The following is a 57671-nucleotide window of genomic DNA, read 5'->3' as shown; positions in this document are numbered from 1 at the left end:
CAACCAAATCAGCAGTGCCTGGTTAAACCTGGCACTGTTAAGCCGCCGTTACATTGGCCAGCCGCAGGCGCTGCAACAAGCTTTTGCCGATTGGCAACGCCGTTACCCGATGCTGCCGCAAGCTCAGCAACTGCCTGATGCCGTACAACAACTGCTTAGCCTTACCCCTTATCAACCGCAGCGTATTGCCGTGTTGTTGCCGCTTAATGGCCAATTTCGTCAACATGCACAGGCCGTGCAATATGGTATCTTAGCCGCCGCCGGCAATAACTCTGCCACTGGTCTGGTGTTTATTGACAGCCAGTTGGCCGCCGACGAACTGCAGCGCCAGATTGAGCAAGCGCAAGCCGGTTTTGTTATAGGCCCGCTGTTAAAAGACCAGGTAGATACCATCAGCCGCCTGGCAGACTGGCGCTGGCCTACGTTGTTTTTAAACAGCCGCGACAGCAACTATCAGCACAAGCCGGAGCAATTTTACTTTGCCCTGAGCATGGAAGATGAAGCTGCGCAAATGGCAGCCTTGTTCCAGCAGAAAAATTACCGCCGCCCGGTGGTGATAAGCTCGGCCAACAATATCAGTGTGCGCATGCAGCAACGCTTTGCCGCCCGCTGGCAGGAGCTGGGTAACAGTGCACCGGAGCAGCACCGTTTTAACAGTAAAGAAGAGCTCGAAGGCTTAATTAACCGTGTACTGGAAACCGACCGCAGCCGTGAGCGGGTAAAACAGATCAGCGGCTTGGTGTCGCCCAAGCTGGAAGCCGATCCGCACAGCCGGCTGGATATTGATGCCATTTACCTGATAGCCGACCCGGTACAAACGCGTTTATTTAAGCCCTTTGTTGATGTGTCAGTGAGCCAAACTGCACCACGTGTACCGGTATATGCCAGTTCACGCAGCCACAGCACCGGGCTGGACAGCACCGACCTGCGCGATTTAAACGGCTTAACCTTTACCGAAATGCCGTGGATGCTGGGCGAGCAAAACAGCGTGGCGTTGCGCAGTACCTACCAACAGCTGTTTCCGGAGCAGGACGAAACGCTGCAACGCCTGTTTGCCATGGGCTACGATGCCTATAATCTGGTGGGCAGCCTGCGCCAACAGCAGCAGTTGCCCTCTACCGTGTTCCCCGGCCTGACAGGCCAGCTGCGGCTGGAAAGCAACGGCAGCATAGTACGCCGCCTCAGCTGGGCCAGTTATCGTAATAACCGGTTATTGCCGATACAAGAGCCCTGAGCAACAGCATGAACAACCTTGGCCAGCTGTATGAACAACTTGCCGCAGAATATCTGCAACAGCAGGGCCTAACGCTGTTGCAGCAGAATTACCAATGTAAAGCCGGTGAAATAGATTTAGTGATGCGCGATGGTGCCAGCCTGGTGTTTGTTGAAGTAAAGTACCGCGCCAGCAGCGCCTTTGGTGGAGCCCTGGCGGCAGTCACCGTTGCCAAGCAGCAGAAATTACTGCGCAGCAGCCGCTGGTATTTACAGCAGCACCGGTTGCATGATCACGCTTGCCGGCTGGATGTGCTGGCGATTGAAGGCCAGCCACCGTACCGTTACCAATGGATAAAAAATGCGATTACGCAGTAGTAACCGACACAGGAAACCGTGATGCAAGAGCATATCCGCCAACTGTTCAGCGAAAATATTCAAACCATGATCGCCACCGGCGAAAGCCTGGCCGGCCCGCTGGAAAACGCCGCCTTTGTTATCGTTAACAACCTGGTTAGCGGCGGTAAAGTGATCTGCTGCGGCGAAGGCGCGACAGCGGCCCTGGCCACCCACTTTGCCCAGTTACTGCTGGACCAGTTTGAAACCGAGCGCCCCTGTTTACCGGCACTGGCCTTGCAACCGCACAATAACAGCCTGCAACACAGCCACCAACAAGATTATCTGGCCAGACAAATTAAAGCGCTGGGGCAAAACAACGACGTGTTATTGGTGATCTCACTCAGTGGCAGTGAACCGGCGTTAATAAAAGCGGTCGAAGCAGCATTAACCAATGATATGAAAATTATTGCTCTGACAGTGGACAGCAGCGGCGAACTGTCCGGCTTGCTGAACCAACAGGATGTCGAATTAAAAGTGCCGGCGCACCGGCGTGCGCGCATCTTTGAATGCTACACCTTCTTATTGCACAGCCTGTGCGAACTGATTGATATGACGTTGTTTCCACAACAAGGAGATATATGAACACGGTAAAACTACTCTGCGCCTGCACTTTGCTGGCGTTACTGCAGGGCTGCGCAGCAGCGGTGGTCGCCGGTGGCGCTACTGCTGTTACCTCAGCTAATGACCGCCGTACCCTGGGCGCGCAAATTGATGATAAAAACGTGGTGTTAAAAGCCAATAGGGCACTGGCCGACGACCCTGCTACGGCCGAAGGCAGCAATATTAACGTAACCAGCTATAACGGTGTGATGCTGCTGACCGGACAAACCCGTACCGAGCAAGTACGCCAGCGGGCCGGTGCCTTAGTGGCTAAGATTGATGGCGTACGCGACGTGCAAAACCAAATCCGGCTGGGCAACAATACCGGCATGACCACCCGCACCCGCGACAGTTGGATATCCACCAAAGTAAAAACCCAGTTACTGGCCGATGAGCAAGTCAGCGGGTTAAATATCAAGGTAGTAACAGAGAACGCCGAAGTGTTTTTAATGGGCCTGGTCAACGACCAGGAAGCCGCCAAAGCAGTAGATATTGCCCGCCATGTTGATGGTGTAGCACGCGTTGTACGTGCTTTTGAAATCCGGCAAAACTGAGCAACACATATGGCAAAAGGGCAGCGATTGCTGCCCTTTTTTATTGTTAGGCCAAGAGTATTTAACACTCCTGCAGCGCTTTTAGAACCTTAGAGTGAAACTCGCGCTGTTTCATTACCAGCATTACCACTACCGACGCCACCATAAACAGGATGGGGTCAATAAACCAGGTAAGCGCGGACAGCGAAAAGTAAATTGAGCGCAAGCCATAGTTAAACGAATGGCCAGCCTGATCGATTACTTTAGCAGCACGGTTAGCGTACAGTTGTTGCTCGTCTGATGTCATGCCGCGGCCATCCGGTGCGGCGCCAATTAATACACCGCAAAAACCGTATTGGCGCAGCGACCAGGTGAACTGAAAAAAGGCAAACACATAAATAAAGCTCAGCAGTAACAGCTTGAGCTGCACCGAACTTTCGCTGTAGCTGGCCCAGGGCACCAGGTTGGTCAGCATCAGGCTTAACTTGTCTGCAGCTGTCATTACCGTGAGTAAACCGGCCAGAATTAACAAGGTGCTGGAAGCAAAAAAAGTGACATTACGTTCTAAGGTAGAGATAAGCCCGACATCGGCCATCTTGTTATCACGCAGCAGCATTTTTTGCATCCAGTCGTTGCGTTTACGCCGCAGCTCAAACGACAAACAACTGACCACTTTAGCGCGGCGTTTGGCAAATAATGTATAGCCAATCCATAGGCCGAAAAACCAGATAACCGCAATTAAATCAATGGTATTAGCCATCAAAACGCTCCGTTATTATGTTCGTTCTAAGCTTACGCTATTTTAGCGCTGCCTGGCGATAACGCCGGCGGTTAAATTGCCACGCATCTGCGGTATACAGTAACAGCGCCAGCCAAATTAAACCAAAGGTTACAAAGCGTTCTGCTGCGAAAGGTTCATGGTATAACCAGACACCAAACACAAACATAAAGCTGGGGCCGATATACTGGAAAAAACCCATGGTAGATAACTGCAGGCGCCGCGCCCCGGCAATAAAGCATAGCAACGGTACTGTGGTAACCAGGCCGGCAGCCATCAGGTAACCGTTTAACTGCCAACTGTTCTGCAGCAGGTTAGCTGCACTGCTGTCGGCAAACTGCCACCAGTACCACAGCGCCAACGGCAGCAACAACACCGATTCATAAAACAAGCCGGTGATAGCATCTACCGCCAGTTTTTTACGCATTAAACCGTAAATAGCAAACGAACCTGCCAGCGTCAGCGCTATCCAGGGTAAGGAACCAAAGGTGATCAGTTGCAGCAACACGCCGCTGGTCGCCAGCGCAACCGCGCCCCACTGCAGCTTACGCAGCCGCTCACCGAGAAACAGCATGCCCAGCAGCACATTCAGCAGCGGATTAATGTAATAACCCAGGCTGGCGTCCAGCATATGGTTATTGTTTACCGCCCAGATAAACAGCCCCCAGTTACCACCCAATAGCAACGCCGACACCAGTAACCAGCCGAGCATTTTGGGCTGGCGTAATATTGCCAACACTTTAGTGCCCTGCCTTAATGCCAGCAGCACAATAAACAGCAGTAAAAACGACCAAACAATACGGTGCAGCAGAATTTCGGCGGCAGGAATAAAATCGATTTGTTTAAAGTACAGCGGGGCCACGCCCCATAAACTGTAGGCACTGGCGGCAAAGATACCACCCAGTTTTTGTTCGCGGCTTAACGACATGCAGGCAGGCTCCGGTAAATGAGCCGCTATTATACGCCGCTTTTATGGCTAAGCGCAGGACACTTAACGGTAAAAACCGGTCAGCCAACTAAATAAGTGCCGGTACCCAGCGCGATATGCAGTCCCTGTTCGTTGTGCAGCTCCATCCGGCATACCGCCACTTTATTGCCGGCGCGGATCACTCTGGCGGTGGCAATAAACTGCTCGCCGCGGCCCGGGCGCAGGTAATCGGTGCGGATATCAATGGTGCTCATTTTACCAAGCCGCTCTACCAACTCTGCCGGGGCCACATCGGTCAAGCGCCCCAAAGCACTGGACACCGCCATAATGCCACCGGCTACATCCAGCACCGAAGCAATAACGCCGCCATGCAAAATTTGCTGCAGCGGGTTGCCAATCAGTTGTTCTGACCAGGCAAAACACACTTCAACCCCATCTTCAGCAAAGCGGGTTACCTTTAAACCTAATAAACGGTTAAACGGCATTTGATCAAACGCATTGGTGATCATAGGTAGTAACGGGCTGTTTTGCATAGCATTCTCACTGGTAAGACCTTTATTATTATCCCGCAGTGTAGCCGACTGTGCCGGCCAGGCAAGGCTTGATGACATTTTATTGTTTCTGTACGGCGCGTTTCTGATTAGAATGGCGGCTGTTTCGGGCCAGCTGACCACACAACGTGATAAAACCGTGATACAAGATTTACTACCTCTGTTAAAACAAGCCTTCGGTTACAGTGAGTTTCGCGACGGCCAGGCTGAAGTGATTCAGGCGGCGCTGCAGCAACGCGACAGCTTTGTGCTGATGCCCACCGGTGGCGGTAAATCGCTGTGCTATCAACTACCCGCTTTGCTGTTGCCGCAGGTTACCATAGTGGTATCGCCGCTGATGTCGCTGATGAAAGATCAGGTCGACGCGCTTAAAGCCAACGGTATTGCCGCCGAATTTGTTAACAGCAGCTTAAGCCGCGAAGAAGTGCTGCAGGTGTTTGCCAGGTTGCGCCGCGGTGAGCTGAAACTGCTGTATGTCGCGCCAGAGCGCTTGTTACAGCCTAACTTTCTTGATCGGTTACAAGAGGTCGGCGTCAGCTTATTTGCCATTGACGAAGCGCACTGTATTTCACAGTGGGGCCATGATTTTCGCCCCGACTATATGGCCCTGGCGCTGCTGAAGCAGCGTTTTGCCGGAGTGCCGCTGATGGCACTGACGGCCACTGCCGATGGCGCCACGCGGCAGGATATAACCCGGCAACTGACACTGCAGCAGCCGTATATTCACCTTGGCAGCTTTGACCGGCCCAATATCCGCTACACCGTGCAGGAAAAATTCCGCCCGGTAGAACAACTAACCGCCTATTTACAGCAGCAGGACGGCGCCAGCGGCATCGTGTATTGCAGCTCGCGGCGCAAAGTGGATGAGTTAACCGAACAGCTGAAACAGCGCGGCTTTAATGCGGCCGCCTATCACGCCGGACTAAGCAGTGAGCAGCGCAATGCCGTACAGGACGCCTTTAAGCGCGACGATTATCAGCTGATTGTCGCCACTGTTGCCTTTGGTATGGGCGTTAACAAATCGAATATCCGCTATGTGGTGCACTTTGAACTGCCGCGCACCATCGAAGCCTATTATCAGGAAACCGGCCGTGCCGGCCGCGACGGCGTAGCCGCGGAAGCCATCTTGCTGTTTGACCCGGCCGATATTGCGCGGATGAAACGCTGGCTGGAAGCCGAAGAAAACCCGCAACGCGCTGAAGTGGCCTGGCAGCGTTTTTTAGCCATGGCAGCCTTTGCCGAAGCGCAAATTTGCCGGCGTCAGGTGCTGCTGAACTATTTTGGTGAAGCCAGGCAACAAAGCTGCGGCAACTGCGATATTTGCCTGCAACCACCGCAACAGTTTGACGGTACCGAGCTGGCGCAAAAGGCGTTGTCCTGTGTGTACCGTGTTGGCCAAAGCTTTGGTATGCACCATGTTATTGATGTACTACGCGGTGGCCAGAATCAAAAAATTGTTGAATTACAGCACGATAAATTGTCAACCTGGGGCTTGGGCAAAGACTTAAGCCACGACTACTGGCTAAGCATACTGCGCCAGTTAATTCATTTTGGTCTGTTGCAACAAGACATTACCGCCCACTCGGTGTTAAAGCTGCAACCGGCAGCACGGCCGGTATTACGCGGCGAGACGGCGTTGTCGTTAGCTGTGCCCAGGTTGCAGAGCGTAAAACGCGAGCCGCAACGCTTAAGTAAGCAGCAATACGACCGCACCTTATTTGCTAAGTTAAAAGCCCTGCGTAAGCATATCGCTGCCCGTGATGATGTAGCACCTTTTGTGGTATTCAGCGACGCCAGCCTGATAGAAATGTGCCAGCAACTGCCTACCGATAACCGCAGCTTGCTGGCGATTTCCGGTGTGGGCCAAACCAAACTCAGCCGTTACGGCGCCGACTTTATCGACGCCATCAGTGATTACCTGAGTGATGAAGCTCAGCCGCCGGCCGGCAGCCCGGCGTAAAATGCGGCCAAATTGGCAATGTCTGCGTCAGATAAACCGCTGGCCATCGGCGACATAATCGGGTTTTTCCGTTCACCGTCACGATAAGCTTTGATCGAGCTTTCCAGGTATTTTACTTTCTGCCCGGCCAGATTAGGGTAATCCGGAATGATCGAAATACCATTGGCGCCATGGCAAGCCGCGCATACTGCGGCCTTGGCTTTACCCAGTTGCGGATCTGCCGCTTGAGCGGCAACAGCTGTTAACATCAGGGCGGCGCCCGCTATCCACTGTCTCATAGAATCTCCGTTATCGTTATAGTACCGTTTAGTTATAACCTAAGTTGCTGAATGCTCAAGCCATATAAACGGCTACAAGCTTGATCTCGGGCAAAGCCATGCAAAATTTGATTTTCTGCTGACACCATAAGCCGCTCTATGTTAATGTTCGCCGCTAAAACATTAACAATGTAGACCGCCATAGGGAGCGCTGTAACCGTGAGAAGCACCATGCATATTGTGATACTGCTGCTTGGCTTACTCACCGGCGCTGCTCACGCCTTTCACGCTGAAGTTAACCCCCTGCAAAGCCCTTTGGCCGGGCAACAAAGCCTGCGCCAGCTATACTTTTTAGTCACACCGGCTAACATGACGCTGGACGATTTACTGGCCGATCCGGTACATCATCACAGCTTTAGCCTGATAACCCGGCAGCAAAGTTTGCTGTTTGAAGAAGACCAGGCGGTGTGGCTGTTTGCCAGGTTGCATAACACCGGCAACAGACCGTTGCACAGCATTCTCGAATATGACTTTCCGCTGGCAGATAAGATAGAAATGTACCAACTGCAGCGGCAAAGCAAAGATATTAAGCTGCTTACCCGCTCCGGCAACAGTTATCCGTATAGCGAGCGTGCCTTGCCCTACCGCAGTTTTGCCGCAAGCCTGACCCTGCTGCCGGACGAAGAAACGGATATTTATATCAAGATACAAGATGCGGCCGTGATACCCGGCGACATCCGGTTATGGCGCCACGACAACTTCGTTGCCACCATGCAGCAAAACGCTATGCTGGATGGCTTATTGCAGGGTATTTTAGTATTACTGGCATTGTATAATCTGGTGCTGTTTATCCACAGTAAAGCCAGGCACTACCTGTATTACACCGGCTTCTTTATCAGCTTTGCGTTGGTGGTCGCCATTTTGAACGGCATGGCCTTCGCTGTGCTGTGGCCGGAATATCCGGAAGTTAACCAAGCCATTTTATACATTGCTGTGGGTGCTGCCCTGCTGTGTTTGAACCTGTTTACCAGCCATGCACTGCAAAGTTATGCCAGCCACTGGTGGCGCCGTTGCAGCCATATCAGCAGTTTTGCGGCCTTATTACTGTTATTCAGCCCGCTGTTTGCCGACGGCCAGTTGCGACTGTATCTGCTGTTCTTAGCGCTGTGCTGGGTATTAATCAGTAATTTTTTGTTGGCGTTGAGTTTCAGCCTGGCCGGAGATGCCCGCGCCCGCACTTTTGTCTGGGCTTGTGTGCTGACACTGTGCAGTGCTTTGCTGCTGACATTGCACCAGGCCGGGTATTTACGGGCTGATGTTAACTGGCTATACATCCTGTTTTCGTTAGTGTTGTTGTGCCTGGCATTAACCAGTTTTAATCTGCAGAATATCCGCCTGCCTAACGAGCCTGCACTACAGCACAGCGCATCGATGCAGCAGTATCATGATATTTTCCACAACGCCGTAGAAGGCATGTTTACCACTACCGCAGACGGTCGTCTAATCAATGTTAACCAGGCCTTGTTGGATATTCTCGGTTATCCGGATCGCAATGCCTTAGAGCAAGCCATCAGCGGCACCGGTATGGCCCGTTTTTATGCAGACCCGGGCGAGCGGTTACATATGCTGCGCCAACTTGAGCTGGGCAGCAAGAACAGCTTCGAAATTCGCGGCTTGCGCGCTGATAACAGCCCGTTTTGGGCGCTGATGTCGGTGCGGCTTGCCCATTCAGATAACGGCAAAGAGGCATTTGTGCATGGCTCGGTGATTGATATTACCGGGCAGAAACAGGCCAATGAGCAGCTGGCCTACCTGGCTAACCACGACAGCTTAACCGCTTTGTACAACCGCTTTTACTTTGAACAGCAGTTACAAGCGCTGTGCGATACGCCGGGCCGCAGCAAAGGCGCCGTGCTGTATATCGACATAGACCAGTTTAAAGTGATTAATAACAGTTGCAGCCACAGCGCCGGTGATGCGCTGCTTAAGCAAGTCAGTGAGCTGTTTAACCGCATTGCCGGCCAGGCCGGGCCGCTGGCCAGGTTAGACAGTGATGAATTTGGTATTCTGCTGCCTGGCAAAAATGCCAATGAAGCCTTCGCTATGGGTTATCGCATCCTCGATGCGATGCGTGAGTTCCGCTTTATTTGGCAAGACAATGTTTACCCCGTCAGTGTCAGTATTGGTATTGCTGACATAGCCGCAGACGATAGCCTGGCCGACACTGTGTTAAAAAAAGCCGATGCAGCTTGCGGCATTGCAAAAAATAAAGGCCGCAACCGTATTCAGTTATTTGATGAGGGTGACAAAGACAGTCAACAACACCAGGCTGAGGTACAGTGGGTAGCACAGCTACGCCAGGCAATAAAAGACGACAAATTTGTGCTGTACCAGCAATCTGTGCGGGCTTTAAACAAAACCGGCACCGGCTTACACTATGAATTGTTGCTGCGTTTGCAGGGCGATGATAATCACCTGATTGCTCCGGCCGGCTTCTTAAGTTCAGCCGAGCGTTACGGCCTGATGCCACAAATCGATCGCTGGGTGATCCGGCATTATTTCCGCTGGTTAAAGCAACATCCGGAACACCTGCAACAACTGACATTGTGCAGCATTAATGTGTCCGGCAGCTCCTTGCTGGATCCGGCATTTAAAGATGACGTGCAGCAATTGTTCAGCGGCTTTCAAATTCCGTATCAGCAAATTTGCTTTGAGATCACTGAAAGCGCGGCTCTGGTTAATCTGCAAAACACCCTGGCCTTTATTGAGCATTTTCGCGCTTTGGGCTGTCGTATTGCGTTGGACGATTTTGGCAGCGGTTTCTCCTCTTACAGCTACCTGAAGCACTTCCCGGCCGACTTCGTTAAAATAGACGGCCACTTTGTGCGTGATGTACTTGACGATCATTACGATAAAGCCATCGTAAAATCAATCCACGACGTCGCCGGTGCTATGGGGATGCTTACCATAGCCGTATGCGTGGAAAGCGCAGAAACACTGGCTGCGCTGGAAATCATGGGTATTGATTATGCCCAGGGTTATGCTATCGCCAGGCCGATGCCGCTCAACACGCTGCTAACCTGAAGTGAAATATATTTCCATTCCCCTATTGCTGACAGAATAACCAACTCAGTACAATGCCGGTGCGACATCTCGTCGCTCCTTAACAGGCAAACCCAAATTTATACTTATTTCGTTCGGAGTCTTTAATGCAACGGCTGCGTGAATTATCGCGTCGTGTTGAGGCTGTGTATGGCGAAATAGCGACAACGTTTTCAGCTTATCAGCAACAACGTGGCTTAAATTGCCGCAGCGGCTGCGGTGAATGCTGTTTGCAACCGACGATAGAAGCGACGGTGCTGGAAATGTTGCCGCTGGCATTACACTTGTTTGATCAAGGTAAAGCGGAACAAACACTGACACAACTCGAAGAGTTAACAGAGCCTCAGGGCTGTTTTTTTTACCAAAAGCTGTCATTTGACGGCAAACAGGGCCAATGCAGTGTGTACCAGCAGCGCCCGGGCATTTGCCGCTTGTTCGGTGCCGCCGGCTATCGTGATAAACAAGGCCAGACCTCATTGTCGGTATGTAAGGTGATTAAAACCGACCGCGCGCTGGCGTATCAGGATACGCTGATAGCGCTGCAATCTGATCCGCCGCCGATGATGATTATGGCCAAAGAGCAGATAAACGAGCTGGATTATGAATTGGGTAAGCAACACTTACCCATTAACGAAGCGCTGCAGCAGGCGCTGGAGAAAGTGTTGTTTAAAGCCTGGTATTCCGGCATGAACGACGATCAACAAATTGCCTGATAACTGCCGGGCAGCCGCAACGGGCTGCCCGACAGCTTATTAATTCCAGCCTTCTAATACTACCTTGCCAATAGCAGTACCGCTTTCCAACAGCTGATGTGCGCTGCGTAAGTTGGCAGCGTTAATGCTGCCGGCGCTGTGTTTTAGCGTGGTTTTGATCTGGCCTTGCTGAATAAGCCGCGCCAAATCAGTCAATAGCTGATGCTGCGCATTCATATCCGGCGTGCCGAACATAGCGCGGGTAAACATAAACTCCCAATGCAGCGAAATGCTCTTTTGTTTCAGCGGCATAATATCAATGCCACCGGCCGGGTCGTCAATCAGTGCCAATTTGCCCTGTGGCGCCAGCATTTGTACCAGCTCGGCATAATGCTGCTCAGTGTGTGTCAGGCTGGCGACATGGCTGACACAGCTTAAATCCAGCGCTTTGAGCTGTGGTAACAATGGCTGGCTGTGGTCCAGCACATAATGCGCTCCTAACTCCGTAACCCATTGCCGCGTTTCCGGCCTGGACGCCGTAGCTATTACCGTAACCGTAGTCAGCTTGCGGGCCAACTGTAGCAGCACCGAGCCCACGCCACCGGCAGCGCCGGTGACCAGTAACACCGGGCGCGGATGCTTTAAACTGGCTTGTTGTATTTCCAGCCGGTCAAACAGCAGCTCCCAGGCGGTAATAGCAGTTAACGGCAGCGCCGCTGCTTCAGCGTAACTAAGATTGTCCGGCATCAACGCTACAATACGCTCGTCTACCAGTTGCAACTCGCTGTTACTGCCGGGCCTGGTTAGCGAGCCGGCATAAAATACTTTATCACCGGCCTTAAACAGCGTGACCTCTTCGCCCACGGCGACCACTTCACCGGCGGCGTCCCAACCCAACACCTTATATTGCCCAGAGTCAGGCTGCGCGCGCTGGCGTACTTTGGTGTCTACCGGGTTAACTGATACAGCCTGTACCCGCACCAGAATATCGCGCCCTGTAGCCACCGGATCCGGCAATGTTATATCCAGTAATGCCTGTGGATCTGTGGCCGGTAACGAGGTTTGATAGCCTACTGCTTTCATTGCTTTACCCTTATAGTTTTGCATTAAGTCGCTTGATACTACTGCGCTTTAATTACATCTCATGATATGTCAGCTTATAGCGCTGCAGTTTTTTCAGCAAGCCTTGCCTGGATAAACCTAATAACAGTGCCGCGCGGGTTTTGTTGCCGCCACTTTGCTGTAAGGCCCGGGTTATCAGCTGAATTTCCAGTTGCTGTACTGCAGGATCGAGCAGTAATAAGTCTGCAGCAATCTCTGTGACAGCTGAGGCCGTAGTAACTGCTTCGGGGTGCAGTAAGCTGATATCGGCCATACTAATCACCCCGCCCTGCGCCACGGCAGCTACGCTCTCCAGCGTATTTTTCAGCTCACGGATATTGCCCGGCCAGTCACGCTGTAAAAACCAACTCAGCGCTGTACTGTCCAGTTTAAGCAGTTGCCGGTGTTGCCGCTGCAGTTGCTCAAGGAAAAACTGCAGTAACAGCGGTATGTCCTGGCGCCGTTCTGCCAGTGCTACCGTTTCCAGCGTAATGCCCTTGATCCGGTAGTATAAATCTTCGCGAAACAAGCCTTTTTGTACCAACTGCGGTAAATTGGCATTGGTGGCAGAAATCAGCCGTACATCAATTTTATGTTGCTCGCGCCCGCCTACCGGAAAATAGGTGCCTTCTTGCAGTACCCGCAACAGTTTTACCTGCATTGGCAGCGGCATTTCACCAATTTCATCCAAAAATAAGGTGCCGTTGTCAGCCAGTTTCAGCAAGCCCGGCCGGTCTTTATCGGCGCCGGTAAAAGCGCCTTTTACGTAACCGAATAACTCACTTTCTAACAGCTCAGCCGGTATAGCACCGCAATGCACCGATACAAAGGGCTGTGCCGCGCGCCGGCTAAGTTCGTGCAATGCACGCGATACTACCTCTTTACCGGTACCGGACGGCCCGGTAACCAGCACCCGCACGTCGGTAGGGGCAATACGCTGGATCAAAGTGCGCATAGCAACCATAGCCGGCGACACGCCGATTAAGCGCTGCAGGCCGGCATCGGTTTGTTTTTGCTGCTTCAGTTGCTGTAACTCGGTATCTAACTGATGCTTATTCAGCGCGCGCTTGATCACCACCGCCAGTAAATCCGGGTCAACCGGTTTGGCAATAAAATCCCAGGCCCCCAGTGCTATGGCATCCAGCGCTAACTGGCGCTCGGCGTGGCCGGTAAGAATAATCACCGGCCGGCTGTTAAACTCAGCTAATGCCTGCAGCGTATGTTGCGGATCAAATTGCGGTGGCAAGGACAAGTCCAGCAGAATTAAATCGGCGTCAAACCGGCTCAGCTGAGCGCGGGCAGCACTGAGATCGGCTGCGGTTTCTACCTGATAGCCAGTTTGGCTTAACCAGCTTTGCGCCAACTGACGAAACGCCGGTTCATCGTCGACCAGTAAAATTTTGCCATCAGCCATCTGCGTTATCCTGTGGTTGCTTATGCGGTTGTGCAAGGTGTTGCTTAAATTGCAGTTCAAAACTTACCGGCCAGCCCAGATCGGTTCTGTGCCTTACCTCGCCGCCATGCGCCTGCATAATGCGCCGCACTATGGCCAGGCCAAGACCACTGCCACCGGCACGCTTACTGACAAAAGGTTGAAACAAGCTGTCATGCTGCTGCGGCATAATTGCCGGGCCGTTGTTATGCACATAGAGCAAAATGTCGCCGTTATCGTGACGTGTTTCGATACAGATCTGCGCTTGCACCTGGTTACGGCAAAATGCCAGCGCATTGTCGGTCAGGTTTATCAATACCTGTTGCACGCGATAACTGTCGGCGTACAGCATCAGCTCATCTGCCACCTGCAGTTGGCATTGCACGCCCTGCCAGTCCTGTTGGCTGATTACCGCCTGCAGCAGCGGCTTTAACGGCTGCCAGCTGCACTGCAATTGCAGCCGGCCGGAATAACTGAGCAGGTCTGCAATTAAGCGGTCGGCACGTTTTAACTGTTGCTGAATATGAGCACGTGTCTCTGCCGGGGTGGTGGCCGCGGCCATGGCAATAATATTCAGCGGATTACGCAGTTCATGCGCCATCGCAGCAGATAAGGCGCCAAGCTCAACCAGATGTTGTTGGTCCAGCCGTTTGCGCTCGGCATCGGCCAGTTTTAACGACTGCTCCAGAATGCGGCAATTGCTCAGCAGCAAAGCGGCGAACACTTCGCCCTGTAAGCGATAGCCGGGCGTAACATCATCCCAGCCGCGCAGCTGATAGTGCCAACCGCTGTCATCACGTTGGCACAAAATAAGTAAACCGGCACGGCTGTCACCGGCGGCCGGCAGCTGCACACTGACCTGGCGGCGCAAGCGGCCGGACAGCAACGCAGCAGCCTGCGTCGCCAACTCCGGCCAGCTCTGTGCTTGTTGCAATTGCGCCCGCCAGTGCGCCAGCAGGCTCTCATTTAATTGGCCCCCCGGGTAAATCAACCGCCTGGCTAACAATGACAAAGGTTGATAACAGGCCGCAGACAACAGCAGCAACAGCGCCGAATATAACCACAGCTGGCTGGCCGGCACTGCAGACAACGCCTGCATACCCAGTTGCCCGAGCAAAGCACTGACCAGTGCCATTAACGCCAACACCAGCAGCAGCATGCCCAGCCATAGCAGGGCTTTATTGGCAAAGGCATTAATGGCCAACACCTGATAACGCACCACGCCGTACACCAACAGCAGCAGATAGCTGGGCAACAGCAGCATCGGGTACGGATACCAGTTCAGCCCCAGCGACGGAAACACAAAGCTGGTAGCGAGCAATAAGCCCCAGCCTCCGGCCAGAAACATCGCCACTATAGAGCGGCGCTTATTGCCGCTGTGTACGCGCCAACCCAGCCACAGCACAATATGTGCCGCCACCCCCAGCGCTACTGTGTACAACAGGTTCAGCCAGCCTATGCCCTGAAACACAAAAAATGCCGTAAAACCGCTGCTGCTGATCACCTTAGCGCCGCCGGCAGCCCAGCTCAGCCCAATAATGATACCGGTTAAGCCATACAGCACGGGAAAAAATTTGCCCTGTTGCAGTAACGCCGGTACCGGTTTGTTACCGTCAGCAACAAACTGCACAGCAAAGTGTAAAAAAAACATCGGCATCAGCGGATTAGCCAATATCAGCGCCATGCCCAACTGTGGCCACTGCTGCAAGATGGCTATATGGCCGGCACACCACAGTGCCATCATGGCAGCAAAACCGGCCAGTGCCGGCATAGCACGTTGGCGCTGGCCCTGCCACAGCAACCAACCGGCCAGCAATACGGCACAAGCACTGGTTAGCAACATACTGATTTCAAACAGTAACGACAGATCCACTGTAAACCCTGTTAACAGCTAAAGTGAAATGCAATCGTAAACCTTGTTTACAATCGGCTCAAGTAAAAAATTAAACCAATTTAAAATCAATAACATAAGCTGACACCGCAAAGCTGGTCAGTATCTTGCTATAGCGTACTGCAGATAGCTAAGTCAGCTTTTCAACAGCAGTAAAAGAGAACTTTATGAACAGTAGCCTGTTATTAACGGAAATCCTGGCCCTGAGCCTGATGGTCGCCACCGCCCTGGCTCCCGCCGCCTGGTGTTATTTACAACAACGGAGACGCTGATATGGAATTGGATGCCGCGCTGTTATCACGCCTGCAGTTTGCTTTTACTGTTAGCTTTCATATTATTTTTCCGTCTGTCACCATTGGCCTGGCGACCTTAATTGCCATTTGGGAAGGCTTATGGTTAAAAACCCGCAATCCGGTTTATCTGCAACTGGCCAAGTTTTGGATCAAACCGTTTGCCATTACCTTTGGTATGGGGGTGGTGTCGGGCATAGTGCTATCGTATGAATTCGGCACCAACTTCTCTGAATTTTCCCGCATTACCGGTGCCGTACTGGGGCCCTTGATGGCGTATGAAGTGCTGACGGCGTTTTTCCTCGAAGCCGGTTTTCTCGGCATTATGTTGTTTGGTTGGCAACGGGTTGGGCCCCGGCTGCATTTCTTTGCCACTGTGGTGGTGGCGGTAGGCACCTGGATTTCCGCATTCTGGATTATTGCCGCTAACTCCTGGATGCATACCCCGGCAGGCTATGCCATTGTCGACGGCGTATTTCATGTTAAAAGCTGGTGGGAAGTCATCTTTAACCCCTCCATGCCCTACCGCTTCAGCCATATGCTATTGGCCGCCTTTATTACCGGCACCTTTGTCGTGCTGGCCACCAGTGCCTGGCAACTGTTGCATACAGAGCACAAAGCCATGGCGCGTAAAGGCTTGTCGATGACCTTATGGCTGGCACTGATTTTAACGCCGCTACAAGCCTACGTCGGCGATTTGCACGGCCTGAATGTTAAAGAACATCAGCCGGTGAAACTGGCCGCGATGGAAGGCATTTGGCCGGAGCGTGAAGCCGGCGCCCCGCTGCTGCTATTTGCTATTCCGGATAGAGCGGCAGAGAAAAACCATTTTGAAATTGCTATTCCCAAACTGGCCAGCCTGATTTTAACCCATGACCCGGATGGCGAGCTGATGGGCTTAAAAGCCGTGCCGGCAGACGAGCGGCCCAATGTTGCCGTGGTGTTTTTCTCCTTCCGCATCATGGTTGGCATTGGCATGCTAATGATACTGGTGGCTGTCACCGGCGCTTACCTGCGCTGGCGCGGCACTTTGTATCAAAGCCGCTGGTTTTTAACTGCCTGCAGTTATCTGGCGCCTGGTGGCATTATTGCCGTGTTGGCCGGCTGGTATGTGGTAGAAGTAGGCCGCCAGCCATGGCTGGTGCAGGGCCTGGTGCGTACTATAGAGGTAGTGTCGCCACTGCCGGCCGAGCGGGTGCTGTTTTCCTTAACGCTGTTTGTGCTGACTTACAGCCTGCTGTTTGGCGTTTATCTGTACTTTATGCGCAAACTGATCCGCAAGGGCCCGCCCTCGCCGGAGCAACTGCAACAACAACTGATTGGCGTTAAAGCTGCCGGCTATGCCGCGGCCCTGGCGAAACAAATTAAAGCGGCACAGGGGTATAACTAATGGAACTGCAATTGGGTTTACCACTGTTTTACTTTTTGCTGCTCGGTTTTGCCATTTTAATGTATGTGCTGTTGGATGGTTTTGATTTGGGCATCGGCATTTTGTATCCGTGGTTTAACAGCGATGCCGAGCATGATCACCTGATGCGCTCAATCTCCCATGTGTGGGATGGCAACGAAACCTGGCTGGTGTTTGGCGGCGTTATTTTGTTTGGCGCCTTCCCGCCGGCCTATGCATCTATCGCCTCTTTGCTGTACCTGCCGATAATGCTGATGTTAATTGGCTTGATTTTCCGCGGTGTCGCCTTTGAATACCGCTTTAAATCTAACACCTCACGTCAGTGGTGGAACCGGGCCTTTGCTATCGGCTCCAGCCTGGCGGCGTTTTGCCAGGGTTTAATGCTGGGCGTACTGGTGCAAGGCGTAGACAGCGACACTATAGCCTTGTCCAGCTTACAGTGGCTAACGCCGTTTAGCCTGTTTACCGGACTTGCGGTGATGGCCGGCTATGCTTTGCTGGCCTGCACCTATCTGACAATGAAAAGCCGCGGCGACATTCAGCAAAAGGCGGCCCGCTACGGCCAGCGCTTGCTGTTGTTTGTCATGTTGTCGATGTTATTAGTCAGCCTGTGGACACTGTGGCTGCAACCGGATATTCGTCAGCGTTGGTTTGGCGGTACTCATACCCTGGCACTGATGCTACTGCCGCTGTTGGCCTTGTTAGCAGCACGCTTATTATTCCGTGATTTAGGCCGCGTACAGCGCCAGTTTGCCGCCGACAGCGATATTAACCGCCGCCATGAAAGCCGGCCGTTCTGGCTGGCGGCCAGTTTGTTTCTGCTGGCCTTTGCCGGCCTGGTTGTCGGTTTGTTCCCTTACCTGCTGCCACGCCAACTGAGCTTTTATGCTGCCGCAGCGCCGGATGCCAGCCTGAGTTTTATGCTACCGGGAGTGCTGATTTTCGTGCCGTTGATCCTTGCCTACACGCTGTGGGGCTATCATATCTTTCGCGGTAAGGTAGAAGACTTCGAGGAGGGCTATTGATGCTAAAGCGCCCCTTACCCAAAGCCGTATGGTTTGTACTGTTGTATCTGGCCGGCCTGTGCAGCCTGACGCTGGTGGCCTTGTTGCTTAAATCACTGCTGGCAGGTATATAACCGGCCGCGTATCGGCCAAAACCTGCCGTTAATCGCATTTAGCGGCTATTTTTGCAGCAGCCCCCTTGCGGGGTGCAATACAAGCGCTCATTATCATTTAACACGGCATCTGATGCGCCGTGATGTCATAGGGTAACGAGGGTGTATGCGCTGGCTCAGTAGTTTTGCCATAGTGTTGTATTTAAGCTTATTGTGTATGCCGCAAGCCTTTGCGGTGCACGATAAACGCTTATCGCCAATGGCAGAAACCCAACTACAAGCCATCAGCCCGTTACTGCACCAGGCGACGTTCAATACTGAACAAGACGCCGGTGAAGAACAACATCCTGCACTGCCCACCATTGCGCTGAAGCATAGCCTGCCGCTGTACCTGAATGGCTATAGTGGCGGCCGCACCTCAGTATGGCGCTATGTCCTGCTATCGCTGCAGGCCCGCGCACCACCGCTGGTCTCCTCACTCTAAGTTTTGCCGGGCAGCCTGTGCTGTTCACACTCATTATTTATTGTTAGCCGGTATGGCCTCTGCGTACCGGTATCTGAGGAAACACCATGAAAACATTAGCCTTATATGCTGTTGAAGCCATTGATCATTTAGTACAGCCGGACGATTTTGACGGCACCACCTTAAGCTCACCGGCACTAAGCGTAGTCACCGACTTTAAACACAGCCAACCGAATATGATCAGCAGCACCAGCTCAGCCCGCGATGCGCTGGAGATGATGCAGCAGGAGCAAGCCAAGCTTAAACTGGTGGTGGATCATGACGGCGAACTGGCCGGTTTAATTCATCTGGAGCAATTGTCAGACCAGGCCATTATGCGTCGCGTTGCCTTTGGCGACAGCCGCGATGACATTAAAGTGGCGGATTTAATGCGCCCGCGCGAGCGCATTAAAGCGCTGGCGTATCAGCAACTGCAACACTGCAGCATTGCCGACGTGGTCAATACCTTGCAATCCAGTGGCGAGCAGCACTGTGTGGTAATTGACCGCGAATCGCACCAGATCCGCGGCGTGATCAGCGCCCAGGACATAGCGCGCCGCTTAAAGGTGCAGTTGCATATTCAGCAAACGCCCACCTTTTTGCATATTTTCGACAGCCTGACTGCCTGAAGCCCGCACTATCCCGGCTGGCTGAAAAACAGCAGCCGGGATAAAAAGGTATAGTGAGCCTCCAGCGCCATTAAAGCGATTAGCACCAATATTGCCAGCGGCGGCATAAACAGCACCAACTTTAACGCCAGCCGCTCCCAGGCCACATGCATAAAAATACTCAGGATCAACGCGGCTTTCAGCGTCATAAACAGCAAAATTAAGCCCCAGCGCAAACCGCCCTGCAGTTGCAGATAATCCACCATGTACGAAAAAGCACTTAGCACAAACAACCAGCCCCATATTTTCAGATACAAGCTGATTGGATGCTGCTGATTTACGCTCTGTGACATAACTCACCTCACCATAAATAGAAAAAGGCGAAAATAAACACCCATACCAGGTCGACAAAGTGCCAGTACAAGCCGGTAATTTCGACGATGTCATAACCTTTTTGCTCGTAGTGGCCTTTGCGTACGCGGTTGGCAATAATCAACAGGTAGATCACCCCGGCACTGACATGCAGGCCGTGAAAACCGGTGATCATAAAAAACGCCGCGCCAAATTGGGCGGCGCCCATCGGATTGCCCCACGGCCTTACACCGTCGGCAATGAGCTTGCTCCATTCAAACGCCTGCATCGCGACAAACAATGCACCTAATATGGCGGTAACTACCATTAACCAAAATGTGGTTTTGCGGGCGCCGCGATAAGCATAATTTACCGCCATCGCCATAGTGCCGCTGCTGGTGATCAGTACAAAAGTCATAATGGCAATCAGCAGCAACGGAATATGCTGGCCGGCCACCGTTAAGGCAAACACCTCACTGGTGTTGGGCCAGGCTACCGTGGTCGACATCCGCACATTCATATAGCCGACCAGAAAAATACTGAAAATAAAGGTATCGCCCAGCAGGAAGATCCACATCATCAGCTTGCCCCACGGCATGCTGAATGCTTCTTTATCGGCGCTCCAATCACTGACCACCGACGGCCAACCGCCGGCAGTGTTACTGTTGTCGTTGCTGTCTGATGTCATGGTTCACCTCAAAAGCCACACAAGGCGGCAAGGGTGTTATAGGTGGCGGCAGAACTGGTTAACAGCGCAAACAACAATAACCACACTACAAACAGAAAATGCCAATAGGTGGTGCATAGCTGCAAACTACGACTGAACTGCAGCGGCGCACGGCGCTGCCACCATACTTTAGCCAGTGCCAGCAAACCCGCCAACAAGTGCACACCATGCACCGCAGTAAACAAATAAAAATAACTGTTGGCCGGGTTGGTACGCAGCGCATAGCCCTGCGCCAGTAATTGCTGCCACAGCTGCCATTGCCCGGCTAAAAACAGCAGCAACAACAACGTAGCCAACACCAGCCAGGGGCTGACCTTTTGCCGTAGCCGCTTGGATTGCCACAACGCCAGCTGCATCGCCAGGCTACTGAGCAACAGCCATAAGGTATTCCACCACAACTGTGCGGACTTGGTCAGCGGCTGCCACGGCTCCCCCGCCAGCGCCTGAAAATCCGGCAGTTGGGTGCGGCCTAAAAAAGTAATGGTAAACAGGAAAAACAGCACCGAACTTATCGCCAACATAAAGAGCAACGCCGTACGCTGTGGCCAGCGCTGCGTTGCGATTTGCAGCGCAGGGTCCATACCGGCTGGGTGCGCCAACCAGGGTTTTTCCCGCAGTTTGGTCATTACACTCATTGCTGTGACTCCCTGTATAACTGCTCATCGGTATACTGCAACTGCTCATTCGGCACGTTTTGCGGAATAAAGTCGGCTTCTACGCCGGGTACACTGTAATCATAGGCCCAGCGGTACACCACCGGCACCGTTTTACCCCAGTTGCCGTGACGCGGTGGCGTATGCTCAGTTTGCCATTCCAGCGTAGTAGCCTGCCACGGATTGCTACCGGCCGGCTTACCCTTACGTAAACTCCAAATCAGGTTGGCAATAAAAATCAGCTGCACCACGCCGACAATAATGGCTGATACGGTAATGCCGGCATTCAGCGATTGCGCCGACTCAGGAATAAAATCACTGCCGCCCATAGCAAAGTAACGCCGTGGTACGCCAAGAAAACCGAGGTAGTGCATCGGCAGATACACCGCATAGGTGCCAAGGAAGGTGGCCCAAAAGTGAAATTTTCCCCAGCCTTCGTGCAAAAAGCGACCGGTTACCTTGGGAAACCAGTGATAAATGGCAGCGAACAACACCATAATCGGCGACACGCCCATTACCATATGAAAGTGCGCCACGACAAAGTAGGTGTCGGACAGCGGCAGGTCCACCACCACATTACCCAGAAACAAGCCGGTTAAGCCGCCATGCACAAAGGTAAAAATAAAGCCGATAGCAAACAGCATAGGGGTGGTTAAATGTATATTGCCGCGCCACAGCGTCAGCACCCAGTTGTACACTTTCAGCGCCGTGGGCACCGCAATAATCAGTGTCGTGGTAGCAAAGAAGAAACCGAAGTATGGGTTCATCCCGCTGACATACATATGGTGCGCCCAGACAACAAAACTTAAGCCACCAATTGCCACTATGGCCCACACCATCATGCGATAACCAAAGATGTTTTTCCGTGCATGGGTTGCCAGCACATCTGACACCATACCAAAGGCCGGCAAGGCAACGATATACACCTCAGGGTGGCCGAAAAACCAAAACAAATGCTGAAATAAAATCGGGCTGCCGCCGCTGTAATCCAGTTGTTCACCCAGCGATAACAACGCCGGCATAAAAAAGCTGGTGCCGGCTACTTTATCCAACAGCATCATAATGGCGCTAACCAACAACGCCGGAAACGCCAGCAAGCCCAGAATAGTGGCGATAAAAATGCCCCAGATAGTCAGCGGCATCCGCATTAATGTCATGCCTCTGGTGCGGGCCTGCAAAATGGTCGTAACATAGTTAAGCCCGCCCATGGTAAAGGCGATGATAAAAATCGCCAGCGACACCAGCATTAACACTATGCCGCCATCGGCGCCGGGTGTACCGGGTAGAATGGCTTGCGGCGGGTACAGTGTCCAGCCGGCGCCGGTGGGGCCGCCCACCACAAAAAAGCTCGCCAACAGCACAATAACCGACAGCAGATAAGTCCAGTAGCTAAGCATATTCAGATAGGGAAACACCATATCGCGCGCGCCTATCATCAGGGGGATCAGGTAGTTACCAAAACCGCCGAGCAGCAATGCCGTTAACAGGTAAATCACCATGATCATGCCGTGCATAGTAACAAACTGCAGATAGGCCGCAGGGTCAATAAAAGAAAACTGGTCCGGAAAACCCAGTTGCAGGCGCATCAACGCCGATAACAGCAAGGCAACAAGGCCGACAAAAATGGCGGTTATGCCATATTGAATGGCAATCACCTTATGGTCCTGGCTCCAGATATACCTGGTAATAAAGCTGTGCGGGTGTTTAGAGTCGTCCGGCTGGTCGGTCACCGCAATATGGCTCATGGTGCGCTCCTTAACGTGGCAGCATCACTGCCGGCGGTATCAGACAAAGAGGAGATGTAAGCAATAATGGCGGCATAGTCTTGCTCTGAATGCAGCGACTGCGCCATCAGCTGCATTTGGGCACCGTAAAAATCTGCACTGTGGCTGCCACGCACGCCTTGTTTAAAGTAGTCCAGTTGCCGGCGTAAATAAGCAGCATCAAGCGCCGTTAACGCCGGAGCATTCATCGCATAAATGCCCTGCGCCCGGCTGCCGTGGCAATAGCCACAATTACGGTACAGGGCGCGGCCACGCTGCATATCGCCATCTGTGCGCTTTATTTTCGGTGGTGGCAGGCTGTCAATAAAGCTCAGCACATTAGCCTGTGTTTGCTCATCCTGCAGCATATTGGCCATCGCCACCATTTGCGCGCCATATAGATCAGCTGCATTGCTGCCACGAATTCCCTGTTGATAATGCTGCAACTGGCGTTTTAAATACCAGCGGCTCTGGCCGGCCAGCGCCGGGGCGTTAAGTTGGCTATTACCCTCACCTGCCGCGCCATGGCAAGCCGCGCATACCTGATACATTGCCCTGCCCTGGTCTGCATCACCGGCATAGCGGTTTTGGCTTTGCGCAAAGGTGGGTTGTGCCGCCAGCCATTGTTGGTATTCTGCCTCAGCCGTTACCCGTACTTTGCCGCGCATAGCAAAATGCGCTACGCCGCACAGCTCCTCGCACATAATATCGAAACGGCCTTCGCGGGTAGGAGTAAACCACAGGTAAGTCACCATGCCTGGCACCAGATCCATTTTTACCCGAAACTGCGGTACAGCAAAATTATGCAATACGTCTTTAGAGCGCAGCAGCAGCTTAACCGGCTTAGCAAGCGGCAATACCAGCTCGTTGCTTTGCACCAGAATATCGTCCTGGCCTGCCGGGTCGGCCGGGTTAATACCAAAGGGGTTCAGGTCGCTGATTAACCGCGGGTCAACTTCGCCCAGCTTGCCATCCTCTCCGGGCAAACGAAAGCTCCAGTGCCATTGCTGGCCAACCGCTTCCACTTCGGTGGCATCGGCCGGCACCTCAACAAACTGGCCCCAGACATAAAGCCCGGGTGCCAACATGGCAACAATACCCACAGTGGTAAACAGCGTAAGCCAGGCTTCGAGCTTTTTATTTTCCGGCTGATAATCGGCTTTGCGGTCTTTATTAAAGCGGTAGCGAAATACCGCAAGTGCCAAAAACAAATTAACGGCAACAAAGACAAAACCGGTAACCCAAAAAGTAATGTTGATGGTGGTGTCTATCGACTGCCAGTTTGAGGCTATCGGTGTAAACCACCAGGGGCTGATAAAATGAAAGACAACAGAGCCAAGCACCAGTAGCACAAGGACAATAATTATGGCCATACCCGGTGATCCTTAAGCTGAAAGTGAACGGGTACTGCTTAAGTTCAGTTTAGTAAACTGCCATGCCGGCTAAGGCATGGCTTTAACAAAGCGGCGGAAAAACTGTTGGCTGCGCACCACCCAGCCCGGCGTTGCCTCGCCGTCACCGGCACTTTGCAAACGCGGATGTTTACCCAGCACTTTTTTCATTACTACTTCCTGCTCAGGCTCAATGTCGATAAACAACACATGCTTGCCCTGATGCAGTAATTCCTGAAAGCGCTTAAAGTTCACATTAGGCTGCTGAATACCAATAAAGCCGCCTTCCCAGGTACAAAAGCCCAGTACCACTATGGCAAGAAAAATAAACGGGATCCAACCGGCTGCCGTGTTGGTCCAGCCCATAAAATAGGCCAGTGCCAAAACCAATATTGCCCCAACAGCACCGATAACGGCCCCCACTTCAGTGGCATGCACTACATCGCTTTTCAGCACAGGGGCAACTTCATGCAAATGGTGTAACTCTACTTCAGCATCGTTTTCACTTAACACATGTATTTGCGGTGTGGCTATACCTTGTGCTTCCAGCTCCTGTTCAATTGAAGCCAAATCGTCCAGGTCATCACTGATAAAATAACGTCTTAACATCACCCTATCCTCCGGTCAGAAACCAGCTGTTGTCGCGTGTGCGCCAAACTTGGGCGCGGGTCTCAGTGTTCAAGTATAGGCAGCAATTAACAAAACTGTACATTTTTCAACCCGGGCTTTGTTTTTATTCGGTTTCTCCTGCTGCCGTTATGCCGCTGAAAACCAGCTCTTTGCCGCTATTGGGTTTGCTCTGATGTCGGGTCCGGGGTAGTTTGATGCACAAATATTTATAAAGCGTTTATCCGGATGAATACTATGCGAACTTTTACCACTGCTATATTGGCCGCGCTGCTTAGCAGCCCGTTGCTACAGGCTGAAGAGCCGGTGAGCCGCAGCGCTGCACTTACCCAAAGCGCCGGCAGCGCCTATTTTGAAGCTGAAGATATTTTTGCGCTGGAATACGCCAGCGAGGTGCAAATTTCGCCCGATGGCAGCAAAATTGTCTATGTACGTGCCAGCAACGACATTATGACCGACAGCACCCGCACCAGCTTGTGGCTGCTGGACGTAAAATCCGGCCGTCAGCTGCCGTTGTTTGCCGACAAATTTAACTACAGCCAGCCGCGCTGGTCAGCAGACAGCCAACAACTGGCGTTTATCTCGGACCGCAGCGGTTCGCGGCAAATTCACCTGCATTATCTGGCGGAAAACAAAACCGCCCAGTTATCCAATTTACGCCAGAGCCCGTCTAACCTGACCTGGGCGCCAAACGGCAAGCAGTTGGCATTTACCATGAATGTCGATGCCAGCGAGGCTGACGTGAAACAGCGGGTTAAAAAGGTGAAAAAGCCGGCCGGCGCCAAATGGTCAGAGCCAGCGGTAGTACTGGATCGCGTGCGTTACCAGGCCGATGGCCAGGGCTTTTTAAAACCGCAATTCCGGCAAATTTTTGTGCTGCCGGTTATTGGTGGCACAGAGCGGCAACTCACCACCGGTGATTTTCACTACGGCAGTGATTTAAGCTTTACCCCGGATAGCCAGGCGCTGGTATTCTCCGCTAATTTGGACCCGGAATGGGAGTTTCAGCCACGCGACAGTAACCTGTACCGGCTGGACTTAGCCAGCGGCAGACTAAGCGCCTTAACTACCATGGCCGGCGATGAGTCAGCGCCGGTATTTTCACCCGATGGCAAACAGCTGGCATTTTTATGGCAAAGCAATGCGCTGGTGCCCTACAGCAACAGCAAGTTAAAAGTGCTTTCGCTTAGCAACAATACTGTCAGCGATATCGCAGCTGATTTTGACCGCAGTATTCAAAGCCCGAACTGGCTGAGCAACTCAAGCTTTGTAGTGCAGTACGATGACCGCGGCCAGCGCAAGCTTGGCACGCTGACCACTAAAGGCAAACTAACCGAACTGACCGCCAGCCTGGGTGGTGTGTCGCAACCGCAGCCATATTTAAGCGGCAGTTATTCAGTAGCAAACAATGGCGTTATTGCCTATACCCACGGCACCAGCCAACGCCCAAGTGATGTCGCTGTAGTGCAAAAAGGTAAAAGCACAGTACTTACGGCGTTGAACGAGGATTTACTCGGCCATAAAAAGCTGGCACAGGTGCATGAAATTACTTACAAATCGTCATTTGACGGCGAGGAAATTCAGGGCTGGTATATGACACCGCCGGATTTTGACCCGGCAAAAAAATACCCGCTGTTGCTGGAAATTCACGGTGGTCCGCATTTAGCCTATGGCCCGCAGTGGAGCGCCGAAATGCAGCGCTATGCCAAAGAAGGTTATGTAGTGTTTTATGATAACCATCGCGGCAGCTCTTCTTATGGCGAACGCTTTGCCATGTTACTGCACAATAAGTACAGCTCGCCGGAAGACTATGCCGACCATGACAGCGGCGTTAATGCGATGTTGGCACTGGGCTTTATCGATGAGAACAACCTGTTTATCGGCGGCGGCTCAGCCGGCGGTATTGCTACCGCTTATGCTATAGGCCTGACCAACCGCTACAAAGCAGCCGCAGTAGTAAAACCGATTATTAACTGGTTAAGTAAGGTGCTGACCGGCGACTCTTACACTTACCAAACCTTTCACCAGTTCCCGGGCGTACCGTGGGAAAATGTTGAACATTACTGGCAGCGCTCGCCGCTGAGTTTGGTTGGCAATGTGCAAACCCCAACTATTTTGATCACCGGTGAGCAAGACCGCCGCACGCCGATTTCCGAATCAGAGCAGTTTTATCAGGCGCTGAAACTGCGCCGTATTGATACGGCCATGGTACGCATTCCGGGTTCACCACACGGCATATCGAACCGCCCGGGCCGGATGATTGAAAAAGTAGAATATATGCTGGCCTGGTTTGAGAAATACCGCACGCCGTCAAACTAAGCGGCTACAGCCCGGTGGTGGCGACGGTTAAGCGGTAGCCGACACCGGGTTCAGTTTTCAAGAACGCCGGCGCCGCCGGGTTCGCCTCCAGTTTCTGTCGTAGCTGGGCCATATGCACCCGCACGTATTCCGGCCGCTCAGTGTAGGTTTTACCCCATACCTGGGTCAGGATCTGGTTATGCGTCAGTACTTTGTCGGCATGGCGCATCAATAACAGCAGAATGTCATATTCGGTTTTGGTCAGATGCACCGGCTGACCGCCGCGCTGCACCGTGCGGCTGACCGGATCCAGCTGTACCTCACCAAAGGCAAACACCTGCTGCGCGCTGGCGACTTTGCGCAAATTGGCACGAATGCGGGCCATCAGCTCGGCTGCACTAAACGGCTTGGTTACGTAGTCGTTGGCGCCGTTATCCAGCGCCTGCACTTTATCCTGCTCGCTGTGCCGGGCTGATATGACGATCACCGGGATCCCGCACCAGCTACGTAACTGTTGCAGCCACTCCTGACCGTCCATATCGCTCAGGCCCAAATCAAGCAAAATAAGCTCCGCCGGCTCAGTCACCAAACATTGTAAGGCCGGCAAACCGGCAGTAAAACTCAGCACTTTGTGCTGATGGCTTTTCAGCAAGGTGCTGAGAAAGCTTTGCATTGCCGGATCATCTTCTAACACCAGTATGGTTTCAGCCAACATTTTGCTCCGCGGTATCGGTTGTTGCCGGCCAACGCAGTTGCGCCAGCATGGTTTGATTATCGCTACTGTGCAGGCTGAACTGGCCGGCGTGTAACTGCATAACAGCTTTACAAATGGCGGTGCCAAGCCCGGTGCCGCTGTCGCGCTGCGCCCTGTTGTGGCTGGCAATAGCATTGCTGACACGCAAAAGGTAGTAGCCGTTGTCCTGATTAAAACTTACTGTGACCGGCGCAGCACCATGGCGCACGGCGTTTTCCAGCATATTGGCCAGCGCAATTTCCAGCAGGGTGCTGTCGGCCTGGCAGTGCGCACTGCTACTAAGCTGGATTTGTAATGGCTGCTTGCTGAGTAACTGGGCACGGCGACTGATAGCGGCCGATACCACATCGGCGACATCCAGTTCAGCACGGGCCAAAGTGTGCTGTGGCTGCTGCACCCGGCTTAGCTCCATTACCTTGTCAAAATGTTCGCTCAGCAAGCTGCTCTGGCGGTAGATATTAGCCGCCTGCTCGCGTATTTCGTCGCTGCTCAATGTCAGTTCACTGTCGGCCAGCATGCTGGATGCGCCCATAATGGTCGCCAGCGGGGTGCGTAAATCATGCGAAATAGAGCGTAACAGCATAGCGCGGCTGTGTTCCAGCTCAGCCCTGAATCTGGCCTGGCGGGTTTTACCGGCCAGTAACTGGCGCTGACGCATATGTTTTTTTGCCCGCGCCAGCTCAATCCGTAGCCGGCCGGATAAGCGGCCGATAAAACTGCCGAGCAACAGCATAACTATAAAGGTAATTAAATAGTCGATATGATGGATATACAGGGTGTAATAGGGCGTGACAAAAAACCAGTCGAGCGCCAACACACTGCTGATGGTAGTAATAATGGCCCAGCGCTGGCCGGCCTGCTGTGCTATCCAGGTTACCCACAGTAGTTGCAGCATGGCGACATCGGTAGTTGTCAGTAATGCTCTGGCCGGCAGCAACAGCAACGCTATAACTACCGGCACTGCCAGCGCCAGCAGCAACAGCTGCCACAAGGCAAAATGTCTGGCGTGGGTCAGTTTCATCGTTCAACGGCCTTAATAACGCCAGTACATTGGCGTAAACAGTAATAACATAGTCAGGATCTCCAACCGGCCCAGCAGCATACCCAGTGTCAGCCACCATTTTGCGCCATCAGGTAAGGAAGCAAAGTTGCCGGCCGGACCAATGACACCGCCCAGCCCCGGGCCAACATTACCCACCGCCGTAGCCGCGCCGGTTAACGCGGTCACAAAGTCCAGATTATACATGGATAACACCAGCGCCAATGCCGCTATAGTAGCAAAATAGACAAAGGCAAACGCCAACACTGCGCTGAGCAAGCTGTCATCAACTTTTTTATTGCCATATTTTTGCGTCCAGACCGCATTAGGGTGAATGAGCAGGTTCAGCTGTTTCAGCAGCATATAGCCGGATAATTGGGTGCGGAAAATTTTCAACCCGCCGGAGGTTGAGCCGGAGCAGCCACCACTGAAGGTCAGATAAAAAAACAGCACCACTGCCATGCTACCCCACAGGGTGTAATCCTCCGAGGCATAGCCACAGGTGGTGATCACCGACACTACATTAAACAAGCTGTGGGTTAGCGCCGAAAACCAATCGCGCCCGTCGTGTATCATCTGATAACCGGCCAGCAGCACGGCGGCTACCAATACCACAGCGATAAAGGCCTTCACCTGCGGGTCGCGCAGCAGCGCCCATTTATCGCCGCGGGCCATGCCAACAAACAGCACAAACGGCAGCGCTGCCAGCGCCATCCAGACACTGCTGAACCAGAGTAACCAGGGTTTATCGTTAAAATGACCAAAGGACGCATCGTAATTGGCAAAACCGCCAGTGGCAGCCGATGTCATGGCGTGGGTGATGGCATCAAACAGCGACATACCACCGGCATAATAGCTCACCGCTGCCGCCACGCTGATGCCCAAATACACCATTAAAATAGAGCCGGATAAACTGCTGCTGCGCGGCAATATTTTCTCTGAAATGTCCGAGCTTTCGGTTTTAAACAGCTTCATACCGCCGATTTTCAACGCCGGCAGTATCGCTATCGCCATGACAATAATACCAATGCCGCCAATCCACTGCAGTATCGCCCGCCACAACAGCACGGCCTTTGGCATCGTATCCAGGCCACTTAACACGGTAGAGCCGGTAGTGGTAATCGCCGACACGGTTTCAAACCAGGCATCGGTAACACTAAGGTCCGGCACACTAAGATAAAACGGCAAGGCAGCGAACAAACATACCGATAGCCAGCACAAGGTGGTGAGTAAAAACAAATAGCGTTTTTTTAGCTGCACAACACTGCCGGAGCGCAGCACCAACACACCGCCGGCACTGAGGGTTATGGCGCCAGCCAGCAGAAAGTTCCAGAACGCCCGGTCCTGCAGCGCAAAGCTTACTGCCATAGTGACAAACTGCGCCATGCTCAGGCTGATCAGCAGATAACCTATTACGCGGTAAAAGAAATGCTTGTTTTCCACTTCCGTATCGCCAAGCACAAAAGAATAACCAGACATCAGGACATACTGCGGCAAAGATTAATAACGCCAGCCTAACGCTATACCGCCTGCGCCGTTGTTAAGCTTTTCTAAAGATTTGGAGCGCCGGTATAAAGATTTTATAAAGATTAACGGCGACCGGCTGACTTAGCCGCGCTTTAGGTTTGTAATACCGGCCTTTGCCGCAAGGGTTAACTACAATGGCGCAATTTGCAGTATTTGGGCTCGGCCGGTTTGGCGCTGCCGCTTCAGCAGAACTGATACGGCTGGGACATCAGGTAATTGGGGTAGATAACAACGCGAAGTTTATCAACCGGCTGGCCGATCAGCTAAGCCATGCCGTGATAGCCGATGTCACCGATGAACAGGCCTTGCAGGAGCTTGATATTCAGCGCTGCGACGCGGTACTGGTGGCCATTGGTGAAGACCTGGAAGCCAGTATTTTATGCGTGTTGCATTTAAAAAATATGGGCATTGAGCAAATTTGGGTAAAAGCGACCTCTAAAGCCCACCATATGATTTTATCGCGCTTAGGAGTAAGCCGCATTATTCATCCGGAAGAAGAAATGGGCGTTAAAGTAGCCCAGGCGCTGAATTATCCGATGGTGAACCAATACCTGGCACTGGGCAACAACCAATACCTGGTTGAAATAGATATTACGCAGCGCCTGCAAGGCAGCACCGTTGCCGCTTTGCTGGCCGACGCTAATGCTTTTGTTAAAGCCGTGCTGGTAAAACGGCGCGATAAGCTGTTCTCGCCACTGGCAAGCGACTTTGTGCTGGAGCATCATGACAGCCTGGTGTTAGCCGGCTCGCTCGATATCCTCAAGTCACTGGCACCGAAGCTGACAACATGAAGAACTGGTTACCCCAGCGCCTGCCCTATGTCCGGGCGGTGCCCTTAACGCGCGCCACTGTCAGCCTGAGCCCGCCGGCCGTGCTCACCCTCGGCTTTATCGTGCTTATTGTTGTTGGCGCTGCATTGTTGCTGCTGCCTGTTGCCACTACAGCCCCTATCAGTGTGCTGCAGGCACTGTTTACCGCCACATCGGCAGTGACCGTTACCGGCCTGGTGGTGGTAGATACCGGCACCCAGTTCAGTCTGTTTGGCCAATTGGTTATTGCGCTGTTAATCCAGGCCGGCGGCCTCGGTTTTATGACCTTTGCCGTGGTAGCTGCCATTAGCCTGGGTGCCAAAATTGGCCTGACCCAACAAAAAATTGCTCAGGAGGCGATGAATCAAACCAGCCTGGCGCAAGTGGCACAAACCGCCAAAGCCGTGTTGCTGTACTCGCTGTTAATCGAATTGGTTGGCATCACGCTGCTGACACTGGTCTGGTGGGGTGAACTGGGCTTTAGCCGCGCGCTGTATCACGGCTTTTTTTATACTATCTCTGCTTTTAACAACGCCGGTTTCGCGCTTAGCAGTGCCAGCCTGATGCCGTATGCCAGCGATATAGCGGTAAACCTGATCATCACAGGCTTGTTTATTATCGGTGGTATTGGATTTACCGTGATGATTGATATTAACAAGCAGCGACGTTGGCGCTTACTCAGCACCAACACCCGCATAGTGCTGTTGGCCACAGTTATTATAAACCTGCTGGCTTTTTGCCTGATCTGGCTGCTGGAAGCCAATAACCCGGCCACCCTGGCTAACCTGCCGTTGAAAGATCAGGCCTTAGCCGCGTGGTTTCAGGCCGTTACACCGCGCACGGCCGGCTTTAATACCCTGGATTACAGCCAGATGACCGACGCCAGCAATGTGTTGACCCTGCTGCTGATGTTTATCGGCGGCGGTTCACTGAGCACCGCCAGCGGCATAAAGGTTGGCACCTTTGTCGTGCTTATTATGGCCACCTATACGTTTTTACGCCGCCGTGACGAGGTAAGCTTATTAAAACGCAACGTGCCGGCCGCTCAGGTACTAAAAGCCCTGGCGCTGGCTCTGGTATCAATGTCACTGGTTTTTATCAGTATTTTTATCTTAACCGCGCTGGAGAACGCGCCCTTTCTCGATATAGCCTTTGAAGCCGTATCAGCGCTCAGTACTGTGGGTTTATCGCGGGGTTTAACTGCTAACCTCAGCAGCAGCGGCCAGCTGGTGATCATCTTTTTGATGATCGCCGGCCGGCTGGGCCCGCTAACGCTGGCGTATTTTCTCGCCACGCCCAGACGGCGCAAAATCCGCTATGCCGACACCAAAATTCAGGTCGGTTAAGCAGCTGAGCTAACGGTTAAAGTAACGGCTAAAGTAACGATCCATTATAGCCAGCGTATCGCGGACAATACCGATACGCTGCGCTATAGCGGCGCTGTGCGGCCGGATACCAATTTTGGCCCCTAACACTAATAATGTGTCCGGGGAGTCGCACGCCGCCAGGCAGTTATGCATCGCCTGCTCTGTCATCCAGCTACCGGGCTCTCCATGCTGCACCAATGCGCTTTGCTGTGGTGGTTGATGGCTGTCGCGCCAGGCGCCGTATTCGCTATCCTGATCCGACACGCCGGAAAACATCAGCCCGCTTAACACCCCGGCGGCCTGCGCTGCCTGAATATGCTCAACAGCCCCCTCAACACGGCGGGTTTCAAATACCGAGCGGCCCCAGTTAATCACCATGCCTAATTGCTGCTCTGCCCTTAGCTGCGTATTTAGCTGTGTTAGCACCTCAAGCTCATCGCCAAGCGCCAGAAAGCCTTTTGATGGTGTGTGGCTATCAACATAAGCATCACAGTGCTCAATCACAATGCGGGCACCGTGCCAGTCCCACTGCAGCATGGTTTCAAGCGAAGCTTGAAGGGCGGCTTTAGATGATGCCGCTTTATGCCGCGCCGGCGCGGTTTGAATTTGAATCGCGGTGACTGCCGCCCGGCCCAGATGGGTATTTAATTTGCCAATGGCGGCACAGGCCTGCTGCATAAAATCCACTGCAGCCTGGCGCCCGGCCTCATCATCCGAAGCAAGACCAAACACCGGGTTTTGCCCCAGTGCATTCATAATGCCGGGAATACAGGTAAATACATAATCCCAGTCCGGCTGAATATTCGCTAAAAACCAGTTGTCATCGTGCTGGTGCAAAGCCCCCCAAAACGGGTGCTCCAGGCCTTTTATATCCGGCAGCGCTTTTAATTCGTTATAAAACGCGGTTTCAAGCTCCGGCTCCCAACCGATGTGATTGGGTGAAGCGGCATAAGCGCCAAGGTAATATTTCATAGCTGTCTCAACAGGCTGTTGTTATCAGAATTAATCATCAGGGCTGTTTAGGGTAAACACCAGGTGTTTACGCATATCTTTCAGCACTATACCTTTTTTCAGCAATAAGCCGCTTAAGCGCTTTTGCCACACCAGCAACTGGCCCTGCGCCGCATCTAACATAGCTTGCTCAGTAAACTGCAACCGCACCAGCAGCGATACCGGAAAGGCTTCATACTCCAGGCTAAACCAGCACTGCAGCGTGCCAGGCACTTCCACCAACGCTTGTTGCTCCAACGTGGTCACCGCATCTAACACAGCGGCCTGTTGTTTAAGTTGTACTTTGGAGAGTTTTTTCATAATACCAGTTACCTTAACAATACTGCCCCGCCACCCAGCCACTGGCCCAAGCCCACTGGAAATTATAGCCGCCTAACCAACCGGTAACGTCGACTACTTCGCCGATAAAATACAAGCCGGGTTGTTGTTTGGTTTCCATGGTTTTCGAGGATAAATAATCGGTATCGACACCGCCGATGGTCACCTCTGCGGTGCGATAGCCTTCGGTGCCATTGGGTTTAAATACATAGCCGTGCAGGCTATCAGCGATGTGTTTAATGCTTTTCGGGTTTAGTGCTTTTAGCGGCTGGTTAGTGAAGATATTTAACTCGAACAGTTTTTCTACCAGCCGTTTCGGTAGCAGCTTACCCAGCGCGGTTTTTACTTCCTGCTCCGGGTGAGCTTGCTGTTGCGCGGCTAAAAACTCTGCCACATCGGTTTGCGGCGCCATATTTACCGTTACCTCATCGCCCGGTTGCCAGTAGCTGGAAATCTGCAATATGGCCGGCCCGCTTAAACCGCGATGGGTAAACAGCATATCTTCCGGGAATACAGTGCCGTTGGCCTCTGCCGTTACCGGCAAGGACACACCGCTGATTTCCTCAAACACCGCTTTATCAGCCGGTTGCCAGGTCAGTGGTACAAGGGCAGCGCGCAGTGGCAGCACTTTTAAGCCAAACTGTTCGGCCAGCTGAAAGCCAAAAGCTGTAGCGCCCAAGTTCGGCAGGCTTAAACCACCGCTGGCGACGACAACGCTGTGGCACTGCCGGCTAAGCTCTGCTGTGGTAACGGTATAGTGGCCATCGGCAAAGCTGACGCCGGTAATGCTTTGCTGCAGCGCAATTTGCACATTGGCGGCTTTAGCCTCGCTTAGCAGCATATCGACAATATCTTTGGCGGAATCATCACAAAACAGCTGACCGAGGGTTTTCTCGTGATAGGCAATAGCATGCTTTTGCACCAGAGCGATAAAATCCCACTGCGTATAGCGGCTTAACGCCGATTTACAAAAGTGTTTGTTTTGGGACAGGAAATTCTCCGGCGCAGCATACATATTGGTGAAATTGCAGCGGCCACCACCGGACATCAGAATTTTACGGCCAACGCGTTTACCGTTATCCAGCACCAGTACCTTGCGGCCACGCTTACCGGCTTCTATCGCGCACATTAAGCCTGCGGCGCCGGCACCTATTACTATTACATCCCACTGCTGCATAACGCCTGTTTACCTGTCTGACGCAAAAGCAGCTATTGTCGGCGACTCTGCCGGCGGATGCAATCTATGCCTGCGCCCATAGCAAAAATGCGTATAAATTATGCTTTTTTGATATATAGCGCTAAGCCTGGCAAATTACAGATCCGGCTGCAACCGTTAGCTGTGCTCAGTTGGCTTTTCCTACCCTGTTTGAAAAAAGACCTTTTTTCCCGACAACATTTTTGCCCGCCACCACTTGTAACAATTGTCACCATTTCGCCGATTTACACTTAATTACACTTTGGTTAAAACGAAGGCAGATGTTATTGCAGGGTTGCAATAAGTTGTCATCTTTCGGGGAACATATAACAATAAATAAGCAGAGAAACAGATGAAAAAACCTGAGTTCACACTTACCAAGCTGGCGTTACTGTGCCTGCCGGCGACCTTGCTGGTGGCAACTGGCGCTGCAGCACAAAGCCAATCACACAACAGTATCGACCAGGCCAGTCACTATGCCAGCCCGCTGGCGGCAACACTGAAACCCAGCCAGGGCGCAGCTGATGGCCGTAAACGCTATATCATCAAATACAAACAGCAGCAGTTGGATGCAGCCAGCCCGGGCCTGTTTAATATTAATGCCGCAGAGCGCCGGCGTTATAACCTGGAACGGCGCCAGCAGCGCATTGAACGCCATGGTGCGAGGGTTAAACAATTGCTGGCGGCGCAGTCTGCATTGGCTGCCGAGCTGAATGCAGCTGAGTTGGCCGAACTGCAAAACGACAGCGACGTAGAGCTGATAGAAGAAGATTACAAACGCTACCCGATGGCGCAGCAAGTGCCCTTCGGCTACACCATGGTGCAGGCAGATCAGGTCAGCGACCAGTTTGCCTCTAATCAAAAAGTGTGTGTTATCGATTCAGGGCTGGACTTACCGCATGAAGACTTTTTGAGCGGCAACATTACCGGCACCAATAATGCCGGTACCGGTAACTGGTATCAGGCCGGCGGCCCGCACGGCACCCATGTCGCCGGTACCATAGCCGCACTGAACAACACTACCGGCATGCTGGGCGTGCTGCCAAACGGCAATATCAAATTGCATATTATTAAAGTGTTTAATGAAGATGGCTGGGGCTACAGCTCAACGCTGGCCAACGCGGTAAATACCTGTGTCAGCAATGGTTCTACAGTAATTAATATGAGTTTGGGCGGCGCCGGCTCCAGCACCACAGAATCTAACGCTATGCAGGCCGCTTTTGATCAGGGTGTATTACTGATTGCCGCTGCCGGTAACGACGGCAATACCGCCATGTCTTATCCGGCCTCTTACAATTCAGTGGTTTCAGTTGCCGCTATTGATAAAAACAAGCAACTGGCTGATTTTTCCCAGCGCAACAGCCAGGTTGAGCTGTCAGGCCCGGGCGTAGATATCCGCTCGACCTATCCTGAAGGTACTGGCCTGGAAGCCACGTTAAGCGTGGGTAGCACCAGCTATGACAGCAGCCCGATGACCAACTCGACGGATGGCAGCGCCAACGCCGCCTTAGCCAACTGCGGCCTGGGTGAAACGACCTGCAGCAGCGTGGCGAATAAAATTTGTCTGATTGAGCGCGGTAATGTCAGCTTTGCGCAAAAAGTGCAGTCTTGTGAAGACGGCGGCGGTTTAGCCGCTATTATCTACAACAATGCTGCCGGTGATTTTGGCGGTACTTTAGGCGATAACCCGGGCACAAGCATTCCGGCGCTGGCGGTAACCCAGGCCGTTGGCCAGGCATTAATGAGCCGGCTGGGCCAAACCGCCAGCCTTAACGCAGGCGCCAGCAACTATGGCTTAATGAGTGGTACATCGATGGCATCGCCACATGTAGCCGGTGTCGCCGCCCTGCTGTGGAGCCACTACCCGCAATGCAGCAATGCACAAATCCGTAACGTACTGGCGGTCACCGCTGAAGATTTAGGCACTGCCGGCCGTGATAACTCCTACGGCTACGGTTTAGTGCGCACTAAAACCGCCTTTGACTACATAGCACAAAACGGTTGTGACGGCAGCGGTAACGGCGGCGAAGAGCCACCACCGCCGGCAGATAATGCGCTGGAAAAAGGCGTAGCAAGCACCGGTCTGTCTGGTGCAACGGGCAGCAATACCTTTTACACCTTTACCGTGCCTGCCGGCGCTACCGGGCTGACATTTAACCTGTCCGGCGGCTCGGGTGATGCTGATATGTATGTTAAATTTGGCAGCGCGCCCACCAGCTCGAATTATGATTGCCGGCCTTACCAGGGTGGCAACAACGAAAGCTGCAGCTTTGCTACGGCTCAAGCCGGTACCTATCATGTGATGCTTAACGGCTACAGCGCTTACTCCGGCGTGTCCTTGCTGGCAGATTACACTGCAGCCTCCGGTGGCGGTGGTGCCGAAGGCGCAACCCTGACAGAGTCAAATATCAGTATTGCCCGCCGCGCCTGGCAGCACTACACCGTTACGGTACCGGCCGGTATGAGCAATCTTACTGTAACTACCAGCGGTGGCAGCGGTGATGCCGATCTGTACGTTAAGCGTGGCAGCCAACCAACTACCACCAGCTATGACTGCCGGCCGTATAAATCCGGCAATGCCGAAAGCTGTAGCTTTGCCAACCCGCAAGCTGCAACCTGGTATATTTCGATATATGGTTACAGCGCAGTAAGCGGTTTAACCCTGACGACCAGCTATCAGCCATAACCCGCTGACAAACAACCCGGCCAGCAAATGCTGGCCTTTTTTATTAGTCCGGTGCAGATCGTCGCTGATTAAACCGGAACATACAGCCCGGCATAACCAGCCCGCTGTAAAATATCATGACACTTTTAATGCCATTTATGCATACCATATAACCAATGATTATTAGTTACATTTGTAACTATTTGTAAGACAAATGAGTGAGACTGCGCAGCGCAGATAAATTTAATAAAATGTTAATTTTTGCAGTTAAACCTTTTTCAGGAACAGCCGTTCACAAAAATACCTTTGTTAGAAAAATGAATGAAATGTGTTAGTTTACTTCTTTCAGGCACTGGATAAAAATCAAGCGCTGGCAGGCCCTGTGCCACCAGACACGAACTTTCAATAATAATCCAGGTTTGATAATAATATGAAAAAAACATCTTTTAAGTTATCTGCGCTGGCCGTGCTATGCCTGCCCGCCGCGTTCTTTACCACATCCACTATGGCAAATGACAATGAGCTGAATGATGGCCCAGCTACCCGCTTTATCATTAAGTATAAAGACACTGTTGCTGCCGATATCAGCTCCGCTTTGCCTGCCAGTGTTGGCCGGCAGATAAAGGCTGAACGTATGGCGCAAAAAGCACAGCGTTTAAGCAGCCGTGCCGGCGAAGGTATGCGTTTTGTCCGCGGTATGGGGCTGAATAAGCATGCTGTATTCCGCGCAGAACGTAAGCTGTCCGCTCAGGAAACGCAGCGTATGCTGCAACTGTTAGCTCAGGACGACGAAGTAGAGCAGGTGGAAGAAGACGTTATGTTGCAACCCACTGCTACGCCAAATGATACCAGGTACAGCGATCAATGGCACTACTATGAAGCAACCGGCGGCCTGCGTGCCCCTGCCGCCTGGGACAACGCTACCGGCCAGGGTGTGGTTGTAGCGGTGCTTGACACCGGTTACCGGCCACACGCCGATTTAAATGCCAATATTCTGCCTGGCTACGACATGATCTCCGACAGCTTTGTTGGTAACGATGGTAATGGCCGTGACAATGATGCCCGCGACCCGGGCGACTGGACCAACGCCGGTGAATGCGGCAATGGTCAGCCCACCTCATTTCGGTCATCCAGCTGGCATGGTACTCATGTTGCCGGTACTGTCGCCGCAGTCAGCAACAACAATACCGGCGTAGCTGGTGTGGCTTATAACGCGAAAGTAGTACCGGTGCGGGTGCTGGGTAAATGTGGTGGCTACACCTCAGATATTGCCGACGGTATTATTTGGGCTTCGGGCGGTACAGTTTCGGGTGTACCGGCCAATGCTAATCCGGCTCACGTGATCAATATGAGCCTGGGCGGCGGCGGCGCCTGCTCCTCTGCTACCCAAAATGCCATCAATATTGCGCGTAACAACGGCGCCGTTATTGTGATCGCTGCCGGTAACGACAATGACAATGCCAACAACTATAACCCGGGTAACTGTGCCGGCGTTGTAAACGTAGCATCAACCGGCCGTAATGGTGGCCGTGCTTACTATTCCAACTACGGCACCTCTGTTGATGTTGCCGCGCCTGGCGGCGCAATGAACTCAGCCAATGACCCTAATGGTATTCTGTCTACTTACAATACCGGCTCAACCACCCCGGGCAGTGACAGCTATGGCTACAGCCAGGGTACGTCAATGGCGGCGCCACATGTTGCCGGCGTAGCAGCACTGATTAAACAGGTAAAACCGTCCGCTACACCCAATGAAATAGAGCAGATCCTGAAAGATACGGCCCGCAGCTTCCCAGCGGCATGTTCAGGCTGTGGCACAGGCATTGTTGATGCCAACGCAGCAGTGCTGGCGGCGCAAGGTTCCGGTGGCGGCAGCGGTGCCGGCAGTACATTGACTAATCTCAGTGCCACAACCGGTAACTGGCTGCATTATACGGTAAATGTGCCATCCGGTATGGGCTCGCTGACAGTAACGATGTCTGGTGGCAGCGGTGATGCCGACCTGTACGTTCGCCGCGGTGCCCGGCCGACCACCAGCAGCTATGACTGCCGGCCTTACAACAACGGTAACAATGAAACCTGTGCCTTTAATAACCCACAGGCAGCGACCTGGCACATCAGCTTACGTGCTTACAGTACCTTTAGCGGTGTTACCCTGGTGACTCAATATCAGCCATAAGCTTCCACAATAGCAAAAGGCCGGCATAACGCCGGCCTTTTTCAGTTAACTTGTGCGCTGAGTGTTTCGCTGCGCTGCGTTTTAATACTCTGCAGTAAACACTATGGATTCAATAACCGGCTAAGCTGCGCCTGTGCTAAAGGTTCACTTTGCTCTGCCGCCTGCTGATACAGGTCACGTGCTTTCACCAGATCTTTGCTGACACCGCGGCCATATTCGTACATCCAGCCCAGATTATATTGCGCATTGGCATAGCCCTGCTCTGCCGCCTGAGCAAATAATTCTACTGCTTTTTTATCATCGGCTTTTACCTGGCGGCCGTTTTTATAAAACAAGCCCAGGGCGGTTAACGCACGTGGCACCTTTGCCGCCAGCGACTGTTGATACAGCTCCAGGGCTTTACGCTCGTCCAAACTCACGCCATAGCCTTTTTCGTACATATAACCCAAATGTGCTATCGCGCGTTGATGGTTCTGCGCTGCCGCTTTTTGATACCAGACTACTGCCTGACGGTCGTCCTGGCGTGCTCCGCGGCCGGTTTCAAAGCGCTGGCCAAGGTTAAACTGCGCGTCGGCATCGCCCTGCTCTGCCACCTTGATGTACCAAATCAGCGCTTGGGCATCGTCTTGCGGCACGCCACGACCGGCACCGTACATAAAGCCCAGATTATACTGCGCATACAGCACGCCCTGCGTTGCAGCCAAGCGGTACCATTTCACCGCTTCAGCATCATTTTGAGCCACTCCGGTGCCGTTGGCCAGCCGCAGTCCGGTCAGATACTGTGCTTCGGCATGGCCCTGCTTCGCCGCCTGTAAAAACCAGTTAAAGGCCGCGGTTTCATTTACCGCCACGCCCTGACCCGCGCTTAACATTTGGCCCAACCTGAATTGCGCCTCCGCATTACCGGCTTTGGCTGCCTGCTGAAATAACTGCATGCCGCGGGCGGCGTCGGCTTTAACACCGCGGCCCTCAGTAACGTGCTGCGCCAGATAAAAGCATGCCGCCATATCCTCTGCGCTACAGGCTTGTTGCAGCAGCTCTGTGGCCTTGCTGTCGTTATTGCGCACGCCACGACCGAGCGAATAACTGATACCGGTTTCGCGCTGTGCTTCCACTACGCCCTGGGTTGCGGCGCGGCTGAATAACTCAAAAGCGCGGCTTTCGTTCTTCGCTACGCCCAAGCCCTGTAAATAGAATTGTGCCAGTTGAAATGCCGCGCGGCTGTGGTTTTGTGCCAGTGCCCGCTGATACCAGGCTATGGCTTTGTTTACATCGGCTTTAGCGCCTCGCCCGTCCTGATAACGCCCGGCTACAATAAACTGCGCGTCAACATCACCCTGCTGCGCCGAGCGTTCGTACCAGAGTAAGGCGCTGGCTTCATCTTGCGTAACACCACGGCCGTTGGCATACATAAAGCCCAGGTTGTATTGTGCCAGGCTGTATTGTTGCTCTGCCGCCTTTTGATACCAATACACCGCCAGCGCATCATCCTGCGCCACGCCTTTGCCATTGGCATGCGCCACCGCTAAATGATACTGCGCCTGCGCCATGCCCTGCTCTGCCGCGGCGCTAAACCAACGAGCCGCGGCCAATTGATCACTATTGATACCATAACCATTGGCATAAATAGCCGCCAAATTAAATTGCGCCTCAGCCTGGCCGGACTCTGCCAGCGGGTACCAGTGGCTGAATGCTTCAGCATAATTTTGCCGCTCGAAGGCACGTAAGCCACTGTCAAAGCGGGCATCGGCAAGGGCTTTTACCGGCAATTCCGGCCCGGCAGCTTTTTGCACCGTGCGCTGCACCGCTGTTGTTTTTGGTGCAGCGGCAACGGTAACGGTGGCAACAGGTGGTGGCGCACTTAAGCTAGCGGTTGACGCTGCTGTTGCTACCGGAACTGCTGCCGCGGCTGCGGCGTCAGCAGCCTGCTGTTGCGCTTTTAACTGTGTTAAGCCATTAGCAATATCGCGCTGCGCCCTGGCGGATTCAGCAAAATCGGTGCTGGCAGAGGCTGCTTGCTCCAGCCAATAAGCAGCCTGCAATGCATCCTGTTCAACGCCATGCCCGAGGGAGTACAATTTTGCCAGCTCAAACTGAGCTGTAGCATTACCATCCAGCGCCAGGCTTTGCCACAACTCTGCGGCTTTAGCATGATCACCTTGCTGGTACGCCGCTTTTGCCGCGGCAATTTTTTGTTGCGGTTCTGCCGACAGCATACAGCTGACTGCCATTAAGCTTATTATTATTTTGTTTAGCCGCATAGATGCCCCCTTTCACTGACAGTTGTTATATCAAAGAAAGTGACTTACACCAAGGGCGAAACAGAGATAAAAAGTGAACTCAGGGTGAACAAAAGGCCAAAAACCGCGATAGATTGCCATTTTTAACCGGTAAATTGCTGATTATAACCTTGCAGCAGCGCCTGCCAGTCTTGCTGCTGCCAACTAAAACCGGGGTGCAAAGCCTGCTCTTTTTGCAATGAGCGCTGTAAGCGTGCCAGATTCTGCTGCATCCAATTGCCCGGTGCCCGTACTGCACATTTATCAAAATCAATCAGCCAGATCTGATCTGCACTATCGAGCAAAATATTGTGGCAATTTAAGTCGGAGTGATACACCCCCTGCTGATGAAACCGCGCGATAACCGCGCCTACCTGCTGCCACTGCGATAAGCTGAGCGCTGTGCCGGCGGTCAGTATAGTCGCCAGATCCTGACTGCCGGCAATCAGCGCTATCATAATATCGGCACGATAACCCAACCCGCGGCGCACGTATTGCGCGGCTAACGGCTGCGGCACCGGCAAGCCGCAGCGGCGCATATAACGCAGCAGGTTAAACTCCTGCATGGCACGGCTGGCCAACACACGTTGATAACTAAAGTTATCCTTTACCAACTTGCCGATTAAGCCGCCGCGATAGTAATGCCGCATTACCAAAGCCATGCCGTTATGGCGGATAAACCAGGCAATATTACGCCCGCGTGACTGGCCGATAACCGCCTGCTGCTGTTGCCAATGCGCCGCGTTAAAGCTTAACTCGTCCGGTTGCTGAAATACCTGAGCGTCATACCACTGCACAATGCTGCCAGCTTGGCGGATACGAAAATGACCGCTGTCAGCACCTAAATAGTCGCAGATCAGCCGGCTCATGCGTGCACAAGCCCCGCCGTGGCGTTGATACAACGCCAGCGCTTTGGCTCCCTGCTCTGCGGCTTGCTGCGGCTGTCGCAGCAGCTGCGCCGTGCTGCTTACCAAGCCGGCGCAATCGCTAACCCAATTAACTGCGCCGGCTTGCTCAAGCCACTGGTAAGCCTGAGCAAAGTTAAACACATGCGGCCCGGTTTGCAGCGGTTTGGCAAAAAGCATCGCTTCCAGCGGATTGTGCCCGCCACGTTCAATTAAGCTACCACCGATAAACACCACATCTGCCAGTTGATACCACGCCAGCAGCTCACCCATACTGTCGGCCAGCAAGACTTGAGTCGCGGCTGTTACCGCACGCTGCTCACTGCGCCGCAGCTTATTTAATCCGGTATCCGATAACAACTGCGCCACCGCATCAAAACGCTCCGGATGGCGCGGTACCAGAATCAGCAGTAAGTCAGGAAACTCCGCACTTAACTGCTGATAGGCGCTGATTAACAGCTCATCCTCACCGGCATGAGTGCTGCCGGCTACCCACACTTTGCGCCCGCTCAGTTGTGGCCGGAACTGTGCCACCAGGCTGTTGGTATGCGCCGGCACGGCCATATCGTATTTTAAATTACCGCACACACTAAGCTGTGCCTTGCAGCCCAGCGCCTTAAAACGCCGCGCCGTTGCGCTGTCTTGCGCTAATAACACACTGATATTGTCCAGCGCCAGGCGGCTGAACGCGTAATAGCGGCGGTAGCCACGGGCAGAGCGCGCCGACAACCGCGCGTTCACTACTATGGTGGGGATAAGAGCCCGGCGGCATTGCTGCAGTAAATTTGGCCACAGCTCAGTTTCCAGCACGATAACCGCCTGCGGTTGCAGTTTATGTAAAAAACGCTGCACAGCGCCGGGCGTATCCAGCGGTAAGTAGCAGTGATACACGCTGTCGGCAAAAGTGCTGACAATACGTGCCGAGCCGGTTGGTGTAGTGCAGGTTATGGTAAGAGTTAACTGTGGATATTGCTGTTGCAGCGCTTTAATCAGCGGCGTGGCGGCGACCACTTCGCCTACCGATACCGCATGCACCACTATGCCGCCCACTGCAGCAGCGGGTACCTGCTGCAGAGCAAAACGTTCGGTCATACGCGCACGGTACGCCGGGTCCTTGCGGGAGCGCAGCAAAAAATATAGCGACAATACCGGCGTTAGCAGCAATAATATTGCAGAGTACAACAATTTATTTACCCACATCAACAATATACCAGAGTACATCAATCCACTTACTCCGTAACAGGTAACAACTGATGCCAACTTTGTTCACTGTATGGTTTTTTGCTATTAAGCGTCCTTCCGGCAAGTACTTTCTCATAACACTGTTGATATGCTGTCGCCATCGTCAGGTGGTCGAATCGGGTTTTCGCATAATAATGGCAAGCTTCACGATCATACTTATGAATATCCGCCATTGCGACTGCGAGCTCATTGTAATTTGCTGACAGAAAACCAAACTCAGGTTGAGTGACAATTTCAGGAATTGCACCATACGGAGTTGCAAACACCGGCGCGCCTAAATATAAAGACTCAATAATGGCCAAGCCAAAAGGCTCGTGCCAGCGAACCGGGAAAATCAGCCCCTGAGAATTACGCACCAGCTGGTTTTTATGCTGACCACCTACCATGCCATGAAAGCGTAAATGCAGATCAGGATGAAAATAAAAACCGCGGCTACTAAGACTAAAACGTACGCCACCTAATACATGCAATTTGGCACCGGCTTGTTTTGACACAGCCACAGCACCAGAGAGATTCTTAATAGGCCATTTAGCTTTGCCTAAGAAATGGAAATAGTTCTGTGTTTTGCCCAGATTAGGCTGACCATATTCAGTCCAGTCCAAACCGTTATGTATAAAACATTCAGCATTGTGATTTACGGCATGGCGCGCGCTTAAAAACACTGTGTTTTGACCGTAACTACGAGCCCCTTCGGCATTGCCATGCTCAGTACTAATATAGGGAACATCCAATTCACCATTAAAAGGTTGGTGAAAATGTACTATGTCAGGCCAGTTGCCTATCTGCTCCCGCATAGATTTAGTTGCATCATAGCGGGTTGCATTTTTGGGCAACTCCGGAGCATTGCCCCACAATAAGCGCACTTCATGCCCGGCTGCCTGCTGAGCCATTAGTAAGCCCCAGACAATACGCTCAGTACCACCATAGTCTTTCGGAGGTAAAGACAAGCGGCTAACCATTACATGCAATATTTTCATTCAAAGAGTTCCATAGCGTTCACTGGCTACTGCTAACACAGCAGGCGAGCATGAAGGGTTATCTGTCCACTTATTTAGCTTTTGCATCAGCCACCATAGTGGCTAAAGCGGCATATTTATGAAAAGCGTACTGGCCAAGCACTATGGCCATTAATAAACCACGCCAGCCGTCAAGGAAACCTAAACGCAGCACATACTGCTGAGTAAAGTCGGTGAAAAACCGCAAAATCGCATAACTCAAACCAGCTTTTTTGCCGCGGGAAAATTTATCTTCAGCACCTAAACAAGCGTATTTAATATGCTTTTCCTGACAATGCTGATAACTGCGCCAGCTGTGGTGAATAATAGCCGACTTTAGTACCCGCACTTTCTCGTAAGGTAGTAACAAAGTTTCATGCACCTGACGGTCTTTAAAACTGGCACCGGTTTTTAAAAACAATTTGCCCTGTGGTGTGGAATAACGGCCATGTTTTAACAACTTGCCAAAAAAGTATGTATGCCATGGCATTTTGATAAAGTTGGCGTCCAGATCAGGCTCTGCCAATACCTGATCAATTTCCACTTTCAGTTCAGGTGTCAGCACTTCGTCGGCATCTATGCTCAGCACCCAGTCGTGTTCGCACCAGGCCAAAGCACGGTTACGCTGTGGGCCAAAACCGGGCCAGTCGGTTTGATATACTTTGTCGGCGTACTTTTGTGCTATTTCTACCGTTCTGTCTTTACTGCCTGAGTCGACCACGATCAGTTGATCGACCCAGCCACAGAGCGATTGTAAACAGGCCTCAATGCGGTCTTCTTCATTGCAGGAAATGACAAAACAGGAAATTTTACGGCTACGCATGCTCAAACCTCTTCCTGTTTGGCGGGAGTAAACTGTACCTGCGACACATCGCCTGACAGATGCTTGTTACGGATAGATTTCAGCTGGAAACGGTATTTCAGGTTACGCCAGAACGACGTCCCCCCTTTGCGGGTGCCGCCACTCATTTTATCAATTTCACTTTCAAAACGGCTGGCCGACCATAAACGATAAGGCAAGATTGAATACACCGTCAGGTTCAGCTCCGGGTAAAATTGTAAATCGACATCCACGGGGCGAAAAATTTTCGGCCGGCTGAGCAGCTTTTTCGCGCCTTCCAGCGTCAGGGCATAAGCCGTGGTGCAGTTCGGTACTTTGGCAAAGTTAACCAATTGATAACCATCACCCAGATCTTTTTTCTGCTCGCCCTGGCCTGCTCTGTCATCGGCCAGTTTAATCATATCCCAATGCTTTAATTGGGTAATTTTTTCCAGCACGGTCAGAAATTCAGGTTCAAGGTCAATGTCGTCTTCCAGAATAAAAGCCATGGCGACGTTTTCATCGACCATACGTTGCCATAAAGTTCTGTGGCTTAAATAACAGCCAATTTCGCCAGGCGACAAAGGCCGGCGGAATTTTTTCTGGTTAAGAGCAGGATCATAACAGGCTGTTACTTCAACCGGGCTAAGGTTTTTACCATAAACGGCACTAAAGCGTTCAGCATCCAGTCCCAGCTTATGTAGCTGCTTTTTAGCAGACTCATAACGCTCAGGGTTAGAATCCAGATTAATTAACCAGATTGGGTATCCAGCATACTGTCCCATGTATTTCTTCCACTTAACTCTAAATATGGCCTGATTTTACCTAAAAAATGCAGTTTTACCTAACAGGTAACTTTCGCTGTACTAACTTTTCTAAACAACTGTTCTTTAATGTGCTCAAAAGAATTTAAGGATCAACTGAGAATTAGTTTTGTCAGAATTGGCAGGAACACAACTCCCATGCAGGGATACGGGAGATCTGTAAGCTCGTTGCTGTAGGTTTTATATTACAGGACTTCGCTTGTGGATAACGCCGCCCCGTTTCCGGGTGCGGCAATGGCTTACAGCGGGTGTGGCAGAGTTAGGATCAGTTATTTAGTCGGAGGTGTGTGAGCCTTTACAGGCGTTATTCAATGATATCCCCCCTAAAATGAGTAACACCACTGTCTCTTACCTAACGGATAAATTTTTATAGTCAATATTTATGTTGAAACTGACGGCCAACACTTACCAAGTATTTTAACCGCTTTAGGTCCAAGCAAGAACTCTACTACCATGGTGCTTACCACCTATCAATTACGCCTCTGTAAACTGTTTAAGACGCCCATACCAGAGTCTAGAGTCAAATAGATAAACCTAAACATCAATTGAGAGTAAAAAGTTCTTTTGCAATAAGCAAGATCCGTTAAAATGCCTTTATTCACAGAGCTAAGCTGGGCCTTATATGTCAGATTTAGAACAGAGTTTTTTACAGAGTTTGAAACGTCACCGTGATGCCTTTGCCGCAGTCGAAGCCTATCATGAGGGAGCAATGCAGCTATTAGAAGCGGTGCAGAACTGTTTAGCACAAGGCGGCAAGGTAGTATGGATGGGTAACGGTGGCAGCGCTGCCGACAGCCAGCATTTAGCCGCTGAGTTTATGGTGCGTTACAAAGCCGAACGTGGCCCGCTGGCCTCTATTGCGTTAACCACCGACACCTCCATCCTGACAGCCCACGCCAACGATTACCATTTTGACAGTGTATTTGAGCGTCAGGTGTTCGGTTTAGTGCGGCCACAAGATGTGGTGATTGGTTTAACCACGTCAGGCAAAAGTCCCAATATCAATTTAGCCTTAAAAGCCGCCAATGAATTGGGCGCTTTTACGGTAGCACTGACAGGCCGTGACGGTGGTTTAGTGAAAGACATCGCCAAAATGTCTATTATTGTTAAAAATGACGAAACCGCCCGTATTCAGGAAGTGCATATGTTTATTGGCCATTGGCTCTGTGAAGCGTTAGACATGGCTATGGTAGGGAATAATTAATGATAGATCTGAGCCTGCTGCAGAATCTGTCTTCTGCTTCTGTATTAGTTGTGGGTGATGTAATGCTGGACCGCTATTTTAATGGCGATTCGCAGCGTATATCGCCTGAAGCTCCTGTACCTGTGGTGAAAATCAGTAAAATAGAAGACAAAGCTGGTGGAGCGGCTAACGTGGCGCGTAATATTGCCCACCTGGACGGCAAAGCAGGCTTATTAGGTATTATTGGTAACGACAGTGCCGGCGAGTCGTTGCAACAATTGCTGGCGGGTGAACAAATTCATTCCGAACTGTTCAGCCAAAACAATAAACCTACCATAGCCAAAATGCGTGTGGTTTCGCGCCAGCAACAAATAGTCCGGCTGGATCAGGAAGAAATGTTCAGCGCCGAAGATTCCGCTTCGCTGGCCGAACGTTTTGCTGCTGTATATCAGAGCTACGATGTGATCCTGTTCAGTGATTATAATAAAGGCTCGTTGCAGCAGATATCCAGCATGATCAAACTCGCCAAAGCAGCAGGAAAAACGGTGTTGGTTGACCCAAAACAACCCGATTTATCGATGTATGCCGGTGCTGATGTGATCACGCCAAATTTAGCTGAATTTAAAACTGCAGGTGGCAAAACTGGCTCCGTGGAAGAGATGTTGAGTTCAGCCCGCGAGCTGATGCAAAAATCGGGGGTAGCTGCTATTTTGTTGACCCGCAGTGAACAAGGTATGAGCCTTATCACCTTCAGCGACCATTTTCACTTCCCGGCTCAGGTACTGGAAGTCAGTGATGTGACGGGTGCCGGCGATACCGTCATCGCCACGCTGGCGGTGATGTTAAGCGCCGGTATGTCGCTGCATGATGCCACTCAACTGGCTAATTTAGCAGCAGGCATAGTGGTAGGCAAAGTAGGTGCCGCTACGGTTTCACCGGAAGAGCTGGCAGCTAAGCTGAATAAAGATTTATTCCGCCAGGGCGATTTTTACCAGACCCCTTTTAACAAAGTACTGCAGCATATAAAGTTTGCCCGGCAAAACGGCGAGCGTATTGTCTTTACCAATGGCTGCTTTGATATTTTACACGCCGGCCATGTGCGTTATTTAGCGCAGGCCAAAGCTTTGGGTGACCGCCTGGTGGTTGGCCTGAATTCCGATGCTTCAGTGCGCCGGTTAAAAGGCGAACAGCGCCCTATCAATACTTTGGAAGATCGCGCCACAGTGCTGGCCAGTTTAGCCAGCGTCGACTGGGTGGTGCCTTTTGGCGATGACGCAGACGAAAACGATACCCCACTCAAACTTATCAGCACCATCTTGCCTGATGTATTAGTAAAAGGCGGCGACTACAGCATTGCAACTATAGTAGGCGCCGATGTGGTCATAGCCAACGGCGGTGAAGTGCAGGTGCTGACCTTTGTTGATGGCCGCTCCACCAGCAAAGTAATACGCAAAATTCAGGACTTGCAGGGAAATAACTGATTTGTCGCTGCCCATAACATCTATTTGTATTCTGCGTTTATCTGCTATTGGCGATGTCTGTAATGCCGTCTTTGTAGTTCAATCTATTCAGCGTCAGCATCCACAAGCCCGGATCACCTGGATTATCGGCAAAGTGGAAGCCCGTTTGCTGGAAGGTTTGCCCGGTGTACGTTTTGTGGTGTTTGATAAAAAGCTGGGCAAAGCCGCTTATAGCCAGCTAAAGCAGGATTTAAAACACGACTATTTTGATGTGCTGCTGCATATGCAGGTGGCCTTGCGCGCTAACGTCGCCTCTTTGTGGATCAAGGCGCGCAAAAAAATTGGTTTCGACTGGCACACCGCCAAAGAGCTGCATGCGCTTTTTATGCGTCACCGTATAGCTCCCGCACCACGCAGCCATGTGCTGGATGGCTTTCGCCAGTTTGCCAAAGCTATTGGGGTATCAGAGCAAGCACTTGGCAATACCCCTACCTGGCAACTGCCCATTCCGCAAGCAGACGAGTTATGGGCAAAACAGCAGTTAGCAGCCACTGGCAATTCACGCGTTTTGATTATCAGCCCTGCTGCTTCTAAAGCTGAGCGTAATTGGTTACCAGAGCGTTATGCGGCTTTGGCCGATTATGCGAATACTAAAGGCTTTGCGGTAGTTTTGTGTGGTGGCCCCACCGAGCTGGAACGCACTTTAAGCCAGGCTATTCTGGCATCAGCACAGCATCCCATCACAGACCTGACAGGCAAAACCAGTTTAAAACAGCTGCTGGCGCTGTTAAAACACGCCAGTTTAGTGCTGGCACCAGATACAGGCCCTACTCATATGGCGGTGGCTGTTGGTACGCCGGTGATTGGGCTTTATGGCCATAGTAACCCGGATCGCACCGGGCCTTATTTATTCCGTCAGTATGTGGTGGAGGTGTATCACCAATCATTGCTGGAGCAACGAGGCAAAACAGCAGCAGAGCTAAAATGGGGGACCCGGGTGAAAGGTAGCGATATTATGCAAAAAATCACTGTGGCCCAGGTCACGGCTATGTTTGACAAAGTAGTAGCAGAGCAACAGTTATGAGCCTGTCCGGTATACGCAAAGCCGCCTTTTTAGATCGCGATGGGGTGATTAATATCGACCATGGCTATGTCAGCCAGCCGGAGCAATTTGAGTTTATTGATGGTGTATTTGACGCCTGCCGCCATATACAGCAGCAGGGTTATTTACTGATAGTGGTAACCAACCAGTCAGGCATAGGCCGCGGTTATTACAACGAGCAGCAGTTTCATAATTTAACCGACTGGATGAAGGCACAGTTTCAGTCGCATGGCGTCACTATCACTGACGTGTTTTTCTGCCCGCACCATCCGGTTAAGGCTAACCCGCCTTATCAAATCGACTGCGATTGCCGCAAACCCGCCCCTGGCATGTTGCTGCAAGCAATAAACAAGCACAAGCTAGACCCGGGCCAAAGCCTGATGTTGGGCGATAAAAAAGCCGATATGCAGGCGGCAAAAGCTGCCGGAGTTAAGCGTAAAGTACTGGTGTTATCCGGCCAGAGCCTGACAGAAGAAGATAAGGCCAGCGCAGATGAAGTCTGGCCTTCGGTGAAAACTGCCCTGACAGCAGTGTAACGCTTCCCCTCAGTGCAGCTTGTTACAATGCGGCTAAAATCACTTCAGCTTTACTGACTTCAAAAGTTTTTGGTGCTTCAACATTGAGCAGGGTTACCACGCCGTTTTCGACGATCATGGCGTAACGCTGTGAGCGTACACCACCAAAATCGCCGGTATCCATGGTCAGGCCAATGGCCTTATGAAATGCTGCGCCGCCGTCGGCCAAAAACACTATTTCCTCGGCATTCTGGCTTTTAGCCCAGGCACTCATCACAAAAGCATCGTTCACTGCGATGCAAACAATGCTATCCACGCCTTTGGCTTTAATTTGATCGGCCAGGGTAATATAACCCGGTAAATGCGCCGCTGAGCAGGTAGGCGTAAACGCGCCAGGCACGGCAAACAATACCACTTTTTTATTGGCAAAAATTTGGCTGGTGGTTGGGTTCATTACGCCTTCTTTGGTCAATTGTGAAAAACTGACCTCAGGCAATTTGTCGCCGGTTTTAATCATGCTGCTTCCCCTGTTAAAGTAAACTGTTGTCAAAATAGCATTAAATTGCTGCATTAATATACACATCAAAGCGGTTATTCTTACCCGTTACCGACATAGTGGGTGCTGTTGCCGCCAAAAACTCTGCATAGCCGGGCCGCTTTACCACCACGCGTTTTTGCGCTAACTGCAGCGCCGGTGCCAACAAGGCATCGGCGTCAGTATCACTGCCAACCACGTCGTGAAAAGCGCGCATTTCTTTTTTAACCAGTGCGGTTTTATCCCGTGGCGGGAACATCGGGTCCAAATACACCACATCCACCGCAGCCTGTTGCTGTAACGCCTGCAGCGCACTGCTGTGCACCAACTGCATACGTTCGCCCAGCCAGCTAAGTTCAGCGCATTGTTTGCCACGGCGCAAACCGTCGTACAGCAAAGCAGCAACGGCCGGATTACGTTCCACCATAGTGACGTTAGCACCGAGGCTGGCCAGCACAAAGGCATCACGACCCAAGCCGGCAGTGGCATCCAGTACGGTTAAATCGCGCTTTTTATTCAGGCCGCAGGCTTTGGCAATGGCTTCACTTTTACCGCCACCATATTGGCGCCGGTAGCTGGCTGCACCGCCGGCAAAATCGACCAGGATATCGCCTTGCTTGGGTAACTCACTGTGGCGCAATACCAGCGCATTATCCTGCCAGGCCAGATGCCAACCACTGATTTTAGTGGCTAAGGTTAAACCAAACTGCTGACAGAGGCTGGCAGCATAGTCTGCGTTAAGCTCAGGACTGTGTAATAAATTCAGTGGCATTACTGCTGCATTCCGACAAAATTCTCACCAACGCTCAGCGCGATGATCTGGCTGATATGCTGCAAACTGCGACCAGATTGTTGCTGCCACGCCGTAAACTGCTGCTGGATTTGGCTTAAGCTGCGCTTACTGCTGACACCGCCGTCAAATACCTTAGTGGAGCGCAGGTAGGCTTCAACATCCTCACTTAAAATAAAAGTGTCTTTGCCTATTGCTCTTAAGGCATAGGGCCCGGTATTACCGCCCAGCCTTGCTCCGTGCAGCTTCAGGTAAGCCCATAAACCGATAATATCCGTGGTGGGCCAGTCGGCAATAAAGCGGGCGAAGCTGCCGTGTTTGCGGGCAATATCGTCAATCATCATGGCATTGTGGCGGATGGTAAACACTTTCGACGCATTGCGGATAATGCGCTCATCGCGTGCTTTGGCTTCAAGCATTTCATCGCTCATCAGCAGTATTTTTTCAATGTTAAAATCAAAAAACACCTCACAAAAGCCCGGCCATTTTTGCCGCACCACGCGCCAAACAAAACCGGACTGAAACACTTTTTTCGTCAGCTCGCCCAGCAATAAGTTGTCCGGTATGGCAGCAATCTGCTCCGGTGCCGCACTTTGCCCCAACAGGGCTTCCAGTGCTTCAGCACCACCTTTGCGCTCACAGGCGCGCTGATAAATACGTGCAAACGGCTCAGCAGTATTCACAATAAACCTTACCTTTTAGCCAAAAAAATAAGGCAACAGTGTAACTGTTGCCTTAGTATTAACGCCAGCTTCTGTGCTGTGTTTAGCCGTTAAAACGCTGCGCTGCTGCCGCTGTCTTGCAAGGTACAGACACCGTCTTTTAACGTCACCGTTGGCTTGGGCACCACGGCGCAATCCGACATTAAACCCAGCCGCTCGTTTTCCGCTTTGGCAGCAGCGTTATATTGGCTGATTTTAGCCATAATTTCATTTTCATTGCCATCTTTAACCGACACCGCAATATAACGTGCGGGGCCACCGCAAGGTTTGCTGCCAAAACCAACCACGCGGCACTGCGCCACGTTGTCCGCTTTGGCTTCACCTATCAGCGCCATCACATCGGCGCGCATAGCATTTAAATCTACCTGCTGTGCCATTTGCTGTTTCCTCGCTTTTGCCGCGGCTAACGGGTCTGTTACCGGGTCTATCGGCTCAACCACCGCTTTAGGTGGTAAACGCTCAGCAGCGGTATCAGTACCCGCCTGTCCTTGTTGGCACCCTGCCAACCCCAGTGCCACCAGCATAACCATCACTCTTTTACTGTACATATTCAGCCTCCGCTTTTGCAGTTCAGCTTGGCAGAGCCAGCCTGAATTGGCAATGAATTGTTAAGCTTAAATTAATTATTGTGCTGTGCGTGGCCAACAAGGTTTAGCCGGCGATGCCCATATGGCGCAACAAGGCTTCGTTTGATGGCTCACGGCCACGGAAACCTTTAAACAGCTCCATCGGCTCGGCACTGCCGCCACGCTCTAAAATCCAACGTAAAAAATCGCGCCCGGTGTCAGCATTAAAAATACCTTCTTCTTCAAAACGGCCAAAGGCGTCGGCCGACAACACTTCGGCCCACAGGTAGCTGTAATAACCCGCTGCATAACCACCGGCAAAAATATGGCTGAAGCCATGCTGAAACCGGTTAAAACGCGGCGGAATAATCACTGATACTTCGCTGCGTACCTCGTCCAGCATTTGCTGTACGCGACCGCCCAGCGCCGGGTCGTACTCGGCATGCAAGCGGAAATCAAACAGTGCGAATTCCAACTGACGCACTAAAAACATCGCCGACTGGAAATTTTTCGCTGCCAGCATTTTATCCAGCAAATCCTGCGGCAATGGCTCGCCCGTTTCATAGTGGCCGGATATAATCGCCAGCGCCTCAGCTTGCCAGCACCAATTTTCCAAAAACTGGCTGGGCAGCTCTACCGCATCCCAAGCCACACCGTTAATGCCGGCTACCGCTGCCGCATCTACCTTCGTCAGCATATGATGAATACCATGGCCGAATTCATGAAATAAAGTGACCACTTCATCATGAGTAAACAGCGCCGGCTTGCCGCCCACCGGCTTGTTAAAGTTACAGGTTAAATAAGCCACCGGGGGTTGCACACTGCCGTCCGGCAAAATACGCCGGCCCTGGCAGTCATCCATCCAGGCTCCACCGCGCTTTTTCGCCCGCGCGTATAAATCCAGATAAAAGCTACCGCGCAGCTCGCCCTGTGCGCCGAAAATATCGTAAAACTTAACGTCCGGATGCCACACATCCACACCGTCACGCTGCTTAACTGTTACGCCAAACAGCTTATTCAGTACGGCAAATAATCCGGCCACCACTTTATGTTCCGGAAAATACGGCCGCAGCTGCTCGTCAGAAATAGCGTATTTGGCTTGTTTCAGCTTTTCGGCATAATAGGTTACATCCCAGGCGGCCAGTTCTGTCACGCCGTATTCGCTTTGTGCAAAGGCGCTTAGCTCAGCTAAATCCTGCTCTGCCTGAGGCTTGGCACGGCGGGCTAAATCGTGCAGAAAATCCAGCACCTGCGCCGGGCTTTGTGCCATCTTGGTCGCCAGCGACTCCTCCGCTGCGTTGTTAAAGTCCAGCAGTTGTGCCAACTCATGTTTCAGCGCCAGAGTTTCTTCAATAATAGCGCTGTTATCAAACCGGCCGGCAGTCGGGCCCTGATCCGACGCCCGGGTGCAATAAGCGCTGTACAACTCTTCACGCAGTTCACGGTTATTGGCGTAAGTCATCACCGCTATGTAGCTGGGGAATTCCAGCGTAAATACCCAGCCGTCCAGTTCGCGGCTTTTTGCCTCTTCAGCGGCGGCCAGTTTGGCATCATCCGGTAAACCGGCTAAGACGGCCTCAGCGCTAATATGCTTAAACCAGGCTTGGGTGGCATCCAACGTATTGTTGGAAAATTGCGAGCCTAAATCGGATAACCGGCTTTGGATATCGCCATAACGCTGCTTTTTTTCCGCCGACAGGCCAATGCCCGACAGCTTAAAATCGCGCAGCGCATTTTGAATCACTTTTTGCTGCGCCGGCGTTAAAACGGCATATTCAGCGCTTTGCGCCAATTGTTGATACTTTTGATACAGGCCTTCATGTTGCCCCAGCCAGGTGCTGAATTCTGACAGTAACGGCAGGCAGCTCTCATAGGCTTCGCGCAGCTCGGGGGTATTTACTACCGAGTTCATATGCGATACCGGCGACCACAGCTTAGCTAAACGATCACCATCCTGCTCCGGCTGTGCGATCAGGCTGTCCCAGCTGACATCGGTGGCAGCCACAGCGCGCTCTACCGCAGCTCGGGCCTGAGCTATAGCGTGTTCTACCGCAGGCTTAACTTGCTGCGGGGTAATTTGCGAAAACGGCGGTAAAGCCGGAAAAGATAATAAAACGTTGGTGCTGGCTGACATAAAGTACCTTTGCGCAAAATATAAGTAATAGACTTAATGTTGGGGCTAACCAGACTGTTGTCAATGCTAAAGCCGGCGCAACTATCAGTATTGCCGGTATTGGCAGCGGAAATAAAGGCAAGCTATACTCTTTGCCGGTTTTGTTAATCAAGGGAATGAACTTATATGAGCATGTTACAAAAAACCGCAATCGCCACCTTGCTGCTGGCCAGCCTGAACCTCGCCGCCAGCAACAGCGAAATAGACGACGCTATAGACGCCGCCACCAAACACTATAAAGCCGGTGAGCTGTCACAAGCTATCGCCCAGCTGGATTACGCCAGCACGCTGATCCGTCAGCAAAAAGGCGAACAGGTAAAACAGGCGTTTCCGCCACCACCGGCCGGTTGGCAGGCAGAAGATGCCAACAGCGAAGTAGCTGGTGCGGCAATGTTTGGCGGCGGCATCAGCGCATCGCGCACTTACTATAATGATCAGCACCGCATAGAAATGCAGTTAATGATGGACTCACCCATGCTGCAGGCGTTTTCGATGATGCTAAGCAACCCGTCGATGATTGCCATGTCCGGCGGTAAATTAACCAAAATTCAGGGCATTCAGGCGGTACAAAAGCTGGACGGCGACAGTATGGAGCTACAGTTTGTTACGCCGGGTGGCGCCATGGTTAGCCTGGAAGGTGACAGCGCCGCCCAAAGCACTATGTTAAAGCTGGCCAACGCTATTGATCTGAAAAAGTTGTAACAACCGCAAAGTTACCCGGCGTTGTTGCTTTTACTTAACAGCAGCGCCGGGCTTGTAAAATATCGCTTTACCCCATATAACCAGTGCATTGATCTGCAATGTGGAACAGCGTATGACCCGTCATTTTAACTATCTTGCTATCGGTGCCGGCAGCGGCGGTATTGCCGGAGCCAACCGTGCGGCCCAACGCGGTGCCAGCGCCGCGGTAATTGAAGCCAACGCCGTAGGCGGCACCTGCGTTAATGTCGGCTGCGTACCCAAAAAAGTGATGTGGTATGGCGCCCATATTGCCGAAGCGCTGAAATACAGCGCAGATTACGGCTTTGACGTCACGCAAAACCGTTTTAGCTGGGCCACCCTGGTGAAGAACCGCGAGGCCTATATTCAGCGGATTCATAAAAGCTACCACAGTGGCTTTGATAGCAACGGCGTAACCTACATTGAAGGCTTTGCCCGATTTATCGATGCCCATACCGTCGAAGTCAACGGTGAGCGCATTACCGCCGACCATATTACTATCGCCACCGGCGGCCGCCCGACGCGTCCTGATATTCCGGGCGCAGAGCACGGTATAGATTCCGATGGCTTTTTTGCTTTAACCACCCGGCCAAAAAAAGCATTGGTTATCGGCGCCGGCTATATCGCCATAGAAATCGCCGGTGTATTGCATGCGCTGGGCAGCGACACCCACCTGCTGGTACGCAAAGACCGGCCGCTGCGCAACTTCGACAGCGACATCACCGATATGCTGCTTGAGCGCATGGCGCAAGATAAGCTGCAGCTGCATACCCGGTCTAATGTGAATAAAGTAGAGAAGATGAGC

Annotated in this window: 51 protein-coding genes (2 of these 51 only partly in view); 22 read left to right on the top strand and 29 right to left on the bottom strand. The window is 52.2% G+C overall.

The window, feature by feature from the left end; translation table 11 throughout:
* The 4 genes in view from ACTZWV_RS03300 to ACTZWV_RS03285 are tightly spaced (at most 21 nt apart) and all read left to right on the top strand, a layout consistent with a single transcriptional unit that may run on beyond the window.
* A protein-coding gene (locus tag ACTZWV_RS03300; RefSeq protein WP_444785168.1) for a penicillin-binding protein activator crosses the window boundary here: on the top strand, positions 1-1234 show its 3' portion. 599 nt of this gene lie to the left of the window's left edge; only the last 1234 of its 1833 coding nucleotides appear in the window; the start codon falls outside the window, past its left edge; the stop codon is at positions 1232-1234.
* A gap of 8 nt (positions 1235-1242) precedes the next feature.
* Positions 1243-1590: a YraN family protein gene (locus ACTZWV_RS03295; protein ID WP_444785167.1), complete on the top strand. Its 348-nt coding sequence runs from the start codon at positions 1243-1245 to the stop codon at positions 1588-1590.
* A gap of 21 nt (positions 1591-1611) precedes the next feature.
* On the top strand, positions 1612-2193 hold the full coding sequence (locus ACTZWV_RS03290; RefSeq protein ID WP_444785166.1) for an SIS domain-containing protein: 582 nt from the start codon (positions 1612-1614) through the stop codon (positions 2191-2193).
* Positions 2190-2765 (top strand): BON domain-containing protein, encoded by a 576-nt coding sequence (locus tag ACTZWV_RS03285; RefSeq protein ID WP_444785165.1) that lies wholly within the window; start codon positions 2190-2192, stop codon positions 2763-2765. Before ACTZWV_RS03290 ends, ACTZWV_RS03285 begins: the two co-directional genes overlap by 4 nt.
* 61 nt (positions 2766-2826) lie before the next feature.
* On the opposite strand, the gene ACTZWV_RS03280 is transcribed toward ACTZWV_RS03285, so the two are convergent.
* The 3 genes from ACTZWV_RS03280 to ACTZWV_RS03270 all read right to left on the bottom strand — a co-directional run bounded on the left by ACTZWV_RS03280 (position 2827) and on the right by ACTZWV_RS03270 (position 5061).
* Positions 2827-3504: a DUF599 domain-containing protein gene (locus tag ACTZWV_RS03280; protein ID WP_444785164.1), complete on the bottom strand. Its 678-nt coding sequence runs from the start codon at positions 3502-3504 to the stop codon at positions 2827-2829.
* Between the two features lie 37 nt (positions 3505-3541).
* The gene (rarD, locus tag ACTZWV_RS03275) at positions 3542-4450 is read right to left on the bottom strand and encodes an EamA family transporter RarD (RefSeq protein WP_444785163.1); all 909 of its coding nucleotides are present in this window, start codon (positions 4448-4450) and stop codon (positions 3542-3544) included.
* Between the two features lie 80 nt (positions 4451-4530).
* Positions 4531-5061 (bottom strand): thioesterase family protein, encoded by a 531-nt coding sequence (locus ACTZWV_RS03270; protein ID WP_444785162.1) that lies wholly within the window; start codon positions 5059-5061, stop codon positions 4531-4533.
* A gap of 34 nt (positions 5062-5095) precedes the next feature.
* Between ACTZWV_RS03270 and recQ the strand changes: the two genes are divergently transcribed.
* Positions 5096-6961 (top strand): DNA helicase RecQ, encoded by a 1866-nt coding sequence (gene recQ, locus ACTZWV_RS03265; protein WP_444785161.1) that lies wholly within the window; start codon positions 5096-5098, stop codon positions 6959-6961.
* Here recQ and ACTZWV_RS03260 read toward each other — a convergent pair.
* Positions 6934-7239 (bottom strand): c-type cytochrome, encoded by a 306-nt coding sequence (locus tag ACTZWV_RS03260; RefSeq protein ID WP_444785160.1) that lies wholly within the window; start codon positions 7237-7239, stop codon positions 6934-6936. The genes recQ and ACTZWV_RS03260 overlap by 28 nt on opposite strands.
* Positions 7240-7449: 210 nt before the next feature.
* Here ACTZWV_RS03260 and ACTZWV_RS03255 point away from each other — a divergent pair, with 210 nt between their 5' ends.
* Both ACTZWV_RS03255 and ACTZWV_RS03250 read left to right on the top strand, forming a co-directional pair.
* Positions 7450-10302, top strand: coding sequence for an EAL domain-containing protein (locus ACTZWV_RS03255; protein ID WP_444785159.1), 2853 nt, complete (start codon positions 7450-7452; stop codon positions 10300-10302).
* A gap of 125 nt (positions 10303-10427) precedes the next feature.
* Positions 10428-11033, top strand: coding sequence for a YkgJ family cysteine cluster protein (locus ACTZWV_RS03250; protein ID WP_444785158.1), 606 nt, complete (start codon positions 10428-10430; stop codon positions 11031-11033).
* A 39-nt stretch (positions 11034-11072) separates the two neighbouring features.
* Here the strand turns inward: ACTZWV_RS03250 and ACTZWV_RS03245 are convergent, their stop codons facing one another.
* Genes ACTZWV_RS03245 through ACTZWV_RS03235 form a run of 3 tightly spaced genes read right to left on the bottom strand, consistent with a single transcriptional unit; the run spans position 11073 to position 15418 of the window.
* On the bottom strand, positions 11073-12095 hold the full coding sequence (locus ACTZWV_RS03245) for a zinc-binding alcohol dehydrogenase family protein (protein WP_444785157.1): 1023 nt from the start codon (positions 12093-12095) through the stop codon (positions 11073-11075).
* Positions 12096-12147: 52 nt separating this feature from the next.
* On the bottom strand, positions 12148-13527 hold the full coding sequence (locus ACTZWV_RS03240) for a sigma-54-dependent transcriptional regulator (protein ID WP_444785156.1): 1380 nt from the start codon (positions 13525-13527) through the stop codon (positions 12148-12150).
* Entirely contained in the window at positions 13520-15418 is a 1899-nt protein-coding gene (locus ACTZWV_RS03235) for an ATP-binding protein (RefSeq protein WP_444785155.1), read from the bottom strand. The genes ACTZWV_RS03240 and ACTZWV_RS03235 overlap by 8 nt, the downstream gene beginning before the upstream one ends.
* 291 nt (positions 15419-15709) lie before the next feature.
* Here ACTZWV_RS03235 and ACTZWV_RS03230 point away from each other — a divergent pair, with 291 nt between their 5' ends.
* The 4 genes from ACTZWV_RS03230 (at position 15710) to ACTZWV_RS03215 (ending at position 19382) form a co-directional block, all read left to right on the top strand.
* Positions 15710-17116: a cytochrome ubiquinol oxidase subunit I gene (locus ACTZWV_RS03230; protein ID WP_444785154.1), complete on the top strand. Its 1407-nt coding sequence runs from the start codon at positions 15710-15712 to the stop codon at positions 17114-17116.
* Entirely contained in the window at positions 17116-18159 is a 1044-nt protein-coding gene (gene cydB / locus ACTZWV_RS03225) for a cytochrome d ubiquinol oxidase subunit II (protein ID WP_444785153.1), read from the top strand. The genes ACTZWV_RS03230 and cydB overlap by 1 nt, the downstream gene beginning before the upstream one ends.
* 258 nt (positions 18160-18417) lie before the next feature.
* Complete coding sequence (locus tag ACTZWV_RS03220) at positions 18418-18735, top strand: hypothetical protein (protein WP_444785152.1); 318 nt, start codon at positions 18418-18420, stop codon at positions 18733-18735.
* A gap of 86 nt (positions 18736-18821) precedes the next feature.
* Positions 18822-19382 carry a CBS domain-containing protein gene (locus ACTZWV_RS03215; protein WP_444785151.1) on the top strand — a complete coding sequence of 187 codons (561 nt, stop codon included), beginning with the start codon at positions 18822-18824 and terminating at the stop codon, positions 19380-19382.
* Between the two features lie 8 nt (positions 19383-19390).
* On the opposite strand, the gene ACTZWV_RS03210 is transcribed toward ACTZWV_RS03215, so the two are convergent.
* The 6 genes from ACTZWV_RS03210 to ACTZWV_RS03185 all read right to left on the bottom strand — a co-directional run bounded on the left by ACTZWV_RS03210 (position 19391) and on the right by ACTZWV_RS03185 (position 24855).
* A complete protein-coding gene (locus tag ACTZWV_RS03210) occupies positions 19391-19714 on the bottom strand; it encodes a cytochrome C oxidase subunit IV family protein (protein ID WP_444785150.1) in 324 nt (107 codons plus the stop codon).
* Positions 19715-19722: 8 nt separating this feature from the next.
* Positions 19723-20400 carry a cytochrome c oxidase subunit 3 gene (locus ACTZWV_RS03205; protein ID WP_444785149.1) on the bottom strand — a complete coding sequence of 226 codons (678 nt, stop codon included), beginning with the start codon at positions 20398-20400 and terminating at the stop codon, positions 19723-19725.
* Positions 20401-20408: 8 nt separating this feature from the next.
* A complete protein-coding gene (locus ACTZWV_RS03200) occupies positions 20409-21074 on the bottom strand; it encodes a cytochrome c oxidase subunit 3 (RefSeq protein WP_444785148.1) in 666 nt (221 codons plus the stop codon).
* A complete protein-coding gene (locus ACTZWV_RS03195; RefSeq protein ID WP_444785147.1) occupies positions 21071-22837 on the bottom strand; it encodes a cytochrome c oxidase subunit I in 1767 nt (588 codons plus the stop codon). The genes ACTZWV_RS03200 and ACTZWV_RS03195 overlap by 4 nt, the downstream gene beginning before the upstream one ends.
* Entirely contained in the window at positions 22834-24228 is a 1395-nt protein-coding gene (locus ACTZWV_RS03190; RefSeq protein WP_444785146.1) for a c-type cytochrome, read from the bottom strand. Before ACTZWV_RS03190 ends, ACTZWV_RS03195 begins: the two co-directional genes overlap by 4 nt.
* 69 nt (positions 24229-24297) lie before the next feature.
* On the bottom strand, positions 24298-24855 hold the full coding sequence (locus ACTZWV_RS03185; protein ID WP_444785145.1) for an NAD/FAD-utilizing enzyme: 558 nt from the start codon (positions 24853-24855) through the stop codon (positions 24298-24300).
* A 255-nt stretch (positions 24856-25110) separates the two neighbouring features.
* Here ACTZWV_RS03185 and ACTZWV_RS03180 point away from each other — a divergent pair, with 255 nt between their 5' ends.
* Positions 25111-27192: a prolyl oligopeptidase family serine peptidase gene (locus ACTZWV_RS03180; protein WP_444785144.1), complete on the top strand. Its 2082-nt coding sequence runs from the start codon at positions 25111-25113 to the stop codon at positions 27190-27192.
* 4 nt (positions 27193-27196) lie between these two features.
* On the opposite strand, the gene ACTZWV_RS03175 is transcribed toward ACTZWV_RS03180, so the two are convergent.
* Genes ACTZWV_RS03175 through ACTZWV_RS03165 form a run of 3 tightly spaced genes read right to left on the bottom strand, consistent with a single transcriptional unit; the run spans position 27197 to position 30443 of the window.
* Positions 27197-27886 (bottom strand): response regulator transcription factor, encoded by a 690-nt coding sequence (locus ACTZWV_RS03175; RefSeq protein WP_444785143.1) that lies wholly within the window; start codon positions 27884-27886, stop codon positions 27197-27199.
* The gene (locus tag ACTZWV_RS03170) at positions 27876-28946 is read right to left on the bottom strand and encodes a sensor histidine kinase (protein WP_444785142.1); all 1071 of its coding nucleotides are present in this window, start codon (positions 28944-28946) and stop codon (positions 27876-27878) included. The genes ACTZWV_RS03175 and ACTZWV_RS03170 overlap by 11 nt, the downstream gene beginning before the upstream one ends.
* Positions 28947-28958: 12 nt before the next feature.
* A complete protein-coding gene (locus tag ACTZWV_RS03165) occupies positions 28959-30443 on the bottom strand; it encodes a TrkH family potassium uptake protein (protein WP_444785141.1) in 1485 nt (494 codons plus the stop codon).
* A 182-nt stretch (positions 30444-30625) separates the two neighbouring features.
* Here ACTZWV_RS03165 and ACTZWV_RS03160 point away from each other — a divergent pair, with 182 nt between their 5' ends.
* Both ACTZWV_RS03160 and ACTZWV_RS03155 read left to right on the top strand, forming a co-directional pair.
* The gene (locus ACTZWV_RS03160) at positions 30626-31282 is read left to right on the top strand and encodes a potassium channel family protein (protein ID WP_444785140.1); all 657 of its coding nucleotides are present in this window, start codon (positions 30626-30628) and stop codon (positions 31280-31282) included.
* Positions 31279-32646, top strand: a complete 1368-nt coding sequence (locus tag ACTZWV_RS03155) for a TrkH family potassium uptake protein (RefSeq protein WP_444785139.1) — start codon at positions 31279-31281, stop codon at positions 32644-32646. Before ACTZWV_RS03160 ends, ACTZWV_RS03155 begins: the two co-directional genes overlap by 4 nt.
* 9 nt (positions 32647-32655) lie before the next feature.
* Here ACTZWV_RS03155 and ACTZWV_RS03150 read toward each other — a convergent pair whose 3' ends face one another.
* Genes ACTZWV_RS03150 through ACTZWV_RS03140 form a run of 3 tightly spaced genes read right to left on the bottom strand, consistent with a single transcriptional unit; the run spans position 32656 to position 35173 of the window.
* The gene (locus tag ACTZWV_RS03150) at positions 32656-33639 is read right to left on the bottom strand and encodes a DUF4862 family protein (protein ID WP_444785138.1); all 984 of its coding nucleotides are present in this window, start codon (positions 33637-33639) and stop codon (positions 32656-32658) included.
* 30 nt (positions 33640-33669) lie between these two features.
* On the bottom strand, positions 33670-33978 hold the full coding sequence (locus ACTZWV_RS03145; RefSeq protein WP_444785137.1) for a hypothetical protein: 309 nt from the start codon (positions 33976-33978) through the stop codon (positions 33670-33672).
* Positions 33979-33991: 13 nt separating this feature from the next.
* Positions 33992-35173, bottom strand: a complete 1182-nt coding sequence (locus ACTZWV_RS03140; protein WP_444785136.1) for an NAD(P)/FAD-dependent oxidoreductase — start codon at positions 35171-35173, stop codon at positions 33992-33994.
* 370 nt (positions 35174-35543) lie between these two features.
* Here ACTZWV_RS03140 and ACTZWV_RS03135 point away from each other — a divergent pair, with 370 nt between their 5' ends.
* Together ACTZWV_RS03135 and ACTZWV_RS03130 are read left to right on the top strand one after the other, a co-directional pair.
* Entirely contained in the window at positions 35544-37877 is a 2334-nt protein-coding gene (locus tag ACTZWV_RS03135; RefSeq protein WP_444785135.1) for a S8 family serine peptidase, read from the top strand.
* 409 nt (positions 37878-38286) lie between these two features.
* Positions 38287-40035: a S8 family peptidase gene (locus ACTZWV_RS03130; RefSeq protein WP_444785134.1), complete on the top strand. Its 1749-nt coding sequence runs from the start codon at positions 38287-38289 to the stop codon at positions 40033-40035.
* Positions 40036-40136: 101 nt separating this feature from the next.
* Here the strand turns inward: ACTZWV_RS03130 and ACTZWV_RS03125 are convergent, their stop codons facing one another.
* The 5 genes from ACTZWV_RS03125 to ACTZWV_RS03105 all read right to left on the bottom strand — a co-directional run bounded on the left by ACTZWV_RS03125 (position 40137) and on the right by ACTZWV_RS03105 (position 47061).
* Positions 40137-42251 carry an SEL1-like repeat protein gene (locus ACTZWV_RS03125; protein WP_444785133.1) on the bottom strand — a complete coding sequence of 705 codons (2115 nt, stop codon included), beginning with the start codon at positions 42249-42251 and terminating at the stop codon, positions 40137-40139.
* A 167-nt stretch (positions 42252-42418) separates the two neighbouring features.
* Entirely contained in the window at positions 42419-44419 is a 2001-nt protein-coding gene (gene waaA, locus ACTZWV_RS03120; protein WP_444785132.1) for a lipid IV(A) 3-deoxy-D-manno-octulosonic acid transferase, read from the bottom strand.
* Positions 44420-44448: 29 nt separating this feature from the next.
* Complete coding sequence (locus ACTZWV_RS03115) at positions 44449-45438, bottom strand: glycosyltransferase (protein WP_444785131.1); 990 nt, start codon at positions 45436-45438, stop codon at positions 44449-44451.
* A gap of 70 nt (positions 45439-45508) precedes the next feature.
* Complete coding sequence (locus tag ACTZWV_RS03110) at positions 45509-46279, bottom strand: glycosyltransferase family 2 protein (RefSeq protein ID WP_444785130.1); 771 nt, start codon at positions 46277-46279, stop codon at positions 45509-45511.
* Positions 46280-46281: 2 nt separating this feature from the next.
* Positions 46282-47061: a glycosyltransferase family 25 protein gene (locus tag ACTZWV_RS03105; RefSeq protein WP_444785129.1), complete on the bottom strand. Its 780-nt coding sequence runs from the start codon at positions 47059-47061 to the stop codon at positions 46282-46284.
* Positions 47062-47722: 661 nt separating this feature from the next.
* Between ACTZWV_RS03105 and ACTZWV_RS03100 the strand changes: the two genes are divergently transcribed.
* From ACTZWV_RS03100 to gmhB, 4 genes are read left to right on the top strand one after another with little or no spacing between them, the layout of a single operon-like run.
* The gene (locus ACTZWV_RS03100) at positions 47723-48304 is read left to right on the top strand and encodes a D-sedoheptulose-7-phosphate isomerase (RefSeq protein WP_444785128.1); all 582 of its coding nucleotides are present in this window, start codon (positions 47723-47725) and stop codon (positions 48302-48304) included.
* A complete protein-coding gene (gene hldE, locus ACTZWV_RS03095; protein WP_444785127.1) occupies positions 48304-49764 on the top strand; it encodes a bifunctional D-glycero-beta-D-manno-heptose-7-phosphate kinase/D-glycero-beta-D-manno-heptose 1-phosphate adenylyltransferase HldE in 1461 nt (486 codons plus the stop codon). The genes ACTZWV_RS03100 and hldE overlap by 1 nt, the downstream gene beginning before the upstream one ends.
* Position 49765: 1 nt before the next feature.
* A complete protein-coding gene (locus tag ACTZWV_RS03090) occupies positions 49766-50827 on the top strand; it encodes a glycosyltransferase family 9 protein (RefSeq protein ID WP_444785126.1) in 1062 nt (353 codons plus the stop codon).
* Positions 50824-51381: a D-glycero-beta-D-manno-heptose 1,7-bisphosphate 7-phosphatase gene (gene gmhB / locus ACTZWV_RS03085; RefSeq protein ID WP_444785125.1), complete on the top strand. Its 558-nt coding sequence runs from the start codon at positions 50824-50826 to the stop codon at positions 51379-51381. Before ACTZWV_RS03090 ends, gmhB begins: the two co-directional genes overlap by 4 nt.
* A 22-nt stretch (positions 51382-51403) precedes the next feature.
* On the opposite strand, the gene ACTZWV_RS03080 is transcribed toward gmhB, so the two are convergent.
* The 5 genes from ACTZWV_RS03080 to prlC form a co-directional block, all read right to left on the bottom strand.
* Positions 51404-51877, bottom strand: coding sequence for a peroxiredoxin (locus tag ACTZWV_RS03080; RefSeq protein ID WP_444785124.1), 474 nt, complete (start codon positions 51875-51877; stop codon positions 51404-51406).
* A gap of 40 nt (positions 51878-51917) precedes the next feature.
* Entirely contained in the window at positions 51918-52667 is a 750-nt protein-coding gene (locus tag ACTZWV_RS03075) for a class I SAM-dependent methyltransferase (protein WP_444785123.1), read from the bottom strand.
* On the bottom strand, positions 52667-53368 hold the full coding sequence (locus ACTZWV_RS03070) for a DNA-3-methyladenine glycosylase I (protein WP_444785122.1): 702 nt from the start codon (positions 53366-53368) through the stop codon (positions 52667-52669). The genes ACTZWV_RS03075 and ACTZWV_RS03070 overlap by 1 nt, the downstream gene beginning before the upstream one ends.
* 89 nt (positions 53369-53457) lie before the next feature.
* A complete protein-coding gene (locus ACTZWV_RS03065) occupies positions 53458-53955 on the bottom strand; it encodes a hypothetical protein (RefSeq protein ID WP_444785121.1) in 498 nt (165 codons plus the stop codon).
* Between the two features lie 103 nt (positions 53956-54058).
* Complete coding sequence (prlC, locus tag ACTZWV_RS03060; protein ID WP_444785120.1) at positions 54059-56107, bottom strand: oligopeptidase A; 2049 nt, start codon at positions 56105-56107, stop codon at positions 54059-54061.
* 165 nt (positions 56108-56272) lie between these two features.
* Here prlC and ACTZWV_RS03055 point away from each other — a divergent pair, with 165 nt between their 5' ends.
* Both ACTZWV_RS03055 and gorA read left to right on the top strand, forming a co-directional pair.
* On the top strand, positions 56273-56848 hold the full coding sequence (locus ACTZWV_RS03055; protein WP_444785119.1) for a hypothetical protein: 576 nt from the start codon (positions 56273-56275) through the stop codon (positions 56846-56848).
* Positions 56849-56960: 112 nt separating this feature from the next.
* A protein-coding gene (gene gorA, locus ACTZWV_RS03050) for a glutathione-disulfide reductase (protein ID WP_444785118.1) crosses the window boundary here: on the top strand, positions 56961-57671 show its 5' portion. It continues 645 nt past the right edge of the window; only the first 711 of its 1356 coding nucleotides appear in the window; it begins with the start codon at positions 56961-56963; the stop codon falls past the right edge of the window.

The sequence above is a fragment of the Rheinheimera sp. NSM genome, assembly GCF_052380015.1.
Classification (GTDB): Bacteria; Pseudomonadota; Gammaproteobacteria; order Enterobacterales; family Alteromonadaceae; genus Alishewanella.
Note: the sequence above shows the minus strand (reverse complement) of the source record. Positions and strands in the feature narration are given on the sequence as shown.

Coding starts and splice junctions, on each gene's coding strand:
- ACTZWV_RS03190 (WP_444785146.1), bottom strand. CDS start 24,228: ATGGCCATAATTATTGTCCTTGTGCTACTGGTGCTTGGCTCTGTTGTC.
- ACTZWV_RS03165 (WP_444785141.1), bottom strand. CDS start 30,443: ATGTCTGGTTATTCTTTTGTGCTTGGCGATACGGAAGTGGAAAACAAG.
- rarD (WP_444785163.1), bottom strand. CDS start 4,450: ATGTCGTTAAGCCGCGAACAAAAACTGGGTGGTATCTTTGCCGCCAGT.
- ACTZWV_RS03080 (WP_444785124.1), bottom strand. CDS start 51,877: ATGATTAAAACCGGCGACAAATTGCCTGAGGTCAGTTTTTCACAATTG.
- ACTZWV_RS03100 (WP_444785128.1), top strand. CDS start 47,723: ATGTCAGATTTAGAACAGAGTTTTTTACAGAGTTTGAAACGTCACCGT.
- ACTZWV_RS03125 (WP_444785133.1), bottom strand. CDS start 42,251: ATGCTGTCGGCAGAACCGCAACAAAAAATTGCCGCGGCAAAAGCGGCG.
- waaA (WP_444785132.1), bottom strand. CDS start 44,419: ATGTGGGTAAATAAATTGTTGTACTCTGCAATATTATTGCTGCTAACG.
- ACTZWV_RS03230 (WP_444785154.1), top strand. CDS start 15,710: ATGGAATTGGATGCCGCGCTGTTATCACGCCTGCAGTTTGCTTTTACT.
- ACTZWV_RS03105 (WP_444785129.1), bottom strand. CDS start 47,061: ATGGGACAGTATGCTGGATACCCAATCTGGTTAATTAATCTGGATTCT.
- ACTZWV_RS03285 (WP_444785165.1), top strand. CDS start 2,190: ATGAACACGGTAAAACTACTCTGCGCCTGCACTTTGCTGGCGTTACTG.
- ACTZWV_RS03110 (WP_444785130.1), bottom strand. CDS start 46,279: ATGCGTAGCCGTAAAATTTCCTGTTTTGTCATTTCCTGCAATGAAGAA.
- ACTZWV_RS03280 (WP_444785164.1), bottom strand. CDS start 3,504: ATGGCTAATACCATTGATTTAATTGCGGTTATCTGGTTTTTCGGCCTA.
- hldE (WP_444785127.1), top strand. CDS start 48,304: ATGATAGATCTGAGCCTGCTGCAGAATCTGTCTTCTGCTTCTGTATTA.
- ACTZWV_RS03255 (WP_444785159.1), top strand. CDS start 7,450: ATGCATATTGTGATACTGCTGCTTGGCTTACTCACCGGCGCTGCTCAC.
- ACTZWV_RS03150 (WP_444785138.1), bottom strand. CDS start 33,639: ATGAAATATTACCTTGGCGCTTATGCCGCTTCACCCAATCACATCGGT.
- ACTZWV_RS03180 (WP_444785144.1), top strand. CDS start 25,111: ATGCGAACTTTTACCACTGCTATATTGGCCGCGCTGCTTAGCAGCCCG.
- ACTZWV_RS03240 (WP_444785156.1), bottom strand. CDS start 13,527: ATGGCTGATGGCAAAATTTTACTGGTCGACGATGAACCGGCGTTTCGT.
- ACTZWV_RS03115 (WP_444785131.1), bottom strand. CDS start 45,438: ATGAAAATATTGCATGTAATGGTTAGCCGCTTGTCTTTACCTCCGAAA.
- ACTZWV_RS03155 (WP_444785139.1), top strand. CDS start 31,279: ATGAAGAACTGGTTACCCCAGCGCCTGCCCTATGTCCGGGCGGTGCCC.
- ACTZWV_RS03065 (WP_444785121.1), bottom strand. CDS start 53,955: ATGTACAGTAAAAGAGTGATGGTTATGCTGGTGGCACTGGGGTTGGCA.
- ACTZWV_RS03245 (WP_444785157.1), bottom strand. CDS start 12,095: ATGAAAGCAGTAGGCTATCAAACCTCGTTACCGGCCACAGATCCACAG.
- ACTZWV_RS03215 (WP_444785151.1), top strand. CDS start 18,822: ATGAAAACATTAGCCTTATATGCTGTTGAAGCCATTGATCATTTAGTA.
- ACTZWV_RS03290 (WP_444785166.1), top strand. CDS start 1,612: ATGCAAGAGCATATCCGCCAACTGTTCAGCGAAAATATTCAAACCATG.
- recQ (WP_444785161.1), top strand. CDS start 5,096: ATGGCGGCTGTTTCGGGCCAGCTGACCACACAACGTGATAAAACCGTG.
- ACTZWV_RS03135 (WP_444785135.1), top strand. CDS start 35,544: ATGAAAAAACCTGAGTTCACACTTACCAAGCTGGCGTTACTGTGCCTG.
- ACTZWV_RS03170 (WP_444785142.1), bottom strand. CDS start 28,946: ATGAAACTGACCCACGCCAGACATTTTGCCTTGTGGCAGCTGTTGCTG.
- ACTZWV_RS03130 (WP_444785134.1), top strand. CDS start 38,287: ATGAAAAAAACATCTTTTAAGTTATCTGCGCTGGCCGTGCTATGCCTG.
- ACTZWV_RS03055 (WP_444785119.1), top strand. CDS start 56,273: ATGAGCATGTTACAAAAAACCGCAATCGCCACCTTGCTGCTGGCCAGC.
- ACTZWV_RS03145 (WP_444785137.1), bottom strand. CDS start 33,978: ATGAAAAAACTCTCCAAAGTACAACTTAAACAACAGGCCGCTGTGTTA.
- ACTZWV_RS03075 (WP_444785123.1), bottom strand. CDS start 52,667: ATGCCACTGAATTTATTACACAGTCCTGAGCTTAACGCAGACTATGCT.
- ACTZWV_RS03140 (WP_444785136.1), bottom strand. CDS start 35,173: ATGCAGCAGTGGGATGTAATAGTAATAGGTGCCGGCGCCGCAGGCTTA.
- ACTZWV_RS03295 (WP_444785167.1), top strand. CDS start 1,243: ATGAACAACCTTGGCCAGCTGTATGAACAACTTGCCGCAGAATATCTG.
- cydB (WP_444785153.1), top strand. CDS start 17,116: ATGGAACTGCAATTGGGTTTACCACTGTTTTACTTTTTGCTGCTCGGT.
- ACTZWV_RS03210 (WP_444785150.1), bottom strand. CDS start 19,714: ATGTCACAGAGCGTAAATCAGCAGCATCCAATCAGCTTGTATCTGAAA.
- ACTZWV_RS03250 (WP_444785158.1), top strand. CDS start 10,428: ATGCAACGGCTGCGTGAATTATCGCGTCGTGTTGAGGCTGTGTATGGC.
- ACTZWV_RS03270 (WP_444785162.1), bottom strand. CDS start 5,061: ATGTCATCAAGCCTTGCCTGGCCGGCACAGTCGGCTACACTGCGGGAT.
- ACTZWV_RS03220 (WP_444785152.1), top strand. CDS start 18,418: ATGCGCTGGCTCAGTAGTTTTGCCATAGTGTTGTATTTAAGCTTATTG.
- ACTZWV_RS03260 (WP_444785160.1), bottom strand. CDS start 7,239: ATGAGACAGTGGATAGCGGGCGCCGCCCTGATGTTAACAGCTGTTGCC.
- ACTZWV_RS03175 (WP_444785143.1), bottom strand. CDS start 27,886: ATGTTGGCTGAAACCATACTGGTGTTAGAAGATGATCCGGCAATGCAA.
- ACTZWV_RS03195 (WP_444785147.1), bottom strand. CDS start 22,837: ATGAGCCATATTGCGGTGACCGACCAGCCGGACGACTCTAAACACCCG.
- ACTZWV_RS03200 (WP_444785148.1), bottom strand. CDS start 21,074: ATGAGTGTAATGACCAAACTGCGGGAAAAACCCTGGTTGGCGCACCCA.
- ACTZWV_RS03185 (WP_444785145.1), bottom strand. CDS start 24,855: ATGTTAAGACGTTATTTTATCAGTGATGACCTGGACGATTTGGCTTCA.
- ACTZWV_RS03205 (WP_444785149.1), bottom strand. CDS start 20,400: ATGACATCAGACAGCAACGACAACAGTAACACTGCCGGCGGTTGGCCG.
- gmhB (WP_444785125.1), top strand. CDS start 50,824: ATGAGCCTGTCCGGTATACGCAAAGCCGCCTTTTTAGATCGCGATGGG.
- ACTZWV_RS03160 (WP_444785140.1), top strand. CDS start 30,626: ATGGCGCAATTTGCAGTATTTGGGCTCGGCCGGTTTGGCGCTGCCGCT.
- prlC (WP_444785120.1), bottom strand. CDS start 56,107: ATGTCAGCCAGCACCAACGTTTTATTATCTTTTCCGGCTTTACCGCCG.